Below are 56,537 nucleotides of genomic sequence, written 5' to 3' on the forward strand. Positions count from 1 at the left end.
CCCCCGAAGGGGCCTTACCGCTCGACTTGCATGTGTTAAGCACGCCGCCAGCGTTCGTCCTGAGCCAGGATCAAACTCTCCGTTGAATTCTATATGCCAACCACCCGAAGATGGATAACAGACAAACTTTGAGTGATCCTTTGATATCTCAGAAACAATCAAACTGACTTGAATCATTATTTCTCAAAGGAATCCGAACACAAACACAGACAACCCAGCACCCAAAATCCATGAAGGACCAGGGGTGGACAAGATCATCCAATGCCGTGAAACGGGTTAATGCTAAATTTCGGCATTGACTTTCGGCACGCTGTTGAGTTCTCAAGAATCGGACGCACACCGCGCTTAGATTCTTCCGAACCAAGCTCCGGGGCAACCCGCCAAACATTACTGTTTCGTCCGCGGCCGGTCAAATCGGCCTCTTTCGTCCCAGTCTCTCCGTGACTCAGCGACTGAAGACCCGCCAGGGGCGTGCTTCAGCTGCTAAGAGCTTCCGGGGAGTTCGGAGCGACCGGCCGCTTTCGCGTCCCGCACTCGCTCCAACAAGAAGAACATTACTGAGATTCACGGTGAAGATGCAAATCGGGGGTTGGACCTTGGCCGAACCCTTGCAAAGCGTCTCCGGCGGACTCAGCGCCGTCCCACTCGTCACACCAGTCACCCGCGTCTCCGCGAGCCACATCTCCATCGTGCCGTACCCGTTCAAGCCGCAGACAGCGAGTGGGTGGGAGACCGGCGTACCGGCTCCCACCCACTCGAGTACCGCGTCGTCCAGTAGACGCCTCTCGGCGAGTGGCCGCTCGTAGCGGCGAAGTGTGAGGCCCGGGGGTCTTGCACTGAACGACATCAGGTGTAACCCACTCCCCTACGCACCTATTCCCGCCCGCTCACCTCGTTCGGCGGCACTTGATCTCCTCGCCCTCCTGGACGAAGACCAGCCCACCGTCTCCGGTCAGCCGCAACTCGGTGCCCACCCAGCGCGCAGCGAACCGGCCTTCTCCCCTCGCGGTGAACCTCAGCGCCGGCTGTCCCCCGAACACCACCTCGAGCGCGCCGTCCACCACGGTCACGGTCAACGACAGACTCTCCCCCAACCGGTACTTCCCCGAGACGGCGCGGAGTACCTCATCGCCGACCTCGCTCGGCTTGCTGACCTCCAGCGGGTAGCCCCGCCATCCGTACGACGCAGCAATCCGCGCAATCGCACGATCCACCAGTTGGGTCCCGTTGTCCCCATTGGTCATGACGGCAGCGCCTTGCCCGGTGTCCCGGTACGCGACCAGGTGGCACTTGTAGCCCTTGTTCGATCCACCATGCCCGAAACGCCTCCCCCCATCGCCCAGGAACGCCCCGAGCCCGAGCGCCTCCATCGCATCCCAAGGATCGGCGATGGCCATTTGGGGCGTAAGCATCGCCCGCGCCCACTCTGGCGAGAGGAGAGCTCCTTCCCCACCCAGATAGGCGTTGCGTATGCCGTGCGCGAAAGCGACGAGATCAGCTGGCGTAGTCCACAGGCCCGCAGCCGCCAGTTCTGGGTACGAGTGCCATCGGCCGTCCACTGGGCGGCCGAACTCGTCATGTGCCGTCGCCGCACGGTCATGGAGCTCCTCGGGCAGTGGCTGCGCGTAGTCACTGCTCGACATGCCCAGTGGCTCCAACACGAGTTCGCGCAGGAGCTGGCGGAACGGCGTACCGGTGACGTCTTCGAGGAGTTGCTGGAGGACGACGGTTCCACCTCCGGAGTACCGGAACTGGGTGCCGGGCACGAGGTCCACATGCACGCCAAAGGTGTTCGCCGGGCGGACGCCATCCAGGATCTGCACTGGACTCGGCAGTTCGGCACCTCGGCGGTATCCCGGAAATCCGGGCACCGTCAGACCTGCGGCATGACTCGCCAATTGCCGCAAGGTGACGACCGGCTGCCATTCGCCGGTCGGCGGAACCTGCCAGGACGTGAGGTACCGGTTGACGTCCTCGTCGAGGTCGAGCAGACCGCGATCGACCAGTCGCAGCATCGCGAGGACGGCGACCGGCTTGCTGATCGAACACGCCTGGAACAGCGTGTCATCGGTGACGGGATCATCGCGACCGGCCTCGACGACACCGGCGCTGCCCTGGTCGACGATCTCGCCGTTGTCGATCACCGCCCAGCTGGCCCCTGGAACCTTGAACTCTTCGAGATCCTTCTCGATCTCGTCCCTCAGTACGTCCGCCAACGCCGTCGCCTCCCGAGTCAGGTTGCCTCGGAGCCTAGCCACGACCCGGCGCAGACGCCGCGGCCGCGGATGCCGGAGCACCCGCGGCTGCGGTGCGTGTCAGCGAGACGGTTGTGGTGCGTCGCAGTCGATCTTCGGGTTGGCCCCGATGTAGTTCAGCGGGCCGGCGATGATTGTGACGATGACCGTGCCCACCTTCGCGCAGCTCGCATTCGAGTTCTTGAAGTAGCTTCGCTGGCCGGCTGCGGCGAGACCGATCAACAACCACACGACCACAACGATCGCGATGACGCGAGAACCAGTCGTAGAGGCTCTACGAGTACGCATGTCCACCTCCTGGAAGATCACACCCCCGTGGATCCACCCTCTGGTGCCCCTCGGTGACACAGCGAAAACGTCAGCCGCCGCTGTCGATTCGGCGGTCGGCCGCTCGTCAGCCAAGTACACGCTCACCACGGGCGTTCCGCCGGCACAGCGGTGCTGACGGGAGCGAAGGGAAGCACCATGAGCAAGTACTTGTACCTGTACCGCGGTCCGGCCAGGCCGATGGAGGACTTCACCCCGGAGGAGGGCGAAGTGCAGATGAAGTTGTGGACCGAGTGGATGGGCAAGGCGGCCTCGGCGATCGTCGACCAGGGCAACCCGCTGGTACCGCGCGCGGCGGTCCGCGACGATGGCTCGGCCGCCGAACCGAGCGACCAGAACGGCTACACGATCGTCGAGGCCGACACCCTCGAAGCCGCCCGCTCCCTGCTCGACGGGCACCCGTTCCTGTCCGAGGGCAAGGGCCGCTTCGCGGTGGAGGTCTTCGAGATCCTGCCGATGTAGCCCGGCTCAGACCTCGGCGGAATCGAAGTACGGCTTGATCTTGGTGTTGACGTAGTTGCCGATGCTGGGGGCGGCAAGCAGTCCGGCGTACGTCGGCTGCGGCACCTCGAAGTACTGGTAGACGCTGCCGTTCGCGTACTCCAGCTCGAGCGTGCCGCTGGACACGTCATACCCCACCGACTTCACACTCGCCGAGGTCACCGCCCGTCGCCTCATCCACCTTGCCCCTTCGCCTCCGGGCAGACGACAGTACGCCGTACTTCGCGCCGATACCCGCCGCGTCAAGGCGGGCCGGGCTCGGTGGTCGCTCTGCCGACGGGCTGGGCATCCGCCGTCTGCAGCGCGGCGAGGATGCGTGACAGCTCGCTCATCGCGGCGTGCAGTTGGTCGACCATCGAGTCGTCGAGCGCCGGTGGATCAATCTGCGCCAGACCGACGCTCGCGGCGAATCTCGTCTGCACCTCTGGTGAGGCGAGGTGGAGAGACGTGTCGAGCGCCTCCTGGAGTTGAGGGCTCGGGACCATGTCGGGGCGCTTGCGCCACTTGGCCACCGTGCGTGGCGAGATGCCGAGGTGTTCGGCGAATGCCTCGCTGGTCAACCGCATCGCCGCCTGCAAGGCGCGTGCGTGCCGGCCCGTCCAATGGTCGATGACTGTCATCGGCCCGCTCCTCCCAGCTTTGCTCGATCACTCTGTGCAACCAGATTACGTCGATCGAGTGACCCTGTGGGTGCACGTTCGGTGGCCTGTGGATACAGCGCCAGTTCATGGTGGAGCGGCGGCCGCGGGCGTTGACTGTCGGCTATGGACGAGATCAGCGGCAGACCCGCGACGATGCTCCGGCCACCGCGAAGACACCTGAAAGTCGCGGCGGCGGCCGGACCACGACGCTTCCACCTCATCCGGCACGTCGACGTCTCAGGTGTGAGCGGCACCGGCATCGTCGCGGAAGGAGTCGAGTGGTCCGACGGCACCGTCACCCTGCACTGGGGTGGCCGGTATCCCACCACCACGGTGTGGCAGGACGGAATCGACGCCCTGCTGACCATCCACGGGCACAACGGCGCCACCACGATCCGATGGATGGACGACTGATGAGCTCGGTAGGGCCGGCGTCACCCCTGCACAGACGCCGGTCCTACCGACCAACCGGATCAGCCTTGGCCAGAAGGCTTATCGCCCTGGTCACCGGCCTCGTCAACCGAGTGATCGCTGTGCCCGGTCAACTCCGGTACTACGAGCGCCAGCGGGCCGTGCTCGTTGTCCCACCGGCGTTCGAGCGTCTCGATCGGGACGTCGTTGGCGGCCGCGGACAGTTGGGTGAGCGTGCCCAACAGGTCCACGCATTGGGCGACCTCGCCGGGATTGTTGGCCAGCCACCAGACGACCGCCGAGCCTGGCGTGGCCAGGACGTCATCACGAAGATAGGCGCGTTTGTCCTGCTCCAGTTGACGTTCCAGCAACACTGTCTGGCCGCGGCGCTGCAGGGCAGTGATGTTCTGAAGGTGCTTATGGTCCGCATCCGGAAGCTTGAGCCGGACATCGGTGGCCCACGTGCGGACCTGGCCCTTCTCGTCGATAGCCGGCTCGCCGAGCAGGGATGCGAGGCGGTGCTGGTTCAGCACCTCCTCGGACGGTTGCTGAGCCGCCGTCAGCGCCTTCGCCCTGCTGAGCAAGGCATCCACCGCAACGCTGCCGAGGTCCGCGTGCCGCAATCCGGTGATAACAGGAGACCACTGAACGATCGCAGAAAAACTGAAGTGATAGTCAGGCGACGCCGACGGAAGCCTGACACCGGCGACGGTCCGAGTAGGCGGCGCCGTGAAGACAGGCTCACGATCCACCGGTTTCGGGGCGGGTGGAACGGGCGCCGCCACAGGAGCCGCCTGCTCCTGCTTCCACACCACCGACAACCCCAGCAAAAAAACAACCGAAGCAACCACCCCAACCCACCCCGGCAAACCCAAAACCATCACCAGCAGGTAAGAACCACCAACCACCACAGCCCCCACCACCAACGCCCGCTGAGAAGCCGTCATCGCGGATCGCCTTGGATAGGCGGATTACCTCGCTGCAAATGCCGCAGATATCCGAGTATCGCCACGGCTGCTCGCCTCTCACCCCCGCGGTGATCACCTCACACCAAAACCACAAAGAGTCTGCCACGCATCACGCACGGTAGCGCCACGAAGCGTGTCGCCCTGCCGGGCACCGCTATCGACTGGCAACTGATCAGGTAGGCCCGGCGCTGCCTCCACAGGGGCCGGGCCTACCCAGACGTTCAACAGGTCATTCGGACGAGAATTTCTCGCGATAGTTCAGGGCACCGGCGCCAGCATGATGCCGTGCATCACCACGATGTGGTCCCCACGTCGCGGGCCGTCCACTTCTCACAGGGCGACTACGTTTCCCACTGCTCCGGCCGCACCGCCGAAACCTCTGCTCGAACACCTCCGCCCGCAGGCGATGCCACTCCGCGATCTCACTCACTGCGTGGGGGTCCAGTCGATCCAGCCGTCCGCTTGTTCCGTTCCGCTGGGGCAGTAGGCCGTGGAGGGGCCGATGTGGAGCGCATTGCCGTACCTGACCACATAGGTGTTCTTGCCGAAGTGGTAGCACCGGGTTGCTGCCCGCGCCAGGTCCTGGTTCCCGATGTAGCAGTAGATTCCGTAGGTTTCGCCGCTGGTCGAGACCGGCGAGCATTGCCGTTGCTCCGCGGCCTGCGCAGTGGCGGCCGGTCCGACGATCGCGCCGGCCAGGAGCAGGCTGCCGATAGCCGCGACGCGTCCCAATGTGCTGATTCTTCTCATCATGTGCTCCCTGTGGGTCGAGCGGTCGAACCCGCGGTGGGCTCGACCGCAACTATGTCTGTTTAGACATAGTTGCGCAAGAGACTTCGGCCCGCGGAAGATGGGTTGATGGGAGGTGGGGACCGCGCTCAGGAGCAGTGGATCAGTCCGGGCGGGGCCGACGGTGGGCCATCTGGGCAACCAGCCACTCGCACCACTCGATCCGGACCGGCAGCGACCGGCAGCCGAGGGTGAGCGTTGCGTACGCACCGAAGGCCGGGTGGTCCGGTTCTTCGGCGCCGGTACCGATGAGCGCGTCGCGCTGGGCCTGGTAGTCGGCCAGTTGGTTGCGGAGCCGGACGATCTCGCCTTGGTAGAAGGTGCTCATCCCGCCGGGATCCGCGGCCAGTTGTGCATAGGTCTTGAGAATGGTCTCGTCCCGGGGTGCGGGCGGCTCCGCGGGCTGAGTCAGCCAGGCCGACAGCGCGTCCCGGCCGGCCGGGGTGAGTCGATGCGTTTTCCGGGGCCGCGGCCCCGGACCGGGTTCCTCGTCATGATCGATCAGCCCCTGCTCGGTCAAGCGTGCCAGTGCGGGGTAGATCTGGCTCTGGGGTGCGGTCCAGTAGTAACCGACCGGCTTGCGCATCCTCTGCAGGATTTCGTAGCCGGTGAGAGGCCCCTTGTGAAGGACGCAAAGTAACGCGTAGCCCAGCGCGCCGATCTTGCTCACTCGGTTCCACCTCTTGCGCGTGGCCAGGGTCCGGACAGAGGCCACGATCCTACGCGGTCGGGTGCGGTCAGCCGGCTAGGGAGCGGAGGGCTCGGCGGCTGGGGGTTAGGAGGACTGGTTTGTAGGGGCAGCGGGCGTCGGTGAGGGTTTCGTAGGCGCTGATGGCTCGGGTGGCGGCGTCCCAGCCTTGCTCGGCGGGGCTTTTGCCCAGGCCTCGGTTGCGGATCAGGGCGCCGTAGAAGGCTGAGCAGAAGACGGTGGCTTCGTACCAGCCGATGACGGTGCTGGTGCCGATGTAGGTGATGTCGTCCTGGAGGCAGTCGCGGATGGCGCGTTGCCATTTGCCGATACCGGTTTTGCAGCCGTCGGCGATGACGACGCCGCTGGCGATGCCCCAGGAACGGTCGAGGAACCAGTCGGCCAGCGCGGTCAGTGACACCTGGGTCTGGCCGTCCGTCGAGAGGAAGGACGGCTCGTCGCTGTGGTCACCGTGTGCCATCACGTGCAGGACGCTCGACGGGGTGGTCAGCGCGGAGAAGGCCGTCTCGTGATCGCGGGTACGGACGAAGTTCACATCGATCACCGGACTGTTCCAGCCCGCGTTGATATTGCTGGTGATGCCCTGGACGAACGTCATCGAGGCGTCGAAGGAGCTGTCAAGGCCGAGGTCCACCAGCGTGATCAGTCGGTTCTTCATCGCCCACCCCTCACAGGTTTCCGGTCCCGCCGAACCCCATGATGACCCAGCCCACCGACAATCCGCTGCCCGCGTCTCGGCTCTCAGTCTCACCCGCTGATCGCGGGCCGGGAGCGGGGCCGGGAAAGGGGTTGCTGGCGGCCGGGGATACGGTGGCGAGACGATGTCGGCGGCTTGTCTGGAGGATCGATGATCAGCGTTCCAACCGTCACTCTGAGCAACGGTGCGGTTCTGCCGAGGCTCGGGCTGGGGACTTCTCCGATGAACGACGACGACGCCGAGCGCGCCGTCGTACAGGCTCTCGAGGTCGGGTACCGGCTGGTCGACACAGCGGAGAACTACCGGAACGAGGTCGGCGTCGGGCGGGCGTTGAAGGCGTCCGGGGTGGCGCGGGAGGAACTGTTCGTCACCTCCAAGTTCAACAAGAAGTGGCACAGCGTGGCGGGCGCGCGGACGGCGTTCGAGGCGAGTGCCGAGAAGCTCGGGCTCGAGTACCTCGATCTGCTGCTGATCCACTGGCCGAATCCGGATCAGGACCAGTACCTCGACGCCTGGCGCGGGCTGATCGAGCTCCGCGAGGCCAGCCTGGTACGAGCCATCGGTACGTCGAACTTCAAGCCCACCCACCTGCAGCGACTGATCGACGAGACCGGTGTCGCCCCCGAGGTGAACCAGGTCCAGCTCAGCCCGGTGTGGGCCAAGTCGGCGGAGCGCGAGTTCCACGCCGCCCACAACATCGTCACCGAGGCCTGGAGCCCGCTCGGCAAGGGCACTGACCTCCTGGAGCACCCGGCCGTCGCAGCAGCCGCCAAGGCACACGACAAGACGCCAGGCCAGGTCGTACTCCGCTGGGAGGTCCAGCAGGACGTAGTACCAATCCCCAAGTCCGCCAACCGCGAACGCCTCGAGCAGAACCTCAGCATCTTCGACTTCGAACTGACCGACGAGGAGCTGGCAGCCCTGTCCGCGCTGGACGGCACAGGCTCGACCCAAGCCGACTCAGACCGCTTCGGCCACTGAGCACGCAGCTACTGCTTGGTGGCGATGTAGTAGGCGTTGAAGGCGTCTGCGTCGACGTGGGTGACTTCTACGGAGGTGAAGCCGGCGTCGGTGAGCATCTGTTCTGCCTTTTGCCGGCCCCAAACCGTGCCGAGGCCGTCGCCGTCCAGTGAGAGGGACACCGTCATGCAGTGCATGGTGGAGATGCCGTAGAGGAACGTGGCCATCGGGTTCTCGAGGTTGTCCTCGAGGTTGCTCGACGCCTGGATGTCCACCATCAGGAAGACGCCGCCGGGTCGCAGCGAGGCGGCGATGCCGGCGAGCACCTGCGCCGGGTGAGCCTGGTCGTGGATGCTGTCGAACGCCGTGACCAGGTCGAACTGGTCCCGCTCCCCCAGGTCGCTGACATCCCGTACGGCGAACTCCGCGTTCCGCAGGCCGAGCCTGGCGGCCTCCTCGCGACCGGCGGCGATGCCCTCATCGGAGAAGTCGTAGCCGTTGCACCGGCTGAGGGGATAGGCTTGGGCGATCAGGTTGACGGCATGCCCGCTGCCGCAGCCGACGTCGGCGACCTCGATCCCGCTCTGGAGACGCTTGGGCAATCCCGGTACCAGCGGGAGGATGTTGTCAATCAGGGCAGCATCGAAGACGGCGCCGCTGTCCTCCGCCATCAGCCGGTGGAACTCGGTGTACTCCGCATAGGGAACCCCGCCGCCGTTGCGGAAGCAATCGACCACGTGAGCCTCGACTCCTGCGAGTAGGGCGATGAACTGTGTGGCTCCCGCGAGGTTGCCCGGTCCCGCCGCGCGCGTGAGCGAGGCGGCGTGCTCTGGTGGTAGCCAGTACGTGCGATCGGCGGCGTAGTACTCGACTACTCGTGCAGTGGTCATCGCGCCGAGCCACTCGCGGACGTAGCGCTCTTGGAGGTTTGCTGCGCCGGCTATCTCGTGACTGGTTGCGGGCGGCAACTGGGACAGCGTCTCGTAGAGGCCTACCTGGTGGCCGATGCTGACCAGGAGTGCAAGCGTGGCGTTGTTGAGCACTCCGCCCATCTGCTGGCCGAAGGTGTCGGCACGGGCCTGGTCGAAGGCGGGGGTGAGTGTCTCGGTCATGGTGAGCTCCTTAAGCCGGTGGCTCCCACCATCGACCGACTAGCCGACCCGGAGCATCGGTGAACTCACCTACTTCTGGTCATGCAGAACGAAGGCAGCAGCCTCAGTGCGGTTCCGGAGGCCCAACTTCGACAGGAGGCTGGCCACGTGGTGCTCCACGGTCCGGCGACTGATGTAGAGGCGCTCGGCGATCTCTGGGTTCGGCAAGCCTTCGGCCAGAAGTTGGAGGACGGCCTGCTCGCGCTTGGTCAGTACTCCGGCTCCCTTGGGGCCAACTCGTGCCGCAGCAACACCGGCTGAGCGCAACCACTTGGCGGACCTGTCTGCATCACCGGACGCACCGAGATCCTCGAACACAGCCAAGGCCAGGCGTGCCTCGGATACAGCCGGCTCGGGGTGCTCGGCAGCGAGTGCGATCGCCAGGGCCATCCGCGTACGAGCTACTTCAAGCGGCATCTCCAGCTGGCTGAACCTGGCGTGGGCCGAGGTCAGAAGGCTGGTTGCGCCAGTTGCCCGTCCTAACAGGCGTTCTGCCCGGGCCGTGATGAGGCCGCTGTCTGCGCTGTCCCCAAGCTCGGTCAGGCGTCTACCTTCGGCTACTGCTCCGTCGGCGTCTCCCACGGCCAGACACGCTTCGCCGGCGACCTCACGAAGACGAGCCTCCTCTAGGCCCGCGGAGCTGCTGAGCTGACGCTGGACGTAGGAGACGGCCGTTGAGAACTCTCCAGCGGCCAAGTAGGCGGCCGCGAGTACCGGTCTCACTACGAGGTGGTCCTCAAACCCTTCGAGCAACCGCTGCGCTTCGCCTACTCGTCCTTGAGCCAGCCGGAGATCAGCGAGATAGGCAGCCGCCTCGGCCCTTACTGCGGGCAGCGACTCCTTCGCCAGGTCCGCCGCAGCAGCCAACTCCACCTCGGCTCTCGCCCAATCACCAGTCGACACCAGTACTGCGCCGTACGACGCTCGGCAGGCCGCGTGGAGATAGGGGCAGCCGTATCGCGCGATGAAGTCGTCCAGCGAGCGGGTCCAGTGGACGACACGGCTGAAGTCGGCACCACGGACGCAGCATTGCATCAACAGGCAACTGGTGAAGACGACTGTGTCCAGGCTCGCCCCCTCGCCACCCAGCGCACCAGTCAGCGCCTCGTCGAGCAGTGCGGTACCGGCTTCGACCTGGCCGAGATCGATCAGCACTGAGCCCCGCATGCTGAGCGCGCAGAGCTCCAGGTCGTGGTCGCCGGCTACCAAGGCGATCCGGTGGGCTTCCTCGGCGGCGAGCGCAGCCTTCGCCGGGTCGTCCTCGGTATCCGCCTTGGCCAGTAGTGCCCAGGCGGTGAGCACGGGCTCGCCCAGCGGCTCCGCCAGTCGAACCGCCCGCGCGGCCCATCCCCGCGCGACCACACGGTTCCCCACGTTGGCTACGTAGAGCAGGCAGAGGCCTACGGCGACCTGGACGGCCTGGGCGGGATCCGTGCGGCTGAAGACCGCGTAGGCCCGTTCCCAACAGGAGAAGGCCTCTCGGACGTCGCCCAGCCACCAGTACGCAGTACCCAGGCCGAAGAGACTCTCGGCGGTCGCATCCCTCTCGACCAGCTCACCGAAAGCATCCCGTGCCAGCACCCACTCCCCGCCGGCCAACGCAGTCCCACCCGCCGCCAGCAGAGCACTCGCCTCCACCACGTTCCGACGGTACTCGTTGCAACGCGCAGCGGGGGCTGGCTGCTGGGTCATTCGCCTACCGACCGCTCAGTCAGTGACTCTGCCCAGTTCGGTCAGTAGCGCCGCGAGGACGGACTCCTCATGGACGGCCTTCCCTTGCAGTCGCATGGGGAGCGCGCGAGTAGAGATCCAGCAACACCGCCCGGGCCGCATCCGACAGCTGAACGCGGTCCAAGGCACCTTGATGTCCGCCGATCTCATGCAGCGCTTCAGCATGCTGCTGCTGGGCGCGATGACGCTCGGCCAGGCGAGTTTGCTTGACCGCTGCGAAATCCTCTTTCGCGCCGGACCGGCCGGCTGCCCTGCGATCGCCGGTCTTGCGCAGGGAGATAGGCACTTGCGCTACCGGCGTCTGCCACCAACTTGCCGTCGCCGGCACCGGATCGGAATCGTCGTCGGCCACGAAAGAGAGATGGCGGGAGGAATAGAGCCCGTACGCCGCCGCCCAAAGCTCGTGAGCACCACGATCGTCGCAATCGTCGAACCAGCGGGCGAGGTTCAGCAAGTCGCCGTATCGGCTCTGCTCTCGGTCGGCCCGACCGGCGAGGCGGCGGAGATTCACGAGCAGCGAGCGCATCGCGTCGGTCGCCAGGGCTCGGACGTGGTCCGCGTCCGAACCGCGGCCGGCCGATCCGACGAACCACGCGTGCAGACTGCCCCAGTCCTCGGGCTCGAGACCCATGGCCCGCCTGGCCTGCGTCCCGTCGACGCCGATCAGGCGCTGCCCCGCGTTGGCACGAGCACACAACTCGGGCACGTGGCTCTCGACCGCCTTGAGACGGTCCGCGATCTGCGGCATGTGCCGGGAGATCTCGTCGACGAAACGCTGCAGGTAGTCGAGCAACGCGCCCTTGAAGGCATGGAACTCCTCACGTCCGAGGTCGTACCGGCTCAGAACCTGGGACAGATAGGTGTAGAACTGCCGGGTCGACGCAACGAGAGTCTCGAACTGGGCGAAGAGGGTGACGATCTGCCGGGCCAGCTCGTCAGTGTCGATCTCGCTCAGGGCGACGCCGGTCAGACCGTCGAGCTTGTCGAGACCGGCCAGCACGCCACCGAGCATCTCGCTGGACACCTCGCGGGCGGCATCGGTGTGCCCGAGCAGTTCCTCAACCTGGCGATGAACGAGTTCGCCGCGTTGGGTGAGTTGGTATCGAGCGCGGTTGGAGAGGTATTCCTTGACGCTTCGTGCCTCGGTCTCGCGCGGACTGCGGGCGAGATTCCCGTGCTCGACCAGGTAGGACAGGCGCGCGTCGACCGTGTCGGGGTCCAGTTGGATGCTCTGTTCAGCCAGCCGCTCGGCGATCTCCACGGCGGATTGGTCGGAGAGGAACCCGCTGATCCCACCGGTGAACAGCCGCATGATGGCGACATAGCCGGCCGCCTCATCGTTGACGGCATACCGGAGCGCACCAAGCGTCTGCCGCTCGGCGGGACTGAGAGTCGGCTCACCAAACACGCCCCGAGCCTAGTGGCAGCCGCCGACACCTTCGTCCCCCAATGGAGTACTGATGGACAGGACGTCCTGTCCATCAGTACGTCAGAACTCGTAGGTGACGCGCTGCGGCCCCCGGGGCAGGTGGGAAGTTCCCGGGGGCCGTGGCGCTATCAACTAGGGGTTAGCTGCAGCCGGAGGTGCTGCCGCAGCCTTCGCAGACATAGCAGGAGCCGCTCGGGCGCATCTTCGTACCGCAGGTGAAGCACAAGGGTGCGTCCACCGACGTGCCGGTGATGAGCTCGAACATTTCGGCCGTAGTGCGGACCTCGGCGGAGGCCGGCTTGGCTGTTGCGGCGTCGATTGAGGCGTCGTGGAGGTCGACCTTCTCGGTGAGTGCCTCGACCTCCGCGAGCGGCTCGACGGACTTCAGGGACTCTGGCTCCGATACCTCGATCGGGGTCGGCTCGTAGGAGCCGGTGTCGAGCTGGCGGGAGCGCTCGTCGGCGGAGTAGATGCCGAGGGCGGCGCGGTCGTCGAAGGACAGGTGGTCCAGCGCCAGGCGGCGGAAGATGTAGTCCATGATCGACTGCGCCATCCGGACGTCCGGGTCGTCGGTCAGGCCGGCCGGCTCGAACTTCAGGTTGGTGAACTTCTGGACGTAGGTCTCCAGCGGCACACCGTGCTGCAGCGCAATCGAGATCGCGATCGAGAAGGCGTCCATCACGCCGGCCAGGGTCGAGCCCTGCTTGCCCATCTTGAGGAAGACCTCACCCAGACCGTCGTCGGGGTAGGAGCCGGCCGTCATGTAGCCCTCGGCGCCGCCGACGCTGAAGGACGTGGTGCGCGACGGGCGCGACTTCGGCAGACGCTTGCGCGTCGGCCGGTACTCGATGATCTTCTCGACGACCGGCTCGGCAGCGTCGGCAGCGGCGCTGGCCTTGGCGGACTTGGAGTCCGACAGCGGCTGACCGACCTTGCAGTTGTCGCGGTAGACGGCGAGCGCCTTCAGGCCGAGCTTCCAGCCCTGGAAGTAGACGTCGGCGATCTCCTCGACCGTCGCCGTCTCCGGCAGGTTGACCGTCTTCGAGATCGCGCCGGACAGGAACGGCTGGGCCGCCGCCATCATCCGGACGTGCCCCATCGGCTTGATCGCGCGCTCACCCATCGCGGTGTCGAAGATCGAGTAGTGCTCGGTCTTCAGGCCCGGTGCGTCGACGACGTGACCATTCTCCGAGATGTACTCGACGATCGCCTCGATCGTCTCCTCGGTGTAGCCGTACTGACGCAGCGCCCGCGGGACCGTCTGGTTGACGATCTGCATCGAGCCGCCGCCGACCAGCTTCTTGAACTTGACCAGCGAGAAGTCCGGCTCGATCCCGGTCGTGTCGCAGTCCATCATGAAGCCGATCGTGCCGGTCGGTGCGAGCACCGAGGCCTGCGCGTTGCGCCAGCCGTTCTTCGCGCCGGTCTTCAGCACGCCCTCCCAGGCGGCTGTGGCGTACTTGTGCACGTCCGCGTCGATCGGGTGCACGGTGCGGATCGCGTCGTTGGCCGCGGCGTGCTTGCGCATCACCCGGGTGTGCGCGTCCTTGTTGCGCTCGAAACCGTCGTACGGGCCGACGATGCCGGCCAGCTCGGCGGAGCGCTTGTACGACGTGCCCGTCATCAGCGAGGTGATAGCGCCCGCCAGTGCGCGACCACCGTCGGAGTCGTAGGCGTGCCCGGTCGCCATCAGCAGCGCGCCGAGGTTGGCGTAGCCGATGCCGAGCTGGCGGTAGGCGCGAGTGGTGTCGCCGATCGCCTCGGTCGGGAAGTCGGCGAAGCAGATCGAGATGTCCATCGCGGTGATGATCAGCTCGACGGCCTTGACGAAGCTCTCCGAGTCGAAGGTGTCGTCGTCCTTCAGGAACTTCATCAGGTTCAGCGACGCGAGGTTGCAGGACGAGTTGTCCAGGTGCATGTACTCCGAGCAGGGGTTGGACGCGGTGATCCGGCCCGTCTCGGGAGTGGTGTGCCAGTCGTTGATCGTGTCGTCGTACTGGATGCCCGGGTCGGCGCACGCCCACGCGGCGTGGCTGATCTTGTCGAACAGCTCGCGCGCGTCGACGGTCTCGATGATCGAGTTGTCGATCCGCGCCCGCAGGCCGAACTCGCCCTTCTCCTCGACCGCGCGCATGAACTCGTCGGTCACCCGGACCGAGTTGTTCGCGTTCTGGTACTGCACCGAGGTGATGTCGCGGCCGCCGAGGTCCATGTCGTAGCCGGCGTCGCGCAAGACCCGGATCTTGTCCTCCTCGCGCATCTTGGTCTCGACGAACTCCTCGATGTCGGGGTGGTCGACGTCGAGGACGACCATCTTGGCCGCGCGCCGGGTGGCGCCACCGGACTTGATCGTCCCTGCCGACGCGTCCGCGCCGCGCATGAAGCTGACCGGGCCGGAGGCGGTGCCGCCGGAGGACTGCAGCAGCTCCTTCGAGGAGCGGATCCGGGACAGGTTCAGGCCGGCGCCGGAGCCGCCCTTGAAGATCAGGCCCTCTTCCTTGTACCAGTTCAGGATCGAGTCCATCGAGTCGTCGACGGCGAGGATGAAGCAGGCCGACACCTGCTGGGGGGACGTCGTCCCGACGTTGAACCAGACCGGCGAGTTGAAGCTGAAGTACTGGTGCAGCAGCATCCAGGTGAGCTCGTGCTCGAACACCTCGGCGTCGGCAGGGGTGGCGAAGTAGTCGTGGTCCTCGCCGGCCTTGCGGTAGGTCTTGACGACCCGGTCGAGCAGCTGCTTGAGGCTCCACTCGCGGTTGTCGTGACCGACGGCGCCGCGGAAGTACTTGGTGGTGACGATCGTGGACGCGTTCACGCTCCAGTAGTCGGGGTACTCGACCCCGCGCTGCTCGAAGACGGTCTCGCCCGTCTTCCAGTTCTGCTGGACGACGTCGCGGCGCTCCCAGTTCACGCCGTCGTACGGATGAACACCCTCGGTCGTGAAGATGCGCTCGATGGTGAGTCCCGCGGGGGCGTTCTTCGCCCTGCGGAACCCGGCCGTCGACCTCTTGGTCGACCCCGAATGGCCGGTCACCGTCTCTGTCATGTTGGCTCCTCGCCTGTCAATGTCGCGGTCTGTCGGGACCGCCCCGTTGATACTGCTTCGTGCTGCCCTGTACTTCGCTGTACTGACTGCTTCTCCGTACTGACTGCTCTGTACTGCGGTGTCGCTGGTACTGCTGATTCCCCGATTTATGTCTTTACGGACGGCTCGGTGCCCTCGGGCTCCTTCTCGGCCCGGAGCAACGCGATCTCCGTCTCGAAATCGTCGGCCGACTCGAACTGCCGGTAGACGCTCGCGAAGCGCAGGTAAGCCACCTCGTCGAGCTCTCGCAGCGGCCCGAGGATGGCCAGGCCCACCTCATGGGCCGGCACCTCCGGTGAGCCACTGCCCTTCAGCGCGTCCTCGACCTGCTGACCCAGCCGGGCCAGGGCGTCCACGCCGACGGGCCGGCCCTTACAGGCCTTGCCGACTCCGTTGATCACTTTCTCCCGGCTGAACGGTTCGGTGGCGCCGGAGCGCTTCACGACCGTGAGCTGCATCTGCTCGACGGTGGTGAACCGCTTCTCGCAGACCGGGCACTGCCGCCGGCGGCGGATCGCTCCGCCGTCCTCGGCGACCCGGCTGTCGACCACCCGGGAGTCCACGTGCCGGCAGTAGGGACAGTGCATGGCGGACCACTCCTCCCGTGAGCGTTCACCCCCGCCTGGGGATGAATCTGTGGATCAGCTGGGGACAACTTGTGGATGACCTGTGAGTAACCAACCACTACCTGTGGATGACTTACAGGGGTGTAACTACTACATCTAGGGATGTTACGTCCGGCCTCCGACAGTTTGCAAGAACGCCCGGATCTCGCGCGCGTCTCCTTGTTCCAACACCCGCACGGGCCTGTGTACTCCCGCGTGGCGCCGCCATGAGACCCCTTTCGAGGAGCAAAATACGCCGCCCGGACCGGCCTCGATCCGGGCGGCGCGATGGGTGAGGATAGGGCGCATGAAACCCGTCATCCTCGACGTCGACACCGGGCTGGACGACGCCTGCGCGCTGCTCCTGGCCGCCCGGCATCCGGAGCTCGATCTGAAGGCCGTGACCTGCGTGGGCGGCAACGTCGGCCTCGACCAGGTCGTCGTCAACACGCTGACGGTGCTCGACGCCGCCGGCCGGCCCGACGTACCGGTCGGTCGCGGAGCGGCGCTCCCCCTCCTCCAGCCGGTACGGACGGCACCCCACGTCCATGGCGCCGACGGCCTCGGCGACCTCGGCTGGCCGAGATCAACCCGTACTCCGGACGCGCGGCACGCCGTCGAGCTGCTGCGTGACGTGCTGCTGGACGCCGCCCGGACCGGCGAGCTGGTGACGCTGATCCCGCTGGCACCGATGACCAACATCGCCTTGCTCCTGCGGACCTACCCAGAAGCCGCCGCCGGCCTGCGCGAGATCGTCTTCATGGGTGGTGCGGCCGGGATCGGCAACGCGACCGCCTCCGCGGAGTTCAACATCTGGACGGATCCCGAGGCCGCCGCGGTCACGCTCACCGCGGCGGGTGAGCTCAGCGTGCCGGTGACCATGTACGGGCTGGACGTCTTCTATGACGTGGTGATTCCACTGGCCGAGGCGAAGGCGCTCAGCGGGTCGCCGTCGGCGGATCTTGCCCGGCGGCTCATCGAGCGGCGCAGCGAGCTGTACAAGTCGGACGGCGCGACCATCGGCGACGGTGGCGCGGTCTGTGCCGTGATCGATCCCGACGGACTCACCACCCAGCCATTCCCCCTGCGGGTCGAGCTGGCCGGGAGCTGGTCGCGAGGACGCACGACCGTCGACACCCGGGACTGGTCGGGCGATCTGACGACCGACCCGTATGGCGGCGCGCCACCGGTAGTACAGGTTGCGACCGCTGTGGACGGGCGACGTTATGCCGACCTTTGGCTGGCGGCGGTGCGGTAGCGGCCGGATTCGATCGCCGGGTTGTTCTGACAAAGGTGGCGTGGTTGCATGGCAAGCGTTTGCCCTGTCGGTCGCACGAGGAGCCTGCCTTGTCCGCAGCAGTCGAAGGACGCCGCCGCTACGCCGTGGTCGGACTGGGGGCCCGGGCGCAGACCTTCGTGAACGCGCTGGCCGGCCCGTACGCCGATCGCGCCGAGCTGGCCGGATTCTGCGATCTGAACCAGACCCGGATGGCGGTGCACAACCGGTGGCTGGCGGAGAAATTCGGGGCCGCCGCGATTCCGCAGTACGGGGCCGGTGATTTCGGCCGGATGCTGATCGAGCAGCGCGTCGACGCCGTGGTGGTGACCTCGATGGACCGCAGCCACGACGACTACATCGTGACGGCGCTCGAGGCCGGGCTCGACGTGATCACCGAGAAGCCGATGACGACGGATCCGGTGCGCTGCCGGCGGATTCTCGCGGCGGCGGAGAAATCGACGGGATCCGTGCGGGTGGCGTTCAACTATCGGTACAACCCGGTGCACGAGAAGGTCCGCGAGGTGCTCGCGGCGGGGGCGATCGGCGAGATCGGGTCGGTGCATTTCGAGTGGCTGCTCGATGTGCGGCACGGGGCGGACTACTTCCGGCGCTGGCATCGCGACAAGGCGAATGCCGGCGGGCTGATGGTGCACAAGGCGACGCATCATTTCGACCTGGTCAACTGGTGGATCGGCGCGGAACCGGTGACGGTGTTCGCCGACGGGAAGCTGTTCTTCTACGGCGACGTGAACGGCAAGAAGCGTGGGCTCGCACGGGACTACGAGCGTGCCGACGGGGCAGCGGCGGCCGCGGACGATCCGTTCGCGATCAAGCTGGCGGCTTCAGCTCAGTTGCGTGAGCTTTATCTGGAGGCCGAGCACGAAGACGGGTACCACCGCGACCAGAACGTTTTCGCGCCGGGGATCACGATCGAGGACGACATGGCGGTACTGGTCAGGTATTCGACCGGCGCCTCGTTGAGCTATCACCTGACGGCGTATTCGCCGTGGGAGGGCTACCGGATCGCGTTCAACGGCAGCGCCGGGCGGCTGGAACTGCTCGTTCGGGAGAACACCTTCGCGACTCCGCCCGAGGATCAGCAGCATGCGACCGCGGTACAGCATGGTGATGCGAAACCGGGTGAGACCGAGGCGCTGCTGACCTTGCATCCTCTGTGGGAGCCGCCGCAGACGCTCCTCCATGGTGAACTCGGCCAGGGGCACGGCGGTGGCGACGCACGGCTACTTGAATCGCTGTTCGGCGATCCGGTCGAAGACCCACTGGGCCGCGGCGCGGACCACCGCGACGGCGCCCGGTCACTCCTCGTCGGGCTGGCCGCCAACCAATCCTTCGAGACCGGCCAGGTAGCACAGGTCTCTTCTTTACTCGACTAGGAATTCCGGGGCAGCAACCGCTGGGTCCGCACTTCGGCGATCCAGCGGCGTTCGCGCCAGCCGGGTCAGCGGATTGGGATTTGGAGGGTTTGGCCGGGGACTACGTCGGCCGAGCTTTCGAGGTTGTTGAGGTCGGCGATCTTCTCGACCACGACGGTGGGGTCTTCGGTGGGGTTGGTTTCCTGGGCGATGGACCAGAGGGACTGGCCGGCGCCTACCTGGACCTGGATGGTGTGGTCGAAGGTGGGCTGGGGGTCCAGGACGCCGGCTACTCGCAGGCCGAGGACGGCGATCGCTGCACCGAAGACCAGGACCGAGACGGTGGTCAGCAGGAGCTTGCCGCGGCGGGTCAGCTGCAGGGCGGACGGCTCGATGTCCGCGGACCAGCTGGCTCGTCTGCCCGTCGCCGGGCGGTTGGCCCGTGCTGCCTGCCGGGGGCTCGCCTCGCGGAGGAGGTCGGGGCCGGAGCAGGCACGGACCGGGAGTGGCTCGGTGGTGGTGCCGGGGATCCGGCGGCGCCTGCGGGTCTCGCCGGGTGACCGGGTCACCTCGGTCGCGGGCGTCATCACGCCTGTTGTCAGGACTCCTGACGCCAGTGCCGCTGTGCTCATCGGATCCTCCAGACCCTTGTTCAGGTACCAACTGCGGTGTCGATCTCTGTCTACCGGGCGGCTCCGACAGTTTTCACCGAAGCACCCCGCGGCGATCAACCCGAACACCTGTTCGATCGAACGCCTGTACGAATGATTAACCGACAGCCACTGTCTTCGCAACCATTTCCAACCAGGACACGCCGGAGAAATTCCCGGCCCCGGCTGCCCTATAACCTGACACACGAACAAACGTGCGAACCGACACGCCTTCGAACAGATGTTTGAAGAATCTCAGGATTCGGTCTACGGTCTTCTCAGTCGACAAAGCCTGGCCGGTGCCCGACAGCCGGCCCGACCCGAGGAGAAGCCTGACCATGGCCAGGACGCCGAGCGGTTCCAGCAAGGACGATCGCACCGCCGCGGGAGCACCCGCCAAGACCGTCTCCGAGCTGCCCGACGGTCCCGCCGACGCCACCGGTCTGACCCCGCGTCAACGCCGGGTGCTGGACGTCATCCGCGATTCCGTCGACAGCCGCGGTTACCCGCCGTCGATGCGCGAGATCGGCGAGAAGGTCGGCCTGACGAGCTCGTCGTCGGTATCGCACCAGCTGAAGGTGCTCGAGCAGAAGGGCCTGTTGCGCCGCGACCCGAACCGGCCGCGCGCGATCGAGGTCCGCTACCCGAACGAGGTCGCCGACGCGGCGCGCCGCGGTTCGGTCGGCTCGGTCCGGCAGACGTCGTACGACGAGACCGGGGCCGGCGACGCGCACCCGGCCGCGGTCTACGTACCGATGGTCGGCCAGATCGCCGCCGGTAACCCGATCCTCGCCGAGCAGGACATCGAGGAGGTCTTTCCGTTGCCCAAGGCAATGGTTGGCGAAGGCACCTTGTTCATGCTGAAGGTCAAGGGTGAGTCGATGATCGAGGCGGCCATCTGCGACGGTGACTGGGTGGTCGTGCGGCAGGAGCAGACCGCCGAGAACGGTGACATCGTCGCTGCCATGATCGACGGCGAGGCGACCGTGAAGACGTTCAAGAAGACCGCCACCGAGATCCTGCTGGTCCCGCACAACCCGGCGTTCGAGCCGATCGACGGCAAGGACGCGGTCATCCTCGGAAAGGTCGTAACAGTTCTGCGGCGTGTCTGACATCTCAGACAGCGCGCGGACTCGGGCGTGTCATGTCAGGATTGAGTTATGACGACTGTCTATGACTTCAGCGCCACCCGGATCGAAGGCAATGAACAGTCTCTTTCCGACTTCCGCGACCAGGTGCTCCTGGTGGTGAACACGGCCTCGCAGTGCAGTCAGACGCCGCAGTACACCGGACTCCAGAAGCTCTACAAGACGTACCGGAAACAAGGGTTTTCGGTGCTCGGTTTTCCCTGCGACCAGTTCGGTCACCAGGAGCCGGGCGACGAGAACGAGATCGCGAACTTCTGTTCGACGATCTATCACGTCACGTTCCCGATGTTCGCCAAGATCGACGTGAACGGTTCCAAGACGCTGCCGCTGTACAACTGGCTGAAGCGCGAGCAGGGCGGCCTGCTCGGGGGCCGGATCAAGTGGAACTTCAGCAAGTTCCTGATCGGCCGGGACGGTGGTGTGATCGCGCGCTACGCGCCGACCAACACGCCTGAGAAGCTGGCCGACAAGATCGAGGCTGCGCTCGCGGTGCCGGCGCCGAGCCGGCGCGAATCAGGCGACTGATTCACCGGCGATAGCTGGCATCGATTCCGGGGTACCGCTGGAATCGATGCCGTTCTTTTGCCTGCGACAGTGAAGCAACCCTCGTCGCAGTGCAAACCACAACTGCCCTGCCGACCCTTGGTGTGGCCAGGGAAAGTGGTGGCGCGAGCCGGGCTTACTGACCCTTTGGGCGGGCTTACGGTCACGGCCGAAATCACTCGGGTTGTCTTGTAGACGTTTCGGCCATGACCGTTATACCGTCGTGGGATCCGTCGCAGGGAGAACCGCCATGATTCCGCGCCGTCGTTCACTTCAGCGTGCCCTGATTGCCACCCTGGCCGTCCTAGCCACCTTCACCGCTCCGATCGCCGCCCATGCGGCGCCGGTAGCCGCGCCACCAGACGTCATCAAAGACCTCGGTACCCCACTCACCTCGTTGACGGTGATGGAAGGCGCCTTCGGCCACGAGCCCGACGGCCGCGATGTCGTCTACGCCGTACCAGCTGGTGAGAACGCCCAGCTCAACGTCGTCGACGTGCACAGCCGCCAGCTACTACGCACCATTCCGCTGCCCGGTGCGGCCGGCGCCTGGGCGATCACCGTCGCGACCGACGGCAGCGTGTACGTCGGTAGCTACGCCAACGCGCATCTGTACCGCTACCGCCCCGACACGGCCACGGTCGCCGACCTCGGTCAGCCGATCCCCGGTGAGGCGTCGATGTACGGCCTCACCCCTGGTCGCGACGGCGCCGTGTACGCCGGGACGTACCCGAACGCCCACGCGTTCAAGTACGACCCGACGACCAACAAGTTCACCGACTACGGCTCGCTGGACCCGGTCCAGCAGTACGTCCGGGCCGCCGTCTACGACCCTGATCACAACGCGTTGTTCGCCGGCCTGGCGACCCCCGAGGCGAAGCTGATCCGGATCGACCTGGACACCGGCGCCAAGCAGGACATCACTCCCCCGGGGCTGACGGCCAAGGATTTCCAGGACCTCGACTATGCGAACGGCCGGGTCTTCGGCAACGCCAGTCTGCGGCTGATCGTGATCGACGCGGCCACCAACAAACAGGTCACCTTCACCGACACGGCGACCGGCAATCGGGTCACCGAATATCCCATCGGCGCCCGCGGCGTCTCGAACGCAGGCCCCGGCGGCGTCTACTTCACCAGCAACCTCGCGCTCACCCGCTACGACCCGGCGACCGACACGGTCGGCACGGTCCCGTCCGGCGTCCGGATCACCCGAGGTTTGGCGATCGGCTACGGCTGGATCACCGACAACGGCCAGCCGATGCTCTACGGCCTGGGCGGCAACTACTCCGGTGGCACCTGGCGCTACAACCCGCAGACCGGCGTACTGGCGCAGTGGTCGTCGCCGTTCCAGTATGTGCCCGCTCCCTTGCAGCACGCGATCGCGGACCCGGTGACCGGCAAGATCCTGGTCAACGCCTTCCTCAACGGCTCCACCACCAGCTACGACCCGGTCACCGCCCGGGCGACGCTGACCGCCCGGCAAGGACAGGTCGAGGACTGGGCGTGGAACTCCGCCAACAAGCTGTACGTCGGCATCTACCCGTACGGCCGGCTGTCCGCCTGGGATCCGAATCAACCCGAGAGCCCGACGAACCCACGCGTGCTCTTCAGCCTCGTCGACAGCGACCTGCAGAACCGTCCGGTCTCGGTCGTGCCATCGGGCGATCGGGTCTATGTGGGCACGACGCCCGGGTACGGCGAGTACGGCGGCGCGTTCACCGTCTACACCGTCTCGACCGGCAACCTGGCGGTCCATCGCAACATCGTCGTCGACCAGACCATCGCCTCGATCCTGCCGGTCGGATCCGCCGTGTGGGCAGGCTCCAGCATCGAGGGCGGACAGGGCACCGAGCCGCGCGCGACCGAGGCACACCTGGTCAAGGTGGACCCCGCGACGGGCACGGTGAGCACGGACGTCGTACCGGTCCCGGGCGCAACCACCATCGGCGAGCTGAGCCTCGGCCCCGACGGCAACGTGTGGGGACTGGCCGACGGTACGGTCTTCGTCGCCAACCCGACCACCGGTGAGGTCATCAAGAGGATCCACGTCTTCACCGCGGAGACCGCTTCCACCGAAGGTGCCCTGTCGTGGCGCGATGGCTACCTGTACGCCGTCGTGGGCGGCCGCCTGTTCGTGGTCGACAGCCTGTCGGGCACCCCGACTGTCCTGCGCAGCCGCGGTATGTACCGGTTGACTCTGGCCCCGACGGGCATCTACTACATGCTGCTCCGGCCGGACGGCAACACGAACCCGACCAACCTCGCTTCCTACACGCCGCCGGTCGATCCCTGTCCGCACTCGGATCTTCGGGCGACCGTCTGGACCGGCAACATCAACAGCAACGTGGCGAACCGCAACCTGCGCTACGGCTGCACGCTCATCGACGATCTGCCGGACGCGGAGGCCACTTGGCCAAGCCACAAGGCGTATGTCACAGCAGTCGGTTCCAAGTCCGCCGAGCTCGTCCAGGCCGGATCAATCACCTACGCCGAGGGCTACGCCGTCCTCGAAGCCGCCCAACGCTCGACCGTGGGGCGTTAGCGAATTACTGACGAGGGGTCGATATCGAGACGGAGGCCTCGCCAGACGGGGTGGCGTAGGCGTCCGTCGCCGGCCCAGCCCGAGTAGGTGACCTCGGCGACCAGGAGCGGGTCGAGCCAGTGCGCGGCCCGCCGGTCGCCGGCCGGGATGGTGGAGGTGTCGAAAGGCGGCGTGTCGAGCTCGAGGGCGGCGAGCTCGGCGCCCAGTACTTCGAGCATCGCGAAGTCGAGGCCGGAACCGACCTTGCCGATCAGCACCAGCTCGCCACCGGGTGAGTCGTAGGCGCCGCAGTACAGGGAGCCGATCTTGCCCTCGCGGTTGCCTTCACCGGGGTGCCAGCCGCAGAGGATCACGTCGTGGGTGATCACGGGTTTGACCTTGACCCAGTCCGAGCTGCGTTTGCCCGGCAGGTACCGGGATTTGCGCCGTTTGGCGACGACGCCTTCCAGCCCTTGCGTGACCGACAGGTCCAGCGCCTCGCCGGCATCGGCGTATGCCGGGGGCACCTCCCAGAACGGGTCGCCGAGCTCGAGCGAGTCGAGCAGCGCGCGGCGTTCGTCGTAGCTTGCCTCTAGCAATGATTGTCCGGCGAACCGGAGGACGTCGAAGACCCGGACGGAGACGGGCACCTGGTTGATCAACTGGGCCAGGTGGCGTGGATCGCGAACGTGCATCCGCCGTTGCAGCAACCCGAACGACGGCGCCCCCGACTCGTCGAGCGTGACGATCTCGCCATCCAGTACTGCGGGCAGCTCCAACCCCGGCGCGTGCGCGAGCCCGAGAAGCTCGGGATAGCCGCCGGACACGTCGCGGCTGTTGCGCGACCACAACCTGCAGCCACTCTCGTCGACCTCGGCGATCACCCGGATGCCGTCCCACTTCATCTCGTACGACCAGCCCGCCCCGGACGGCATCGTGCCGAGCGCCGCCATCATCGGCAGCACTGGTGGCACTGTCCCGGGCATGAGAAATCAGTCCTGGAGTCTCTTCAGGGCGCCGAGCACCTTCTCACGATCGGCCGTCGGCCACATCGGGGGCAAGGAGGCGCGCAGGTAGCCGCCGTACCGAGCGGTGACGATGCGGGGGTCGAGGATCGCGACCACACCCCGATCGGAGGTGCGGCGGATCAGCCGGCCGGTCCCCTGGGCGAGTAGCAGAGCGGCGTGCGTCGCGGCGACTGCCATGAACCCGTTGCCACCCGCTTCGTCGACGGCTCGCTGGCGCGCGGCCATCAACGGCTCGTCGGGGCGCGGGAACGGGACCCGGTCGATGATCACCAGGGTGCAGGTCGATCCCGGGACGTCGATCCCCTGCCACAACGACAGCGTGCCGAACAGCGAGGTCTCCGGATCGTCGACGAACTCGCGCGACAACTCCCCCAGCTGCGCGTCGCCCTGGCAGAGCACCTTGAGATCCGTCGCCTCGCGGACGGCGGCCGTCGCCGCCTCGGCCGCGCGCCGGGACGAGAACAACCCGAGCGTCCGGCCACCCGCGGCGGTGATCAGGTCGATGATCTCCTCGAACTGCTTCTTGCCCAGCCCGTCGCGATGCGGCGGCGGCAGGTGTTTGGCGACGTACAGGATGCCTTGTTTCTCGTACTCGAAAGGTGAGCCGACGTCGAGACCTCGCCAAGGCAGTGGCCCGGTTTCGGAGTCGGTGTCCGTCGAAGCCGAAGGCATCTCGTCGGTGTCGAGCAGCTTGTCGGATGGGCGCAGGCCGACCTGCCGGGCGATCGCGTCGAAGTCGCCGCCGAGGGTGAGCGTGGCCGACGTCAGCACGACGGTGCGGTCCTTCAGCACCAGCTCGCGCAGCAGCCCGGCCACGGTCAGCGGCGCGATCCGCAACTCGCGGCCGAACCGCTCCCGGTCGACCAGCCAGACGACGTCCAGCTCGTGCAACGCGGCGACCCGCTCGGCGACGTCGAAGATCTCCTTGATCGCGCCCTTGGACTGCCGTTTCGCGCCGTCGGGGTCGTCGTCCTTGTCGTCGGACTTCTTGTTCAGATCCGAGTAGACGCCGCGGGCCGCGTCGCGAACCAGCGCCGCCGCCTCCAGTACTACCCCGTTGGCCGCCTCGATCCGGCCCTCGCGGGTCTCGTCGAGCGCCGCCCGGAGCGCATCGGAGGCGTCGACCAGGTCGTCGGCCTTGTCGTCGTCGATGAACCGGCGGGCGCGCTTGGCGGCTCGCTCGACCATCTGCGGTGACAGCTCGTCGCCGGCCGCGCCGGTGACCCGGGCGGGCAGCTCGTGCGCCTCGTCCACGATCACCACATCGTGCTCGGGCAGTACGGTGCGGTTCTCGAAGGCGTCGATCGAGAGCAGCGCGTGGTTGGTGATGACGATATCGGCCTTGCGCGCCTGCTCCTTGGCCTTCTCGGCGAAACACTCCTCGCCGTACGGGCACTTCTGGGCGCCGAGGCACTCGCGGGCGGCGATCGCGACCTGCTGCCAGGCCTGGTACTGGTGCGACGGCGCGTGGTCGCGGTCGCCGGCCTCGCCGTCGAGCAACTGCTTCTCGGCCCAGTCGCGCAGCTCGAGCACCTGCTGGCCGACCGGCCCGGCCGGCGGCATGTCGATCAGCATGCCGTCGTCGTCGGGCGCGCCTTCGCGGATGCGGTGCAGGCAGGCGTAGTTGTTGCGGCCTTTCTGGATCGCGTACGACGGGCGGCGCGGGAGCAGCTTCTCGGTGGCATCCAGCAGCGCCGGGACGTCCCGGTCGACCAGCTGCGACTGGAGGGTCAGCGTCGCCGTCGACACCACCACCCGGCGGTTCTCCACCGCATGGATCAGGGCCGGCACGAGATACCCGAGTGACTTACCGGTTCCCGTCCCTGCCTGCACCAGGAGATGGGACCCGTCGTGCATGGATCCGTTCACCGCTTCGGCCATCTCGACCTGGCCCGGGCGCGTCTGCCCGCCGATCGCGGCGACCGCAGCCTCCAAGAGTTCCCGCACTTCTACACCCACCGCATCACCCTAGCCGCAGCCCCGGACATTCTCCGAAGCGCGACCAGGGTGCCTGTGGACAACTGTCAGACGACGGCGCCGCGGTCCGGTTCGGCGTCGCGGTCGCGCTGCTTGACCTTGGGCCGGGGCGGCGGTGCCGGGTAGCGCTTCTCCAGCTCGACCAGCAGCGGCGCCGCGGTGAGGTTGGAGGAGTAGGTGCCGACCAGGATGCCGAGCAGCAGCGCGAGGGCGAAGTCGCCGAGCGACTCACCGCCGAGGAAGAGCAGCGCGGTGAGGATGAACAGCGTGCTGATTCCCGTGTTGATGGTTCGCGGCAGCACGTTGATGATCGCGGTGTCGATCACCGGCCCGAGGTTGTCGGTCGCGCGGGCGTTGCGGGTCTCCCGGATCCGGTCGAAGACCACGACCGAGTCGTTGACCGTGTAGCCGATGATGGTCAGCATCGCGGCCAGGAAGATGCCGTCGATCGGTTTGCCCGTCCAGGCGAAGACCCCGACGACGACCGCGACGTTCTGCAGCAGTGCCAGTACCGCGCCGGCTCCGAAGGTCCAGCGGAAGCGGACGGCCAGGTACGCCAGCTGGGCCAGCAGGGCGACGCCGAGCGCGATCAGTGCCTTGTCGCGCAGTTCGCTGCCGAGCGACGGGCCGATGCTCTCGTTGCGGATCAGTTCGGTGCCGCCGCCGATCCGGGAGATCGACGCGCGGATCTTCTCGGTCTCGTCGTCGCTGATGGTGCCGGTCCGGACGGTGATGTCGTCGGCGCCGGAGGACTGGACGATGGCGTTCGGGTAGCCCGCCTCGGCGACCGCGGCGCGGGCCTGGTCCGGGGTGATCTGCTGGGCCGTGCTCACCTCGAGCAGCCGGCCACCGGTGAACTCGATCCCGAGGTTCAGGCCGCGGATGCCGATCCCGGCCACGCTGACGACGATCGCGACGGCGGTGATGACCAGCCAGCGCCGGCTGTGCTTCATCAGCGCCGGCTTCTTCTCCTCCAGCCAGGTGCGCACCCGGCCGTGCCCGGCGATACCGCTGATCCCGGGCCGGTTCAGGACGAACTTGCGGGAGACGACGAACTCGGCCAGCGCCCGGGTGATGACGAGTGCGGACAGCATCGAGGCGACCACACCGATGCTCAGCGTGACGCCGAAGCCGCGGACCGGCCCGGCGGCGAGGAAGAACAGCAGCCCGGCGGCGAGCAGCGTAGTGACGTTGGAGTCGGCGATCGCGGACAGCGCGTTCTGGAAGCCGCTGCGCAGAGATCTCCTCAAACCATCGGTCCGGCCGCCGATGTAGTCCTCCCGTGCTCGCTCGAAGACGAGCACGTTGGCGTCGACGGCCATCCCGATCGCGAGCACGAAGCCCGCCAGGCCGGGCAAGGTCAGGGTCGCGCCCATCAGCGTCAGGGTGGCGTACGACAGTCCGGCGTACGCGATCAGGCCGAAGACGGCCATCAGGCCGACCAGCCGGTACACGATGGTGATGAACAGTGCGGTCAGCGCGACGCCGATCAGGCCGGCCAGCGCGCTCGCCTGGATCGCGTCCTTGCCGAGCGACGGGCCGACGACGCGCTGGTCGATCACGCTGACCGGGACCGGCAGCGAGCCGCCCTCGATCAGCGCGGCCAGGTCCTTGGCGTCTTCTTCGGTGAAGCTTCCGGTGATGGTGCTCGTACCACCGCCGATGCCCACGTTGCAGAGCTGAGCGCCGCCGTTGGGATCGACCTGCGGCGCGCTGATCACCTCGTTGTCGAGCACGATCGCGACCTGGCGCTTCGGGGTGTTGACCGGCTCGCAGGCGGCCTTGCCGGTGATGTTCGCCCAGATCTTGCCGCCGTCGTCCTTGAACTTCATCTGGACGAACCAGCCCTGGGCCAGCTGCTGCGGATCGATCAACCCGTCCGCGCCGCTGATCTTCTCGCCGGTCATCGCGGGCTTGGCCAGTTGCAGGAAGCCGGGGCCGTTGTCGTTGGGCAGGTACAGCTCGCCGGCGGCGGGCTTGGCCGGCTTGGCCTCGACGATGGCGAGCACCTCGTGGAAGGTCAGCTGGGCGGTCTTGCCGATCACCTTCGCCGCCTCGCGCGGGTCCTGCACGCCCGGCAGTTCGACGATGATTCGCTTCTCGCCCTGCCGGGTCACGGTCGGCTCGCTGACACCGAGCGCGTCGATCCGGCGGCGCAGGACCTCCAGCGACTTGTCGGTGGTCTCCTTGGTCGCCTTGACCGTCGGCGAGTCGCTCGCCTCCAGCACGATCTGGGTGCCACCGCGCAGATCGAGGCCCAGTTCGGGCTTGGCGGTCAGCACGACGTACGTAGACGCCGCGAACACGAGGAACGCGAACAACGCGCGGACCAGGGACGACCGGTTCACCAAAAGCCTCCGAAGAGTGGGCACTCACCGTGTGAGTGTCGTGACACAGAGCAATCCACTGGGTGTGGAACGCACAGTGTACGAACGGACGCAAGCCTCTGATAGTCCCCAGCCAGGCGCGACCGGGTCGCGGGAGAAGTGTCAGCGACCGGGGTGGTGGGGTGGGAAGAGTGTCAACACAGTGCCATGGCATCAGTGCGCTGCCGAATTGATTGACGCGTCAGGTGAGTAAGCCCTACCTTCACTCCCACTCACTCTGTAGTCGATCGTGGACCGAGTGTGATCACCCCTCCGCCCCGGTGGGTGATGAGTTCCTGAGGAGGAACCCGTGCGTCGAAGCATCCGCCTGACCCTGGCCGCCGCCATCGTGCCAGCGATCGCCTTGACTACCGCTCTGAGCACCGCCAACGCCGCTCCCGCTCCGGATCCCAGTGGCCGGATCATCCTGATCCAGGCCGCGTCCGCCGACCCCGGCGTGACCGCGGTGAAGGACACCTACATCGTCCAGCTGAAGGAAGGCAGCCAGCTCGGCAAGCTGAAGTCGTCACTCGGGGTCACCCCGCAGCGTCAGTTCAGCACCGCGGTCAACGGCTTCAGCGCGAAGCTCACCGCCGCCCAGCTCGCCGCCCTGCAGAAGAGCCCCGACGTCGTCGCCATCTCGCAGGACGTCTCCTACAAGGCGATCGACACGACCCAGACCAACCCGCCGTCGTGGGGTATCGACCGGATCGACCAGCGCAACCTGCCGCTGTCGAACTCGTTCACCTACACCCGTACCGGCAGTGGCGTGAACGCGTACATCATCGACTCCGGCATCGACGCGAGCCACCCGAACTTCGGCGGCCGCGCCACCTTCGACTACAACTCGGTCGACACCAACAACACCGACTGCCTCGGCCACGGCACGCACGTCGCCGGCACCATCGGCTCCACCTCGTACGGCGTCGCCAAGGCGGTCCGGCTGCACGGCGTGAAGTGGCTCAACTGCTCCGGCAGCGGGACCGCCTCCGGCGCGATCGCCGCGGTCGACTGGGTCACCGCCCACGCCGTGAAGCCGGCCGTCGCCAACACCTCGTGGAACTTCCCGGCCAACACGACGCTGGAGACCTCGCTGCGCAACATGATCCGCTCCGGGGTGTTCCTGGCCACCTCGGCCGGCAACACCGGTGCCAACTCCTGCAACCTGCTGCCGCGCAAGATCGAGACCGCACTGGTCACCGCGGCATCCACCAACACGGACGCGCGGGCGTCGTACTCCAGCACCGGTGCGTGCGTGGACGTCTACGCGCCGGGCTCGGCCATCATCTCCACGCTGCCCGGTAACACCACCGGCTCCTACAACGGCACCTCAATGGCCACGCCGCACGTCGCCGGCGTCGCCGCGCTGTACCTGCAGACCAGCCCGTCGGCCACACCGGCCACGGTCAAGACCTACATCGAGACCAACGCGACCCCGAACGTGGTCAGCGGTGGCACCACCGGCGGCACCGTGAACCGCCTGCTGTTCAGCAACGGCCTCTAGTCCACGCCTCTAGTCCACGCTGAGTACGCCGTACCGGTTCCGCCCCAATCGGTACGGCGTACGTGGGCTACTGCTCGCTCTGGTCGATCCCGTTTTCAATCGCGTAGCGGACCAGCTCTGCGCGGTTGTGGAGCTGCAGCTTCCGCAAGGTGTTCTGTACGTGGTTCTCGACGGTCCGGTGCGACAGCACCAGCCTCGTGGCGATCTGCCGGGCAGTTAGGCCTCGCGCCACCAGCCGTAGCACCTCCGTTTCGCGCTCTGTCAGCTGTGGCACCTCTGGCCCGGCTCCGAGTCGCCTGTACTCCCCCAGCAGCAAGCCTGCGAGCCCAGCGCTGAAGACCGCGTCGCCCTCGGCAGTACGCCGTACTGCGTCGTCGAACTCGTCCAGCGACGCCGACTTGACCAAGTACCCCGAGGCGCCGTTCTTCACAGCAGCCAGTACATCCGCCTGCTCCGCGCTGGCCGACAGCACCAGCACCCGCGTGTCCGGGAGCGCTGCAGTGATCTCCCGGGTGGCATCCACGCCGGAGCCGTCGCCGAGCTGCAGGTCCATCACCACGACCTCCGGCCGGGTCGCCAGCGCGATCCTGACCGCACTGGCGACGTCCGACGCGGTCGCGCAGACGTCGTATCCGCGGCTGCCCAGATCCCGCGCGACGCCTTCACGCCACATCGGGTGGTCGTCGACGATCATCACCCGTGTCATGCCGTGCTCACCTTCATCTCCCACTCGGTGCCTTCGCCCGGAGCGGTCCGGACCGTGACGCTGCCGCCCAGATCGGTGATCCGGCCGCGGATCGACTGGCTGACGCCGAGGTGCCCGTCGGACCGGTCCGCCTCGAGCCGGTCCACCGTCGTCCCGGCTCCATCGTCGCGGATCGACAACAACACGTCGGCACCGAGGTCCTCGACCACCACCCACGCCTGCGCGTCGGGCCCGGCATGCTTGCTCACGTTGCTGAGCGCTTCCTTGACCACGGCCACCAGCTCGGTCGCCTTCGCGGTCGGCAGCAGCACCTGTCCGGCCGGCACCACGACGTCGATCCGCGGCGTTGCCAATGGCAACAACAACATGCACAGATCGATCCGGCCACGGTCGCCGGTGACGGCCCGGCTCGACATCAAGGTGCGCAGGGCGACCTCTTGTTCGGCGGCCATCGAGGCCAGCTCAACCGCCTCGCCACCGATCGCGTTGCCGCGTCGCTGCACCTGGGCCAGCACCTGGAGCACCCCGTCGTGGATCGACCGGTTGAGCCGGAGCCGCTCGGCGGTGGCGCTCTCCGCGGCGATCGCGTCGCGCAGCCGGCTGGTGGCCCGGCGCATCGTACTGGCGGCGTACCCGACGACCAGACCGGCGACCAGCAGCAGCTGGACGTTGCTGAGGATCCTGGCCGCGTTGTCGACTCCCCGCAGCGACAGCAACGCCAGGCTGATCGTCGCGGCGCCGAGCAGACCGCCGTCGCGGCCGCGCGAGATCGCCAGCGCGAGCACCGGTCCGGCCGCCCAGACCGAGGTGAGGACCGACGCTCCAGCGCGAATGTCCAGCAGCGGCTGGGCCAGCAGAGTGAGGTACATGCAACCGACGGTGACGATCAGATCGGCAAAGGACAGTCGCGTATTGCGACGGCCCCAATGCCGGCTGTAACCAATTGACGCGACAATGGTCCATAAACCCATCACGGCCAGCTGAATCACCGCACCGGCCGGCCGGTGAATACCGTCCCAACGACTCCAGACGCCGAAACAGGCGAATCCCCAGGTGATCACCCGGAAGACCACCAGGGCACGCCACAGCGGCAGCATCAGGTCGACGACGTCGCCTCGCGACCGGCCGGCGTCGGGGCGCAGGCCACCAAGCGAAACATCCATAGAGGACAGTGTGCCAATCCCGGCGGTCGCGACGCTGCGTTGACCTACTCCAGTCGACTGAGTGGTCTTACTCAATGCGTACGTGCATGATTCCCCGTGGTTACGTGGAAATTTCACCGGAACCACTTCAGGATCGCTGATTTTACCCGTACTGTCGCGCAGAAGTACCACGCTCGGGGGAGCCATGACCACGTTGCGTCACCATGCGCGACGTGATTTTTCAGTACAGGGAGGGAATCGTGCGCAAAGTATCTGCCGGGCTGTTCAGCCTGGCTCTGGCGACGACGTTCGGCTTGAGCTTGGCCTCAGCCAGCAACGCCGCCCAGCCGCAGGTCGAGGCCGCACCGGCCGTGAGTGAGCCCACTCAGACCTCGGACGAGCTGCCCAGCCCGCTGGAGGACAAGCGCCGGGAGCTGCGTCAGGAAGCGCTGACCAAGGTCCTGAACGGATCGGCCAAGGCCGAGAAGCGCGGCGCCAGCACCGTTGTGAAGCTGGGCACCAAGACCGCCGGCGCGAAGGGCAGCCTGAAGGCCGGCAAGGCCACCGCCTCCAAGGCGAAGGTCGACCAGTACGTCGAGCTGAGCCGCGAGAAGACCGACAAGATCTTCGTCGTCCTCGCCGAGTTCGGCAACGAACGGCACCCCAACTACCCAGACCGGGACACGAACGTCGCGATCCCTGGTCCGGCGACCTTCGAGGGCCCGCTGCACAACGCGATCCCCGCGCCCGACCGGTCGGTGGACAACTCCACCGTCTGGCAGGCCAACTATGACCAGACGCACTTCCAGCAGATGTACTTCGGCAGCGGCAACTCCGTGAAGAAGTACTACGAGAAGCAGTCGTCCGGCCGGTACAGCGTCGACGGCGAGGTCACCAACTGGGTCAAGGTCAAGTACAACGAAGCCCGCTACGGCCGCTCGAACAACGCGACCGGCTGCACCGGCAACGTCTGTAACAACACCTGGGCGCTCGTCGCGGACGCGGTGAACCAGTGGGTCGCCGACCAGAAGGCGGCCGGTCGCACCACGGCCCAGATCAAGGCCGACCTGGCGACGTTCGACCAGTGGGACCGTTACGACTACGACGGTGACGGCAACTTCAACGAGCCCGACGGCTACATCGACCACTTCCAGATCGTCCACTCCGGTGGCGACCAGGCCGATGGTGACCCCCAGCAGGGTGAAGACGCGATCTGGTCGCACCGCTGGTACGTCGGTGTCGCGGGTGGCCCGGCCACCAACCCGGCCGGCGGCGCGCAGATCGGTGACACCGGCCTGTGGGTCGGCGACTACACGATCCAGCCCGAGAACGGCGGCATCAGCGTCTTCGCGCACGAGTTCGGCCACGACCTCGGTCTGCCGGACCACTACGACACCTCGGGTCCCGCCATCGAGAACGGCGTGAACTGGTGGACGATCATGGCGCAGAGCCGGGTCAGCAAGCCCGGTGACGGCGGTATCGGCGAGCAGGCTGCCGACTTCGGCGCGTGGGACAAGCTGCAGCTCGGTTGGCTGGACTACGAGATCGTCGCTGCCGGTCAAGAGCGGAAGCTCGAGCTCGGTCCGCACGAGTACAACTCGGACAACCCGCAGGCCGTCGTGGTCACCCTGCCGAAGAAGCTGGTGACCTCACCGCTGCAGCCGCCGGCTGTCGGCGCGAAGAGCTGGTGGAGCGGCAGGGGTGACAACTTCAATCGGACGATGAGCCGCCAGGTCGTGGTCCCGGCCGGTACCACGTCCCTCACCTTCCAGGCGAACTATGACACCGAGGTCGATTACGACTACGCCTATGTCGAGGTGAACGACGGCACCGGCTACAAGGCGATTCCCGGCAACATCACCGACCCGGCCACGGGCAACGGCATCAACGGCGCCAGCAACGGCTGGAAGCCGGCCACGTTCGACCTGTCGGCCTACGCCGGCAAGACGATCGGCCTGCAGTTCCGCTACGCCACCGACACGAACACCGGCGGATTCGGTATCCACCTGGACGACATCAAGGTGACCAACGGCGCCACCACGGTGCTGGCCTCGGGTGCGGAGGCAACTCCGGAGGGCTGGACGCTGAACGGCTTCAGCTCGGTCGGGTCGACGCTGACCACGGCGTACGACAACTACTACATCGCCTCGCACATCAACTACACCTCCTACGACGCCAACCTGAAGACCGGGCCGTACAACTTCGGCTGGGCCAGCACGCTGGCGGACAAGGTGGAGCACTTCCCGCTCCAGGACGGTCTGCTGATCTGGTACTGGGACACCTCGCAGTCGGACAACAACACCAACCAGCACCCCGGTGAGGGCCTCGTCCTGCCGATCGACTCGCACCCGACCCCGATCAACCGTCTCGACGGTGGCATCTGGCGTCCGCGGGTCAGCGGCTACGACGCACCCTTCGGGCTGGAGAAGGCCGACTCGTTCACTCTGCACCTGAACGGCCAGGCCAGCTACATCCGCGGTCAGAACGCCCAGCCGCTGTTCAACGACGGCTTGTCCTACTGGTCCGCGGCGCAGCCGCAGAACAGCGTCAAGGTGCCGAACAACGGCGTCAACATCCGGGTGACGTCGCGCGACAACACCTCGATCAAGATCAGGATCTCCCCGCGCAGCTGATCACTGCACGACACAAGCCAGCGGCCCCCGGGAAGTTTCCCGGGGGCCGCTGGTCCGTCTAGCGAGTACTACGGAGCGCCGTACACGCCAGGCAGTGAGCGTCAGGCAGTTACCGCGTACTGCGCGAGGTCGCCGGCCAGGTCGGCGTGCACCCTGGCAGTCATCCTCGTGCCGTCGCCGGTGTGCTCCAGCTGGTCCACCGCGCCCTCGGAGTGGATCCGGGAGACCAGGTCGCCACGGTCGTAGGGCAGCAGCAGCTCGACTGCCACGTCCGGGCTCGGCAGGGCCGCCTCGACCAGGGCGCGCAGTTTGTCGATGCCGTCACCGGTGTGGGCGGACACGACGATCGCGCCCGTCTCCCGGTGCAGGATCGGCGCGAGCGCCATCGGGTCGGCCACGTCGCCCTTGTTGATCACGATGATCTCCTGGACGTTCGCGGCACCGATCTCGCTGAGCACCTCGCGGACCGCGTTGATCTGGGCGATCGGGTCCGGGTGCGAGCCGTCCACCACGTGCAGCAGCAGGTCCGCGTCCGCGACCTCCTCCAGCGTCGAGCGGAACGCCTCGACGATGTCGTGCGGCAGGTGCCGGACGAATCCGACGGTGTCGGTGAACGTGTAGACCCGTCCATCCGCCGTTGTCGTACGCCGGGTGGTCGGGTCCAGCGTCGCGAACAGCGCGTTCTCGACCAGTACGCCGGCGTTCGTCATGCTGTTCAGCAGCGAGGACTTGCCCGCGTTCGTGTAGCCCGCGATCGCGACCGACGGGATCGCGTGCCGGCGACGCTCCTGGCGCATCGTCGCGCGGGTGCCCTTCAGGTCCTTCAGCTCGCGGCGCAGCTTGGCGATCTTGGTGTTGATCCGGCGCCGGTCGGTCTCGATCTTGGTTTCACCAGGACCACGACCACCGATACCGCCACCGGCCGCGCCCACCCGGCCACCGGCCTGGCGGGACAGGTTTCCACCCCAGCCACGCAGCCGCTGCTTCATGTACTGCAGCTGGGCCAGCTCGACCTGGGCCTTGCCTTCCTTGCTCTTCGCGTGCTGGGCGAAGATGTCGAGGATCAGCGCGGTCCGGTCGACCACCTTGACCTTCAGCTTGTCTTCCAGGTTGCGCAGCTGGGCGGGCGCGAGCTCGCCGTCCGCGATCACCGTGTCGGCGCCGAGGGCGGCGACCAGGTTGCGCAGGTCGGCCACCTTGCCGCTACCGATATAGGTAGCAGCATCGGGCTTCTTGCGCCGCTGGATCACGCCGTCGAGCACCTCCGAACCCGCGGTCTCGGCGAGCAGTTTCAGCTCGGCGAGCGAGTTCTCGGCGTCCTCGGCGCTGCCGTCGGTCCACACGCCGACCAGCAGCACGCGCTCCAGCAGGAGCTTGCGGTACTCGACCTCGCTGATGTCCGTCAGCTCGGTCGACATCCCCACCACGCGCCGCAGCGCCTGGCGTTCCTCGAGCTCTAGGCCTTCGGTGTTCTCCTCAGCGGAGTAGTCGCGGCCGTAACCCGATGACTCCGGATCCGACGACGAGTCTGTCTCCTCGTCGTCGAGCACGTCGTCCTGGAGCAGGTCGAGGTCGGCGTCGGTGGTCTCGTCGTATGCGTTCGAATGGGTCGTCATATACCTTCCATCGTGGCACGGCGCACCCAGACAGGCGAGCCGATTTCACTTCCAACGATCCAGCGGCTCGCTGAATTCCCGTTCAGGCGGGCAGCCAGGCCCGATCGAACTCGCCGCGGGCGTGGATCACGGCCGGCCCGGTGAGCTCCAGATGGTTGTCTTCACGCCAGTTCACGGTGACAGCACCACCCGGTACTTCGACGCGGTACGAGACCGGCGTGCTCTGGCGGGCGGCCCGGGCGGCTGCCACGGCCACCGCGCAGGTGCCCGTGCCGCAGGACCGGGTCTCCCCCGCGCCCCGCTCGTGCACCCGCATCGCCACCTCGTTCGGCCCTTTGCGGACCACGAACTCGATGTTCACGCCGTGCGGGTACGCCTCGGCCGGCGACCAGCCGGGCTGATCGCACAGGTTGCCCGGCTCGTCGAGCGAGTCGACGAACGCCACCGCGTGCGGGTTGCCCATGTCAACGTGCAGCGCGGGCCACTGATGCCCGTTCGCCTCCACAACGATGCCGGCCGGCCCAGGGAGGGTTGGTTCGCCCATGTCGGCGGTGATCGTGCCGTCGTCGTTCAGGACGACCTCTTTCACACCCGCCCGGGTCCCCACCCGGACCGGCTTGTCGCCGACCAGGCCGGCCTCAGCCAGGTACCGGACGAAAACCCGGACCCCGTTGCCACACATCTCGGCGATCGACCCGTCGGCGTTGCGATAGTCCATGAACCAGTCGCCACCGTCCTCGACGTACGACTGCTTCGAGCCTTCGATCACCCGCAGCACCCCGTCGGCCCCGAGCCCGGCATGCCGGTCGCACAGGAAGCGGACGACGGCTGCATCGAGCTCGCCGTGCACGCTCCCGTCGGGGTCGGGCAGCAGCACGAAGTCGTTCTCCGTACCGTGCCCCTTCAGCCAGGGGAAGGTGCTCATGGGGAAATCGTACGGGCGGCACGGGTTGGTCGTACCGTTTGGGGCATGGGTGAGCAGGTGGTCGCGTACTTCTGGGAGCGGGAAGACGCGGATGCGGTGGCGGGGCGGATCGATGCCGTTGTCCGGCGGGATCGGTTTCAGGGGGAAGACGACGACGAGGACCATCCGTGGATGGTCCTCGTGCCGGCTGATGCCGATCTGGCAGTGGTGGAGCCGCTGGTCACGCAGTACGACGGGTGGCTCGATGCCGGTGCTGCCGCAGCACCACCGGTCGAGCCTCCGCCGCTACCGACTGCTCCTAAGAGGTTGAAGAAGGGTTAGTTCGGCCAGAGCTGGTTGACCGTGCCTGCCGCACCGCCACCGCGGCGCTTCGGCTCGGCGGCAGCGAGATAGCCGCCACCCGGCAGTACTTCGAGAGCGGCGACCGCTCCGATCTCGGCAGCTGAGGTGAGCGCGTCACCGGCCGGGACCAGCGTGTGGCCGTAGGGCTTGAGAGCGGTGCCGTAGGCGTCGATGAACGGCGGCTCGGCGGTGACGGTCACTGTGTTCCGCTGGGACGCACGCGGCGCGGCGATCGCGTCGGGCAGCGTCATCCCCCGGTCCAGCCGGTTGGTCAGCGTCTGCAGCACGGTCGTGATGATCGTCGAACCACCCGGCGACCCGAGCGCGAGGAACGGCTTGCCGTTCTTCAGCACGATCGTCGGCGCCATCGAGGATCGCGGCCGCTTGTTCGGCTGGATCCGGTTCGGGTCGGCCGCGTCGTAGACGGCGGAGAAGTCGGTCAGCTCGTTGTTGAGCAGGAAGCCGCGACCGGGCACGAGGATGCCGCTGCCGCCGGTCTGCTCGATCGTCAGCGTGTACGAGACGACGTTGCCCCACTTGTCCGCCGCGACCAGGTGCGTGGTCGACAGGCCTTCGGTGTCGGGCTTGTCCTCGGTCGCAATACCGGCCGGGCAACCGGAGTACGAGCCGTCCGGTGAACCGGGCGGCAGCGGCTTGACCGACGCCTTCGCCGGATCGATCTGGCAGGACCGCTCGGCGCCGAAGCCCTTGGACAGCAGCTCCTTCTGCGGTACGTCGACGAACGCCGGGTCGCCGACGTACTTGCCGCGATCGGCGAATGCGAGCGCCGTCGACTCGAGGTAGGAGTGCAACGCCTGCGGGGTCGACTGCTTCGACAACTTGAGCGGCGCGAGGATGTTGAGCGCCTCGCCGACCGTCGTACCGCCGGAGGAGGACGGCGCCATGCTGTAGACGTCCAGCCCGTCGTAGCTGACCTTCGTCGGCTCCTGCCGGATCACCTTGTACTTCGCCAGGTCGGCCGTGGTGAGGTGACCAGGCATCACCGGCAACGTCGTGCCCGGAGTCTTGGGCGGCGTCTGCACAGCCGTCTGGATCTCCTGGGCCAGCGGCCCGGTGTAGAAGGCGGACGACCCCTTCTTACCGAACAGCTCATAGGTCTTGGCGAGGTCCTTGTTCTTGAACACGGAACCGACCACCGGAGCATCCCCATTGGGGAGGTACAGCTGTGCCGTCGGCGCGATCGCCGAGAAGCGCGCCTTGTTGTCGAGCGTCTGGTTGCGGAAGGTCTGGTCGACCACGAACCCGTGATCGGCCAGATCCGCGGCCGGCTTCAGCGCCTTGCCGAGCGGCAGCGTGCCCCACGACTGCAGAGCCGAGTCCCAGGTCGCGAGCGTGCCGGGGATGCCGACCGATACGCCCGACGTCACCAGGTCGGGGAAGAACGTGTAGGGCTTGCCCGTGGCCGGGTTGATGAACGCGTCGGCGGGCATCGTCGCGGGCGCGGTCTCCCGGCCGTCGATCGTGTAGACCTTGCGGTTCTTCGCGCTGTAGTAGACGAAGTAGCCGCCACCACCGACGCCGGCGGAGTACGGCTCGGTCACGCCGAGCGCGGCCGCGGTCGCGACGGCCGCATCGACGGCGTTGCCGCCACGACGCAGTACGGAGACACCGATGTTGGTCGCGTCGGCGTCCACGGAGGCGACGGCGCCGCCGAAGCCGATCGCCGTGGCGTACTTCTTGGGCGACTGGGCGCTGTGGTCGTCGGTCTGGGCAGCGGCCGTACGGGTGGAGGTGGGGCCGGTCTGGGCGGCGGCTGCACCGCTCGCAGTCAGGCCGCCCAGGACGAGGGCACCCGCTGTCAGGGTGGCGGCCAGGCGTTTCGGGGTCACGGGTCCTCCGCGGAATCGGCGTACAGGGACAGGGCCCTGCCTACCGTCTCAGCGGCGAGTTCGCCAGTCGTGGCGCGTCCGTCTTGTCAGTTGACCGTGCAGGCTGTGTCAGTTGACGGTGCAAGAGGCCATGAAGCGGCGGAGTAGGTCGTCGTTCCAGTCCTTGTTGCCGGCCGGCAGCTGGACCAGCAGCCAGCGCTCGCCGAGCAGCAGCTGACCGGTCTCGCGACCGTCCGAGCTACCGAGGTGGAAGACCTTGCCGGCCGACTCGGTCACCCGGGTGCCGTCGAGAGTGCGGGCCTGGGCGACCGCCTCGACCTCCAGCCCGTCGTTCGGGCCGAGGGTGGCAGTTCGCATGGTCGGTGGGGCCAGCAGGACGTGATCGATGCCGACCGGCTGCCTCGGCGCCCAGCCCTCCGGGGCCAACGTGCAGCTGATGTTGCTCCACGCCTGGGTGTTCGCGATCAGTGAGACGGCGGCCGGGGCTCCGAAGATCGACATCGTGCTGTCGGCGTCCGCCGGGTTCGGACTCTGGCTGGGGGTTGCGGCGTCGGGCCCGATTCCGGCCGCCGAGGCGGCTTCGTCGGAACCACCGGCGACCTCCGCCTGGCCGGAGCCCCACCACTTCACCTGGTGGCCGATGGCAAGTACGGCCGTCGACACAGCGGCGATGCACAGCACCCCGGTCACCCGGCGGCGCGCCCTGATCCGGCGCAGCGCACGGCGGCCACGCGCCACATCCGCGTCCACATCCGCCGCGGGGATGCCGTCGACCGCACGGTCGGCGAACTCCACCAGCAGCTTCTTCACGTCGTCCACTTGTCGGTACTCCCCGTCGTGGGATCCGTGGCCGGATCGTCGGCCATCAGGTCCTTCAGTCGTTTCAAAGCTTTCGCGGTCTGGCTCTTCACGGTGCCCTCGGTGCACTCCAGGATCCGGGCGCAGCTGGCCACGTCGAGATCCTCGAAGTACCTCAGCACCAGGACGGCACGTTGCCGCGGCGCGAGCTCCAGCAGCGCCTTGCGGACCGCCAGTGTGTCCACCGGATCGGTCTGCTCGGACAGCCTCGGCTCGAACGTCTCGGCGGTCACCACCTCGGGGTGGCGGCCGGCCCGGCGGCGTTCGTCCAGGAAGGCGTTGACCAGGATGCGGTGCGCATACGGTCCGGCGCCTTCGTGCCGGATCCGGTGCCAGTGCACGTACACCCGCGTACAGGCGGTCTGGACCAGATCCTCGGCGGTGTAGACATCCCCCGCGGTGAGCAACATCGCCGTTCTCATCAGTCTGCTGCGGTCCGCGACGACGTACTCGCGGAACTCGGCCTCACGGTCACCCCCTCGCATCGACTGCCCCTACGGCATGTCTGATCACTACGTGCAGTAGCGAGCAGTTGCCCGGTGCGGCGAGGTGCCGTGCCGGGTGACGCGCAGCAAGCACGTAGTGATCAGACATGCCGTGCGCCTTCTTCCACCCCAACTACGCCAGCGGGCGCCGGATGGTTGCCTCGTACTACGTGTAGAGCCTGTTCTACAAGGTCGGGTGCATCCCAAGGCAGCCAGGTGATCCGGGGGTCCCGGCGGAACCAGCCGTCCTGCCGCCGCGCGAACCTGCGGGTCGTCTGCGCGGTCCGCTCGCGCGCCTCCGCCTCGGACAGCTCACCCTTCAGCATCGCGATCACCTGCGAGTAGCCGAGCGCGCGATTCGCGGTGACGCCGTCGAGCAAGCCCTTGTCCAGCAGGTCTTTCACCTCGTCCACGAAACCGTTCTCGAACATCCGGTCCACCCGGCGGCCGATCCGCTCGTCGAGCACCGGCCGCGGTACGTCGAGGCCGAGCTGGACGGCACCCGGGTAGATGTAGGTGTGCTCCGGCAGTGTGGCGCCGTACGGGCCGCCGGTGATCTCGATGACCTCGAGCGCCCGTACGATCCGGCGGCCGTTGCTCGGCAGGATCTTGAGGGCGGAGGCAGGGTCGATCGTGGCCAGCTTGGCGTGCAGAGCACCGGAGCCGTGATCCTCGAGCTCCGCCTCCAGGCGACCCCGCACCTCGGGGTCGGTGCCCGGAAACTCGAAGTCGTCGAGGATCGCGCGGACGTACATCCCCGATCCCCCGGCCAGTACCGGGACCAGCTGCCGGCTCAGGCAGTCGTCGATCGCCGACCGGGCCAACCGCTGGAAGTCGGCCACCGTCGCGGTCTGGGTCACGTCGAGGATGTCGAGCAGGTGATGCCGTACGCCGAGACGCTCGGCGGGCGTGATCTTCGCCGTACCGACGTCCATCCCGCGGTAGACCTGCATGGCGTCGGCGTTCACCACCTCGCCCGGCAACTCCTTGCACAGGGCAACCGACAGGTCGGACTTACCGGCAGCCGTGGGACCCACGACGGCGACGACGAGTGACTCGACCATCTTCGTAGTGTGACAGTGTCACCGACCGGCCCGGGCGACCGGCGTGAACTCTGGGACAAAGAACCGACAGCAGGGTTGTGATGACCCCCTCGGTTCGATAGGAACGATGCAAGCAGTTACGGTCCGGACCGCATCAGCGATTCGGGGGGCCGAAACACCATCGCAGCACCTGACTCGGGAGGAACATTCGTGACGAATCCGTTCGAAGAACAAGCCGATGCAGCCAAGGAGTCCTTTGACGAGGGCACCGAGGCGGTCGAGGAGCTCACCACCAGCGGCGGCGACGTCGAACTGAAGGGCAAAGGCGGCTCGCAGGACAGCGGCGGTGACGTCGAGTTCAGTGGCGGCGACGTCGAGTTCGGAGACGACGGCGACGGCGACGAGGGCACCGATTCCGGTGGCGACGTCGAGAGCGAGCCGGGCGGCCTCGCCTGACCCACCTCCCACACCTGGGGCCCTGTTGGTGGGAAGATCACCGCTAGCTATCTGTAAGTAGTTCACTACGCTAGGAATGGGAGCCCCACGAGATGGGCATCTTCGACAAGTTCAAGGGCAAGACCGAGGACCTCAAAGAGAAGGCCGGCGACCTGGTCGACCAGCATGGCGACAAGGTCGGCGAGGGTCTCGACAAGGCCGGCGACTTCGTTGACGACAAGACCGGTGGCAAGTACGGCGACAAGATCGACCAGGGTGTCGACGTCGCCAAGGACCGTCTCGACGGTCTGGACGGCCAGGACGACGACATCGCGAACAAGCCTGCCTGAGCTTTCACCTCCGAGGGCCGCAAGGGGACACCCCTTGCGGTCCTCGGTCGTTTCCAGTCCCTAGGGTTGGGCGATATGGAACGGTTTCAGGTGATTCCGGCGGCTTATGTGGCGTTGCGGCGTGGCGACCAGGTGCTGATGTTGCTGCGGGCCAACACCGGCTACATGGACGGCTTCTGGGCATTGCCGGCCGGGCACGTCGAGCACGGTGAGTCTGTACTGGCGGCGGCGATCCGGGAGGTTCGCGAGGAGGTCGGGGTGGAGATCGACCCGGCCGACCTGGTCGCGCTGACCGCGATGCACCGGACCGGTGGCAACGGGCTGGCGATCGACGAGCGGGTCGACTTCTTCTTCACCACCACGCGCTGGACCGGCGAACCACGGCTGATGGAGCCCGGCAAAGCGGCCGGCCTGGACTGGTTCTCGCTGGACGAGTTGCCGGATCCCGTCGTACCGCATGAGGCGCGGGTGCTCGCCGGGCTGAATGGCGACCGGCTGCCGGCCGTGATCGCGCAGGGTTTCGCGTAATTCGTCTTGCGTTCACATGGTTAGGACAAACTCGTTCTAGAGTGCCAGCGATGCGCCGGGGCGTGAGGCACCGGCTCCTAGGCCGGAGGCACCGATGGACGAGCAGGCTGCGGAACTTACAGCTGGCGGAACGAGCAGGCGGCGGATTCTCCAGGCAGGAGCGGCGAGTGCAGGCGCGGTTGTCGTCGGAGGCGCAGTGACCGGCACCCAGGCAGCTTCGGCCGCTGGGGTCCAGGCTTCGTCGAGCCGTCCCGATCCCGAGGACCCGCGCTTCACGCTGGCCGTCGTACCGGACACGCAGTACATGTTCGACCTCGACCGGGGCGACCCCGCGCCGCTGACCGCGACCTTCGAGTACCTGATCGATCAGCGCGGCGTGGACAACATCGTCTTCACCGCGCACCTGGGCGACGTGACCGAGAACGCGCAGGCTTCGGAGTTCGCGCAGGCCGATCCGGTCTTCGCCGTCATGGACCGGGCCCGGATGCCGTACAGCGTGCTCGCCGGTAACCACGACATCGACGGCAGCAAGGACGACCAGCGCGGCGATTCGCCGTACCTGCGGGTGTTCGGGCCGCAGCGGTTCAAGCGGATGAGCACCTACGGCGGGTCGACGCCGGACGGCTACAACTCGTACCACGTGTTCCGCGCGGGCGGCCGGCAATGGTTGCTGCTGGCAATGGACTGGCGGCCGTCCGACCAGGGCTTCGCGTGGGCGCGCAAGGTGATCGCGGAGCACCCGGCGCTGCCGGTGATCCTGACCACGCACGAGATCGTGTACGCCGACGACGGCCAGGGGATCGCGTACTTCTCCGACCAGGGCAACCGCGTCTGGGAACAGCTCGTCGACGGCAACGACCAGATCTTCCTGACGCTGAACGGCCATTACTGGCCGCCCGGCCGGACGGTTCGCCGCAACGCCGCCGGGCACGACGTGCACCTTCACATCACCAACTACCAGGACCGGTACTACGGCGGTGGCGCGATGATCCGCCTCTACCACTTCGACCTGGTCCGCAACACGATCGACGTCGAGACGATCAACCCGTGGATCCTGGCGCAGAAGCCGTCGCGGCGTTCACAGCTGGCCGAGGGCGAGGTCGAGCTGACCAGCGACGTCAACCGCTTCAGCCTGCCTGTCGACTTCGCTGAGCGGTTCGCCGGGTTCGCCCCAGAGCCGGTACGGCCCGCGCGGCCGGCGTCGTCGCAGGTGATCCCGGGGACCATGGCGTACTGGCGGCTGGACGGGCCGGTCGGTTCGCGGGTCGTGGACCACTCGGGTCGTGGCAACGACCTGACGCCGGTGCTGTTGGCGGGGAGCCCGGCGGACAGCCTGAAGGCGTCTGCCGAGTTCCACCCGGACCAGCCCGGGCATGCGAGCTGGGTGTTCGGTGGCGGCAAGAACCCGGGACGTGGCGGCTACCTGCGTACTGCCGACAACGCGCCGTTGAACCGGCTGACCTTCCAGGGCGGCTACACCATCGAGGCATTCGTGAAGCTCGCCGACGACGGTGCTGACCATTCGTGGGAGGGGCTGCTCAGTCGGCTCGGTACAGGAGCCGACGCGGGCAAGACGGGCAGCGACACGTCCGAGCCGGTCGTCAACCTGGCGTTCTCCGGTGGGCGGCAGTTGCAGTGGGCCGTGTACCCGCTCGACAAGACCGACACCTTCACCAACTGGGGCCACGAGGAGCTCGCCGGCCGCTGGTTCCACCTCGCGGTGGTCAACGACGGACGGCACACCACTCTCTACATCGACTCCTCGGAGCTCCTCCGCAACCCGAGCACCCGCTCGAACGGCCTCGCCACCGCGGGAAAGCCGTGGCTGCTGGGCGCGAACCACTACGCCAACAACATCGAACAGTCCTTCGCAGGCCACATCGGCGAACTCCGCATCGTCGACCGAGCGCTGTCGCTGAAGGAGTTCCTGAACGCCTGATCCCCCCACGCACCTCCTCCGTCGCCGCTCTGTCGTCCGCTGCCCCGAGCCTTCGGCTGGCCACTCTGTGCATCACCTGAGCAATATCCCTCGGCCCAGACGCTCACACGGTGCACAAAGTCGACGCCAAGGGGCGGGGTGCCGCCGCCATACAGGTTGCGGCGCCAAGGGCTCGCCGCTCCTGTGCCGCGCGGGGGCGCAAGGGCAGGCAGCGCGGTGGCGGGTGGCGCGCCGACGGACGAGGTGCGTGGGGAGTTGGTCAGCCGACCTGGCAGCCGCCAGTAGCCGGCTCGAGGGGGGCCGGCTTGCCGATGATGGGCATGCCGAGCATTACGCCCGGAGTACCGGTGGAGGGCGGGGCGTCTTGGGCTCGTTCCCAGGCGTCGCCGGCGCGGGTGCGGCGTACTGATCCGAAGACGTCGGCGACCAGGTGGTGGGGTGCGGCGTAGGTGATCTCGACCGTTGCCATGTCACCCGGACGCGGCTTCTCGACGCCGTCGGGCAGCGTGAAGTGGACCAGGCGGTTGTCGCGGGCGCGACCGGAGAGCCGGTGGGTCGCGGCGTCCTTGCGTCCCTCGCCCTCGGCGATCAGCACCTCGACCGAGCGGCCGACGACCTTCTTGTTCTCATCCCAGGCCATCTGGTCCTGCAGCTCGACCAACCGGATGTACCGCTCCTGGACGACCGAACGCGGCACCTGGTCCGCCATCGACTCGGCCGGTGTGCCGGGCCGCTTCGAGTACTGGAAGGTGAAGGCGCCGGCGAAGCGGGCCTCGCGGACGACGTCGAGCGTGCCCTGGAAGTCCTCCTCGGTCTCACCGGGGAAGCCGACGATGATGTCGGTCGTGATCGCGGCGTCAGGCATCGCGGCGCGCACGTCTTCGATAATGCGAAGGTAGCGGTCCCGCCGGTACGACCGGCGCATCGTCTTGAGGATCTGGTCCGATCCCGACTGCAGCGGCATATGCAGCGACGGCATCACGTTCGGCGTCTCGGCCATCGCCTCGATCACGTCCGCGGTGAAGTCGCGCGGGTGCGGCGAGGTGAACCGGACCCGTTCCAGCCCCTCGATGGAGCCGCAGGCCCGCAAAAGCTTCGAGAACGCGTACCGGTCGCCGAACTCGACGCCGTAAGAGTTCACGTTCTGCCCCAGCAGCGTCACCTCGAGCACGCCCTCGGCGACCAGCGCCTCGACCTCGGCGAGCACGTCACCGGGGCGGCGGTCCTTCTCGCGGCCGCGCAGCGCCGGGACGATGCAGAACGTGCAGGTGTTGTTGCAGCCGACGCTGACCGACACCCAGGCGGAGTACGGCGACTCGCGCCGGGTCGGCAGCGTGGACGGGAAGACGTCGAGCGACTCGAGGATCTCGACCTGCGACTCCTCGGCGATCCGGGCCCGCTCCAGCAGCACCGGCAGCGCGCCGATGTTGTGGGTACCGAAGACGACGTCCACCCAGGGCGCCTTCTTGGTGATGGTGGCCCGGTCCTTCTGCGCCAGGCAGCCACCGACGGCGATCTGCATGCCGGGGTTCTTGGCCTTCGCGGGAGCCAGCATGCCGAGGTTGCCGTACAGCTTGTTGTCGGCGTTCTCGCGGACCGCGCAGGTGTTGAAGACGACCACGTCGGCGAGGTCACCCTCGGGCGCGCGGACATAACCGGCAGTCTCCAGCAGGCCCCGCAGGCGCTCGGAGTCGTGGACGTTCATCTGACACCCGTGGGTGCGGACCTCGTATGTACGCATAACAGCCACCAAGAGTACGTCAGCTCCGCCGCTGCCTTGGTAGACCTATCCCTACCTTCAACAGGGCGCCTGCAACCCCTGTGCCGGAGGCCGCCCGCAAGAACACTGGAACCCATGAACAGTTCCCGTCGTCAGTTCCTCGCCCGTACCGCCGCCGGCGCCACCGTGGTCGCTGGTGGCACGTTCACGGCCAACCATGCGGTCGCCCTCAGCTGGCCGGCTGTCACCGCCCGGACGACCCGGATCACCGCGCTGACCGATGTCACCGTCATCGACCCCGCGACCGGGCGGCGCGACCGGCACCAGACCGTCCTGATCAGCGACGACCGGATCACCGCCGTCGGCCGCCACCTGCCGGTCCCGCACGGCGCCACCGAGCTCAAGCTCAGCGGCAAGTTCGTCATCCCCGGCCTGGCCGACATGCATGTCCACTCCCTCGGCGACGAGCACGTCTCGCCGCCGCTCTACCTGGCCAACGGGCTGACCACGGTCCGTGAGATGGCTGCACCCGACCCGGTCGTCTACGACTGGCGCGACCGGATCGACGCCGGCACGCTGCTCGGCCCCCGGATGGTCGTCGCCAGCCAGATCATCGACGGCGATCCGACCTTGTGGGACCCGAACCTGCTCCACGTGCTCGTCGTCCACGACGAGGCCGGCGCGCGGGCCGCAGTACGGCAGGTGAAGAAGGAGGGGGCCGATTTCGTCAAGGTGTACTCGCGACTGAGCCCGACGGCGTACCGGGCGATCCTGGACGAGGCGCGGCGGCAGGGGCTGACCGTGCACGGCCACGGGCCGGACCAGGTACCGGTCAAGCAGGTCAGCAACGCCGGGCAGCGCAGCATCGAGCACATCCACGCACTCGGGCTGTCGGTGTCGAGCCGCGAGGCCGAGGTACGCCGGCTGCAGCGGGCGATCGCCATCAAGACCGGCGACTACAACGGCTGGTTCCGGCAGATGCACCCGATCGAGTGGATCGCGGCGAACAGCTTCAGCCAGGCCCGCGCGGCCGATGTCTTCGGCACGCTGCGACGCAACCGGACCCGGGTCACCCCGACGCTGACCATGCACAGGGTGCTGGACATGCCCGACTTCACCGGGCCGAACCCGGCGACGCAGAAGTACCTCAGTGAGGACTCGGTCGGCACCTACGACTACGTGATCGAGAACCTCTACAAGGCCAACCGGAACGCCGAGGAGATCTCGCACCAGCGGCAACTGTGGGAGTACCGGCAGCGCTTCGTCCGCGAGCTCTTCGCGCACGGCGTCCCCGTCATGGCCGGCACGGACACCGGTACGCCGTACATGGTGCCCGGCTTCGCCCTGCACGACGAGCTCGAGCTGCTGGTCGGAGCCGGCGCCACGACCCAGCAGGCCCTGTACGCCGCGACGGTCGAGCCGGCCAAGTTCCTCGGGATGACCGCGAACCTCGGCTCGGTGGCTCCGCGCAAGATCGCCGACCTCGTAGTACTGGACGCCGACCCGCTGCAGGACATCCGGAACACCCGGCGGATCCACACCGTGATCACCCGCGGACGGGTCATCTCCCCCGCCGCGCGGGCGCGGATGCTCGCCGACGTGGCGGCAGCCGTCAAGGCTCCTGCGCAAACGACGTCGCTGGCTGCGGGTGGCTGTTGCGGAACGGGCCGTCCCGGACACTAACGTTCACACCCGAGCTGGCTGTGACGAATTCATCACAGCCAGCTCTCACTTATTGCAGATCGTTACCACCGTGGAACCGGGGAGCCGTGCAGTCACCCTCTGCCTCCGCTAGGTTCTCGCCATGAGCGATTCCTCCGCCGTCGACACCGTGACGACCACAGGTCTTGTCGCCCTGAGAGACGTGAACAAGCATTTCGGCGACCTGCACGTGCTGAAGGACATCAACCTGTCCATCAAGCGCGGCGAGGTCGTCGTCGTGATCGGCCCGTCCGGATCCGGCAAATCGACGCTGTGCCGGGCGATCAACCGACTCGAGCCGATCGACTCGGGCACCATCGAGCTGGACGGCCAGCCGCTGCCCAGCGAGGGCAAGGCGCTGGCCAAGCTCCGCGCCGACGTCGGCATGGTGTTCCAGTCGTTCAACCTGTTCGCGCACAAGACGATCCTGCAGAACGTCACCCTCGGCCCGACCAAGGTCCGTGGCATCGGCAAGGCCGAGGCGGAGAAGACCGCCCGGGCCCTGCTCGAGCGGGTCGGCGTGGCCGCCCAGGCCGACAAGTTCCCGGCCCAGCTGTCCGGTGGCCAGCAGCAGCGCGTCGCGATCGCCCGCGCGCTGGCGATGGACCCGAAGGTGATGCTCTTCGACGAGCCGACCTCGGCGCTCGACCCGGAGATGATCAACGAGGTGCTCGACGTGATGGTCGGGCTGACCAAGCAGAGCATGACGATGGTGGTCGTCACCCACGAGATGGGTTTCGCCCGGAAGGCGGCCAACCGGGTCGTCTTCATGGCCGACGGCCAGATCGTCGAAGAGGCCGAGCCGGAGAAGTTCTTCACCGACCCGCAGACCAAGCGGGCGCAGGACTTCCTCTCGAAGATCCTCACTCACTGACCGCCCTGGCCGTCCCCTGAAAATCCTGAGCAGTAGCAATTATCTGGAGGAAACAAACATGCGACAGCGGATCATCGCTGCCCTCGGTATCACGGTCCTGGCCGCGACCGGACTGACCGCCTGTGGCGACGACTCGGACGCCGGCGGATCGGGCAGCACTGGCGACAAGATCACCATCGGCATCAAGTTCGACCAGCCCGGCCTCGGCCTGAAGGAAGGCTCGAACTACACCGGTCTCGACGTCGACGTGGCGAAGTACGTCGCCAAGGAGCTGGGCTTCGCCGACGACAAGGTCGAGTTCAAGGAGTCCCCGTCGGCGCAGCGCGAGAGCCTGCTGGCCAACGGTCAGGTCAAGATGATCTTCGCGACCTACTCGATCACGGACACCCGCAAGGAGAAGGTCTCCTTCGCCGGCCCGTACCTGGTCGCCGGTCAGGACCTGCTGGTGAAGGCGGACAACACCGACATCACCGGTCCGGAGACGATGAACGGCAAGAAGGTCTGCTCGGTGACGGGTTCGACCTCGGCGCAGAAGATCAAGGACACCTACGCCAAGACCGTCCAGCTGCAGAAGTACGACACCTACTCCAAGTGTGTCGAGGCACTGGCTGGCGGCTCGATCGACGCCGTCACCACCGACAACACCATCCTGGCCGGATTCGCCGCACAGGCAGCGAACCAGGGCAAGTTCAAGGTGGTCGGCAAGACCTTCTCCACCGAGCGCTACGGCGTCGGCCTCAAGAAGGGCGACACGGAGACCTGTACCAAGGTCAACGACGCGCTCAAGAAGATGGTCGACTCCGGTGAGTGGCAGAAGGCCTTCGACAAGAACCTCGGCACGGCCGGCCTGAAGCTCGACCCGGCGACCAACCCGCCGAAGAGCTTCGACGCCTGCGCCTGACCTCGAACCATCGTGGGGAGGGACCGTTCGCGGTTCCTCCCCACGCTTGGGTCTCCACCTAGTTCCCCAGCGGGAGAAGCATGGACCTGATCTCCGAATTGTTCTCCGAATACCCGATCTTCGGAGCCTTCAAGACGACCATCGAGCTGACCTTGCTGTCGGCGGTGTTCGCACTGCTGATCGGTACCGCCGTCGCGGTGATGCGGGTCTCGCCGATCCGGGTGCTGCAGCTGATCGGCTCCGGCTACGTCAACATCGTCCGGAACACTCCGCTGACCCTGGTGATCGTGTTCTGCAACCTCGGCCTGCTGGTGCAGCTGGGCGTCTCGCTGGTCGACCCGAACTCACCGACGTCGATCGACGACAACAACTTCCGGCTGGCCGTGCTCGGCCTGTCGGTCTACCACGCCTCGTTCGTGGCCGAAGCGATCCGCAGCGGCGTGAACACCGTTCCGATGGGCCAGGCCGAGGCCGCCCGGGCGATCGGGCTGCCGTTCCTCAAGACGCTGCGGTACGTCGTCTTGCCGCAGGCCTTCCGGGGCGCCATCGCACCGCTGGGCAACGTGCTGATCGCCCTCACCAAGAACTCGACCGTCGCCTCGGTGATCGGCGTGGCCGACTCGTCCGGGACGATGAAGGAAATGATGGAGAACCGGCCTGACGTGCTGTTCGTGGTGTTCGGCATCTTCGCCGTCGGCTTCGTCATCCTGACCCTGCCGGTCGGCGTGCTGTTCACCTCGATGTCCAAGCGCCTGGCGGTGAAGCGATGAGTTCGGTCCTGTTCGACACCCCCGGCCCGAAGGCCAAGCGGCTGTACGCCGTCATCGGCGCGGCCAGCATCGTGGCCCTGCTGCTGGTGCTGTGGTTCGTGCTCACGAAGCTCGACGCCAAGGGTCAGCTGACCGCGGCGAAGTGGAAGCCGTTCCTGACCGGCGAGATCTGGACCGAGTACCTGATCCCGGGGCTGATCGGCACGCTGACCGCCGCGGCGATCTCGGTCGCCTTCGCGCTCATCCTCGGCGTCCTGCTCGGTATCGGCCGGCTGTCGGCGGCGAGGTGGATCCGCTGGCCGTCCGGAGTGATCGTCGAGTTCTTCCGGTCCGTACCGGTGCTGCTGATGATGCTGTTCACCTACGCGCTCTACGGGCACTACAACCTGTTCCCGTCCGACCGGTTGCCGCTGGCGGCGGTCGTCACCGGTCTGACGCTGTACAACGGGTCGGTAGTCGCCGAGCTGGTCCGCTCCGGCGTGTACTCGCTGCCGAAGGGCCAGAACGAGGCCGCACTGGCCGTCGGCCTGACCACCGGCAAGACGATGCGGCTCGTACTGTTGCCCCAGGCGATCACGGCGATGCTGCCGGCCATCGTCGGGCAGCTGGTGGTGATCCTGAAGGACACCGCGCTGGGCTACATCATCACCTACGAGGAGTTGCTCCGGAAGGCGGAGCAGATCGGCAACTACAAGTCGAACCTGCTGCCGGCGCTGATCTTCGTCGGCGCGCTGTTCGTCATCATCAACTACTTCGTCAGCCTGATCGCGAACCAGGTCGAGCGCCGCACCCGGCGCCGCGGCCGGTCCGCCGGCGGCCCGATCGCCCCGGACCAGATCGACCAGGCCGCCGTCGCGGTCGCCGCAGCCAACGCGGACCGCGCGGGAAGCGCCGGCGTCTGATCCGAACCAGATAATTGTCACAGGCACCCATACGTCAGGCATGGGTGCCTGTTTCATTTTCGTCCCATCCGCCGTGACAAATTGCCACCACCGTCATCGACACATGCGCCTGTCGCCCCGCGCCAACAGAGCAGAGCGGACCGCCGCGCATACCAAACCCTCGCATACCGCCCCGACGCACCGCGGTAAGCGATTGCCTGCCGACTTGGGCATGCACGGAAACCCGATGCCCCAGCAACCACCCCACCCCGGCCAACGCACCCCGCCCGTCCGTCCTGACCACCCAGCACCCCGCACAGCCCCGATTGACCCGGCGACCCCGATCGGCCCGGCCACTAGTGTCCTGCGTCTGAAATTCGCTGCACAAGTGGCTCTTCGGACCCGTCCGTGGGGGTGTTTGGTGGGGTGGGTGTGGCGCTCGTCGTTCCCGTCCAGGTGGGGCGAGATCTCTTGCAGGGAAGGCGTTTGGTGGAAACTAACTTGCACCTGGAAGTTAGTTTCCCCGTAGATCGACCCGGCCACCCGACGACTGCGGCTGTAGTACCAGGCCTAGAACCATGGAGACTTATCCAGCGAATTTCAGACGCAGGACACTAGCAGTTAACGGCTATCTGGAAACAAACTTCCAGCTGGAGCCAGGGCTGCCACAAGCTAGCTATCCCAGCACGTTGCGGACGGCGTCGAGAGCCGCCTGGTCGTCGACGCCGAGTTGGCGGGTGTGGTGGAGGTAGTTGGTCGCGAGGTCGTCCAGCCGTTGCCGGCGGTCGTTCTTGGCCAGTCGGGGTGGGTTGTCGGCAACCCTGGTGCCGCCGCCGCGCCGCGAGGTCAGCAGGCCCTCGGCTTCGAGCTCCCGGTACGTACGGGCGACCGTACCGACGGCGAGGCCGAGGTCGCGGGCCAGCTGGCGCAGTGGCGGGAGGCGGTCGCCGGGGGCGAGTACGCCGGAGTGGATCAGGTCGGTGAACTGCTTGCGGAGCTGCTCGTACGGCGGTGTCGGGTCCGACGTCGAAACGACCAGCGTGGTCGGCACGCTCACGCGGGGATCCTGTTCCTCCGCTGCTGGCCACTGGGCAGCAGGATTGCGCTGACGCTGTAGCCGAGCAGGATGAACGACCCACCGGCTACGAGTAGGAGCGACCAGCCGATCAGCTCCAACCAGTCCGGAGCACAAGGCATCGGGACCAGGGCTGCGGCTGCCACCGAGGACGCTCCGATCAACGGAACGGTGATCAGGACGCCGCACGCTCCCGTGATGGTGGTCGCAGTGAGCCGGCGGGCGTGGTCGTCGCGGATGAGCTCTCCCGACCCGTCGGTGGGCCGCGGCCGGCCGACTACGCGCCACAACCCGACGGCGGCCAAGAGCAGACCTGCCAGCACCGCCGCGCCCAGTGGGACGGTGTAGAAGGATCCGGGCCAGGGGGTCTTGGAGTTACTGAACTCGCCACACTGGCGCACCAGAGCTCTTCCGGCGCGTCCCATGTCGTCGGCCGATGCTATGGAGGTCGTCCAGACCAGCAGCACCAGCTCGACGACTGCTGCGGCAGCAACAGCCGCGGTCGGCTTGGGTGGCAGGTAGTTCCCCACCGAACGGATCTCCACCGCTGCCCGGCGCACCGGCCCGGCGGGACGAGGAGTTCGCAGCTCACCGAGTACGACGCCGAGCACGAGTCCCAGGCTGAAGACGGGCGCCGCCAGCAACAAGCCGCGGCCCAGTCCCATCGACAGGGAGACCACCACAGCGGCGACCGCGCCGACCAGTACACCGCCCCAACGCCAGCGGGCCGCGGTACGGGCGCCGGCAGCCGGTACCACTTCCTCGCCCTCCGTCGTCGCCTTCAACGGAACGAGCATCACCGTGCCGACGAGAACCAGAACCAGCAGTACGACAAGAACCTGCTCCGACATCCGCTCCCCCTTGTATCAACCACCTGATACAAGGAGCCTGACAACAAAACCCACTTGTGTCAACCAGTTGATACAAGATCCTGGCAAGACGGGCACTCAGCCGCGACACGTGCGGGTTCGGGCCCGAGGGCGCCGACCTGGTGCGCCTGCTCACGGAGCGGGTGAGCGCGTGGCAGGAGCACTCGGCGGGCGGGGTCGAGGTGACGATCGAGGCGCGGCCGCGCTCTTCGGCGCCGCTTCCCGGAGAAGACGCTGCCCTGCTGGTCGTCGACAAGGTCGACCATGTATTCGTTGTGACTGCGGCCCTGGCCGCGACGTCCGTCGAGGTGTAGCGCGGCGCGGAAGACACAACTGGAGAAGACCCTGACAACTGCGCCCTGGGTGTCCGTCTGCGGTGACCAGGGTGAGGTTTGAGACTCCGCGTTCGGCGTGCAGCTTGCCTGCTCGATCGGTCAGGCTGGGATCGAGACGACGTGCCCGTCCGCTCCGACCATCTCTGCCAGGAGGGCACCGGTGTATCCGGTGCCCGTACCGATCTCCATCACCCGCATCCCAGGCCCGACTGCTGCGCTACCCAGGTCTCTCTCGATTGCGGCCTGAGCGGTGGGGTGCTTGAGCGAGGAACAGCCGCTGAACCAGCTGGTTCAGCGGCTGTTCTGTGTCTTGGCGTTACGCAGACTTGAAGGTCGGCGGAAGCCAGGGGTGCTCTAGTACCGCCTGCCAGGCTAGGTGCCACGGGAACAGGTGGACGTACTTCCCACCTGTTCCCGGATCGTGCTGCTTGTAGACCTCATCGCCCACCAGGACGGTGACGCCCCACTCTGCGAGGCTGGTCATTGCGGCCTGTACGGCGGGAAAGCCGATCTGTGCCCAGTTCGAGAACGGCATGGCGACTACAGGTTGCCTCTTGCCCACCGCCTCCACGAGGAATCCCAATGGCAACGTGTCTGAGATTCCGGCCGCCCACTTGGCCAGACTGTTGCACGTGATCGGAGCGACGATCAGCGCGTCCGCCGGCGGCAGGATGTCAGGGGCATCGGGGTCCTTGTAGGAGCTTCGAACCACGTGGCCTGTTTTCGCGGCGAGCGCGTCGCAATTGATGAACCGTCGGCCGTCGGGCGATGCGATGACACAGACTTCCCACCCATCGGACTGGGCCAGATCGACCAACCTACCGATGTCTCGGGCTGCCGGCGATCCTGTCACCAGGGCATAGAGGACCGGCTGGCGGGTTGCGGTCATGATCTCCGTACCTCTCCCCTCAGATGCGAACGCCGATCCAGGCGGCGAACCTCGCAAGTGAGGCGGTCGTTCGCTTATCACTGACGGCGAGCGACTGTACGGTCTCATGGACCTGGGGGTGATAGCGGGTCACTTGGGGTGCGATACGCCTAGCGGCTTCGAGAGAACTCAGCGTCTTCTTGCGGTCGCCATGAAGCAACCAGCCACGGGACAGGTCGATCCAGTAGTGCCCCGCCCGACTGGGGGCCGTGCCCTCAGGTAGCCGAAGCTTCGATGCTCGGCTGACTGCGGTGGTTCCATCAGCTAGCTCGACCGGAACCGCGACACGATGGATGTCGACATTCGCAAGGCTGAACTTCGTCCCATAGAAGTTCGCCTCCTCCTGCCCCGGTACCGCCAGGCGCTGGCCTCCACTAGGTAGCCATCTGCGAGGGCCCGGTCGGTCATCCGTGCTGCCAGGATTGCCGCGCGGAGGTGTAACGCACCACGAACGGCGGCAGCGGCCCGCCCATCCGTTGACTGGTCGACGACTTCGTGGGCACGGTCGAGAGTACGCAGCCCTGCCCGGTAGGAGCCGTCGAACAGGAGGATCAGGGCATGGTTCCACTCGGCCGTCGCGGCTCGAAGCGGGTCTCTCCCTCCAGCGGCCAGCTTCCGCGCCCGCTCGTCGGCTAGGTGCGCAAGGTCCAGATGCCCGAGACGGTAGAGCCCGATCACCGCGAACGAGTAAGCAGAGGCAAGAAGCTCGGCGGCTACCCCCTGCTGCTGGGTCGGAAGGTCGTTGTGAGCCCTGTGAAGGTGTCTGACCAGATCCGGTAGCGCCCGCGCCACCTCGGCGTGCTTGCCCCGGCGATCCCACTCTTTGAGCTGACTGATCTCAACACGCAACTGACGGAGATCCCGAGTCGGGACGTCAAGGTCGGGGTCTTCTCCCTCCACCAGCGCTCTCCGAATCGCAGGCACGGCGGCCTGCTCCGATTCCGGGCTTGCATTCCATGCGCCGTACGGCTGCTCGGTGATGT

At 67.0% G+C, this 56,537-nt stretch carries 53 protein-coding genes and 1 rRNA gene (1 of these 54 running past the window's edge); 22 read left to right on the forward strand and 32 right to left on the reverse strand.

The features are described from left to right. Positions 1-86: ribosomal RNA gene (locus tag G3I17_RS25995) — 16S ribosomal RNA — on the reverse strand; the annotation flags it as partial. Positions 87-596: 510 nt separating this feature from the next. Here G3I17_RS25995 and G3I17_RS26000 point away from each other — a divergent pair. Beyond that, positions 597-806 carry a hypothetical protein gene (locus tag G3I17_RS26000; RefSeq protein ID WP_164600225.1) on the forward strand — a complete coding sequence of 70 codons (210 nt, stop codon included), beginning with the start codon at positions 597-599 and terminating at the stop codon, positions 804-806. 81 nt (positions 807-887) lie between these two features. Here G3I17_RS26000 and G3I17_RS26005 read toward each other — a convergent pair whose 3' ends face one another. Continuing rightward, on the reverse strand, positions 888-2,258 hold the full coding sequence (locus G3I17_RS26005; protein WP_203590766.1) for a serine hydrolase domain-containing protein: 1,371 nt from the start codon (positions 2,256-2,258) through the stop codon (positions 888-890). Positions 2,259-2,315: 57 nt separating this feature from the next. Then, entirely contained in the window at positions 2,316-2,543 is a 228-nt protein-coding gene (locus tag G3I17_RS26010; protein ID WP_164600226.1) for a hypothetical protein, read from the reverse strand. Positions 2,544-2,720: 177 nt separating this feature from the next. Between G3I17_RS26010 and G3I17_RS26015 the strand changes: the two genes are divergently transcribed. After that, positions 2,721-3,044, forward strand: a complete 324-nt coding sequence (locus G3I17_RS26015; RefSeq protein ID WP_164600227.1) for a hypothetical protein — start codon at positions 2,721-2,723, stop codon at positions 3,042-3,044. A gap of 6 nt (positions 3,045-3,050) precedes the next feature. On the opposite strand, the gene G3I17_RS26020 is transcribed toward G3I17_RS26015, so the two are convergent. Beyond that, positions 3,051-3,260 (reverse strand): KTSC domain-containing protein, encoded by a 210-nt coding sequence (locus G3I17_RS26020; protein ID WP_203590767.1) that lies wholly within the window; start codon positions 3,258-3,260, stop codon positions 3,051-3,053. Positions 3,261-3,325: 65 nt separating this feature from the next. Then, positions 3,326-3,703: a helix-turn-helix domain-containing protein gene (locus G3I17_RS26025; protein ID WP_164600228.1), complete on the reverse strand. Its 378-nt coding sequence runs from the start codon at positions 3,701-3,703 to the stop codon at positions 3,326-3,328. Between the two features lie 144 nt (positions 3,704-3,847). Here G3I17_RS26025 and G3I17_RS26030 point away from each other — a divergent pair, with 144 nt between their 5' ends. After that, entirely contained in the window at positions 3,848-4,138 is a 291-nt protein-coding gene (locus G3I17_RS26030) for a hypothetical protein (RefSeq protein ID WP_239062926.1), read from the forward strand. A gap of 59 nt (positions 4,139-4,197) precedes the next feature. Here the strand turns inward: G3I17_RS26030 and G3I17_RS26035 are convergent, their stop codons facing one another. From G3I17_RS26035 to G3I17_RS26050, 4 genes are all read right to left on the reverse strand, one after another. Beyond that, a complete protein-coding gene (locus G3I17_RS26035; protein WP_203590768.1) occupies positions 4,198-5,046 on the reverse strand; it encodes a hypothetical protein in 849 nt (282 codons plus the stop codon). A 483-nt stretch (positions 5,047-5,529) separates the two neighbouring features. Further along, positions 5,530-5,853, reverse strand: a complete 324-nt coding sequence (locus G3I17_RS26040; protein ID WP_164600230.1) for a hypothetical protein — start codon at positions 5,851-5,853, stop codon at positions 5,530-5,532. A 142-nt stretch (positions 5,854-5,995) separates the two neighbouring features. Continuing rightward, positions 5,996-6,562 (reverse strand): PadR family transcriptional regulator, encoded by a 567-nt coding sequence (locus G3I17_RS26045; protein ID WP_164600231.1) that lies wholly within the window; start codon positions 6,560-6,562, stop codon positions 5,996-5,998. Between the two features lie 67 nt (positions 6,563-6,629). Continuing rightward, entirely contained in the window at positions 6,630-7,259 is a 630-nt protein-coding gene (locus tag G3I17_RS26050; RefSeq protein ID WP_164600232.1) for a hypothetical protein, read from the reverse strand. Positions 7,260-7,448: 189 nt separating this feature from the next. Between G3I17_RS26050 and G3I17_RS26055 the strand changes: the two genes are divergently transcribed. Next, complete coding sequence (locus tag G3I17_RS26055) at positions 7,449-8,279, forward strand: aldo/keto reductase (protein ID WP_164600233.1); 831 nt, start codon at positions 7,449-7,451, stop codon at positions 8,277-8,279. Positions 8,280-8,287: 8 nt separating this feature from the next. On the opposite strand, the gene G3I17_RS26060 is transcribed toward G3I17_RS26055, so the two are convergent. The 5 genes from G3I17_RS26060 to nrdR all read right to left on the reverse strand — a co-directional run bounded on the left by G3I17_RS26060 (position 8,288) and on the right by nrdR (position 16,241). Next, positions 8,288-9,370, reverse strand: coding sequence for a class I SAM-dependent methyltransferase (locus tag G3I17_RS26060; RefSeq protein WP_164600234.1), 1,083 nt, complete (start codon positions 9,368-9,370; stop codon positions 8,288-8,290). A gap of 69 nt (positions 9,371-9,439) precedes the next feature. After that, entirely contained in the window at positions 9,440-11,050 is a 1,611-nt protein-coding gene (locus G3I17_RS42235; protein ID WP_164600235.1) for a helix-turn-helix transcriptional regulator, read from the reverse strand. Positions 11,051-11,168: 118 nt separating this feature from the next. Next, positions 11,169-12,548, reverse strand: a complete 1,380-nt coding sequence (locus G3I17_RS26070) for a TIGR02677 family protein (protein ID WP_164600236.1) — start codon at positions 12,546-12,548, stop codon at positions 11,169-11,171. 160 nt (positions 12,549-12,708) lie between these two features. Further along, positions 12,709-15,615 (reverse strand): vitamin B12-dependent ribonucleotide reductase, encoded by a 2,907-nt coding sequence (locus G3I17_RS26075; RefSeq protein ID WP_164600237.1) that lies wholly within the window; start codon positions 15,613-15,615, stop codon positions 12,709-12,711. A gap of 146 nt (positions 15,616-15,761) precedes the next feature. Then, positions 15,762-16,241 (reverse strand): transcriptional regulator NrdR, encoded by a 480-nt coding sequence (nrdR, locus tag G3I17_RS26080; protein ID WP_164600238.1) that lies wholly within the window; start codon positions 16,239-16,241, stop codon positions 15,762-15,764. A gap of 325 nt (positions 16,242-16,566) precedes the next feature. Here nrdR and G3I17_RS26085 point away from each other — a divergent pair, with 325 nt between their 5' ends. Both G3I17_RS26085 and G3I17_RS26090 read left to right on the forward strand, forming a co-directional pair. Further along, a complete protein-coding gene (locus G3I17_RS26085; protein ID WP_164600239.1) occupies positions 16,567-17,517 on the forward strand; it encodes a nucleoside hydrolase in 951 nt (316 codons plus the stop codon). An 89-nt stretch (positions 17,518-17,606) separates the two neighbouring features. Next, positions 17,607-18,932, forward strand: a complete 1,326-nt coding sequence (locus tag G3I17_RS26090; protein ID WP_164600240.1) for a Gfo/Idh/MocA family oxidoreductase — start codon at positions 17,607-17,609, stop codon at positions 18,930-18,932. A 65-nt stretch (positions 18,933-18,997) separates the two neighbouring features. Here G3I17_RS26090 and G3I17_RS26095 read toward each other — a convergent pair whose 3' ends face one another. Next, positions 18,998-19,543 (reverse strand): LysM peptidoglycan-binding domain-containing protein, encoded by a 546-nt coding sequence (locus G3I17_RS26095; RefSeq protein ID WP_203590769.1) that lies wholly within the window; start codon positions 19,541-19,543, stop codon positions 18,998-19,000. A 356-nt stretch (positions 19,544-19,899) separates the two neighbouring features. On the opposite strand from G3I17_RS26095, the gene lexA reads away from it, so the two are divergent. The 3 genes from lexA (at position 19,900) to G3I17_RS26110 (ending at position 23,794) form a co-directional block, all read left to right on the forward strand. Then, on the forward strand, positions 19,900-20,673 hold the full coding sequence (gene lexA, locus G3I17_RS26100; RefSeq protein ID WP_164600241.1) for a transcriptional repressor LexA: 774 nt from the start codon (positions 19,900-19,902) through the stop codon (positions 20,671-20,673). 48 nt (positions 20,674-20,721) lie between these two features. Next, on the forward strand, positions 20,722-21,234 hold the full coding sequence (locus tag G3I17_RS26105) for a glutathione peroxidase (RefSeq protein WP_164600242.1): 513 nt from the start codon (positions 20,722-20,724) through the stop codon (positions 21,232-21,234). A 268-nt stretch (positions 21,235-21,502) separates the two neighbouring features. Next, the gene (locus G3I17_RS26110) at positions 21,503-23,794 is read left to right on the forward strand and encodes a hypothetical protein (RefSeq protein ID WP_164600243.1); all 2,292 of its coding nucleotides are present in this window, start codon (positions 21,503-21,505) and stop codon (positions 23,792-23,794) included. Here G3I17_RS26110 and ligD read toward each other — a convergent pair. From ligD to secD, 3 genes are all read right to left on the reverse strand, one after another. Continuing rightward, a complete protein-coding gene (gene ligD / locus G3I17_RS26115) occupies positions 23,791-24,759 on the reverse strand; it encodes a non-homologous end-joining DNA ligase (RefSeq protein ID WP_164600244.1) in 969 nt (322 codons plus the stop codon). The genes G3I17_RS26110 and ligD overlap by 4 nt on opposite strands. Before the next feature lie 6 nt (positions 24,760-24,765). After that, positions 24,766-26,760, reverse strand: a complete 1,995-nt coding sequence (locus G3I17_RS26120; RefSeq protein ID WP_343238417.1) for an ATP-dependent DNA helicase — start codon at positions 26,758-26,760, stop codon at positions 24,766-24,768. 65 nt (positions 26,761-26,825) lie between these two features. Next, positions 26,826-29,126 carry a protein translocase subunit SecD gene (secD, locus tag G3I17_RS26125; protein ID WP_164600245.1) on the reverse strand — a complete coding sequence of 767 codons (2,301 nt, stop codon included), beginning with the start codon at positions 29,124-29,126 and terminating at the stop codon, positions 26,826-26,828. A 328-nt stretch (positions 29,127-29,454) separates the two neighbouring features. On the opposite strand from secD, the gene G3I17_RS26130 reads away from it, so the two are divergent. After that, positions 29,455-30,648 (forward strand): S8 family peptidase, encoded by a 1,194-nt coding sequence (locus tag G3I17_RS26130; protein WP_164600246.1) that lies wholly within the window; start codon positions 29,455-29,457, stop codon positions 30,646-30,648. Between the two features lie 67 nt (positions 30,649-30,715). Here the strand turns inward: G3I17_RS26130 and G3I17_RS26135 are convergent, their stop codons facing one another. Together G3I17_RS26135 and G3I17_RS26140 are read right to left on the reverse strand one after the other, a co-directional pair. Beyond that, on the reverse strand, positions 30,716-31,354 hold the full coding sequence (locus tag G3I17_RS26135; RefSeq protein ID WP_164600247.1) for a response regulator transcription factor: 639 nt from the start codon (positions 31,352-31,354) through the stop codon (positions 30,716-30,718). Continuing rightward, positions 31,351-32,517: a DUF5931 domain-containing protein gene (locus G3I17_RS26140; RefSeq protein ID WP_164600248.1), complete on the reverse strand. Its 1,167-nt coding sequence runs from the start codon at positions 32,515-32,517 to the stop codon at positions 31,351-31,353. The genes G3I17_RS26135 and G3I17_RS26140 overlap by 4 nt, the downstream gene beginning before the upstream one ends. A gap of 239 nt (positions 32,518-32,756) precedes the next feature. Between G3I17_RS26140 and G3I17_RS26145 the strand changes: the two genes are divergently transcribed. Then, the gene (locus G3I17_RS26145; protein ID WP_164600249.1) at positions 32,757-35,129 is read left to right on the forward strand and encodes an immune inhibitor A domain-containing protein; all 2,373 of its coding nucleotides are present in this window, start codon (positions 32,757-32,759) and stop codon (positions 35,127-35,129) included. A gap of 101 nt (positions 35,130-35,230) precedes the next feature. On the opposite strand, the gene hflX is transcribed toward G3I17_RS26145, so the two are convergent. Together hflX and dapF are read right to left on the reverse strand one after the other, a co-directional pair. Beyond that, on the reverse strand, positions 35,231-36,745 hold the full coding sequence (hflX, locus tag G3I17_RS26150; RefSeq protein WP_164600250.1) for a GTPase HflX: 1,515 nt from the start codon (positions 36,743-36,745) through the stop codon (positions 35,231-35,233). 82 nt (positions 36,746-36,827) lie between these two features. After that, positions 36,828-37,670: a diaminopimelate epimerase gene (gene dapF / locus G3I17_RS26155; protein ID WP_164600251.1), complete on the reverse strand. Its 843-nt coding sequence runs from the start codon at positions 37,668-37,670 to the stop codon at positions 36,828-36,830. Positions 37,671-37,715: 45 nt separating this feature from the next. Between dapF and G3I17_RS26160 the strand changes: the two genes are divergently transcribed. Then, complete coding sequence (locus G3I17_RS26160; protein ID WP_164600252.1) at positions 37,716-37,991, forward strand: hypothetical protein; 276 nt, start codon at positions 37,716-37,718, stop codon at positions 37,989-37,991. Here the strand turns inward: G3I17_RS26160 and ggt are convergent. The 4 genes from ggt to miaA all read right to left on the reverse strand — a co-directional run bounded on the left by ggt (position 37,988) and on the right by miaA (position 42,269). After that, entirely contained in the window at positions 37,988-39,862 is a 1,875-nt protein-coding gene (gene ggt / locus G3I17_RS26165; RefSeq protein WP_164600253.1) for a gamma-glutamyltransferase, read from the reverse strand. The two genes, G3I17_RS26160 and ggt, sit on opposite strands and share 4 nt — an antisense overlap. A gap of 108 nt (positions 39,863-39,970) precedes the next feature. Next, complete coding sequence (locus G3I17_RS26170) at positions 39,971-40,681, reverse strand: hypothetical protein (protein ID WP_164600254.1); 711 nt, start codon at positions 40,679-40,681, stop codon at positions 39,971-39,973. After that, a complete protein-coding gene (locus tag G3I17_RS26175) occupies positions 40,669-41,205 on the reverse strand; it encodes a SigE family RNA polymerase sigma factor (protein ID WP_164600255.1) in 537 nt (178 codons plus the stop codon). The genes G3I17_RS26170 and G3I17_RS26175 overlap by 13 nt, the downstream gene beginning before the upstream one ends. 101 nt (positions 41,206-41,306) lie before the next feature. Continuing rightward, positions 41,307-42,269 (reverse strand): tRNA (adenosine(37)-N6)-dimethylallyltransferase MiaA, encoded by a 963-nt coding sequence (gene miaA, locus G3I17_RS26180; protein ID WP_164600256.1) that lies wholly within the window; start codon positions 42,267-42,269, stop codon positions 41,307-41,309. Positions 42,270-42,458: 189 nt separating this feature from the next. Here miaA and G3I17_RS26185 point away from each other — a divergent pair, with 189 nt between their 5' ends. The 4 genes from G3I17_RS26185 to G3I17_RS26200 all read left to right on the forward strand — a co-directional run bounded on the left by G3I17_RS26185 (position 42,459) and on the right by G3I17_RS26200 (position 45,500). Next, entirely contained in the window at positions 42,459-42,704 is a 246-nt protein-coding gene (locus G3I17_RS26185; protein WP_164600257.1) for a hypothetical protein, read from the forward strand. A gap of 92 nt (positions 42,705-42,796) precedes the next feature. Further along, on the forward strand, positions 42,797-43,033 hold the full coding sequence (locus G3I17_RS26190) for an antitoxin (RefSeq protein ID WP_164600258.1): 237 nt from the start codon (positions 42,797-42,799) through the stop codon (positions 43,031-43,033). A gap of 75 nt (positions 43,034-43,108) precedes the next feature. Continuing rightward, entirely contained in the window at positions 43,109-43,561 is a 453-nt protein-coding gene (locus tag G3I17_RS26195; RefSeq protein ID WP_164600259.1) for an NUDIX domain-containing protein, read from the forward strand. Positions 43,562-43,757: 196 nt separating this feature from the next. Beyond that, positions 43,758-45,500, forward strand: a complete 1,743-nt coding sequence (locus tag G3I17_RS26200) for a LamG-like jellyroll fold domain-containing protein (protein ID WP_343238418.1) — start codon at positions 43,758-43,760, stop codon at positions 45,498-45,500. A gap of 259 nt (positions 45,501-45,759) precedes the next feature. Here the strand turns inward: G3I17_RS26200 and miaB are convergent, their stop codons facing one another. After that, positions 45,760-47,241: a tRNA (N6-isopentenyl adenosine(37)-C2)-methylthiotransferase MiaB gene (miaB, locus tag G3I17_RS26205; protein ID WP_164600261.1), complete on the reverse strand. Its 1,482-nt coding sequence runs from the start codon at positions 47,239-47,241 to the stop codon at positions 45,760-45,762. Positions 47,242-47,355: 114 nt separating this feature from the next. On the opposite strand from miaB, the gene G3I17_RS26210 reads away from it, so the two are divergent. The 5 genes from G3I17_RS26210 to G3I17_RS26230 all read left to right on the forward strand — a co-directional run bounded on the left by G3I17_RS26210 (position 47,356) and on the right by G3I17_RS26230 (position 52,368). Then, positions 47,356-48,903, forward strand: a complete 1,548-nt coding sequence (locus G3I17_RS26210) for an amidohydrolase family protein (RefSeq protein ID WP_164600262.1) — start codon at positions 47,356-47,358, stop codon at positions 48,901-48,903. Positions 48,904-49,024: 121 nt separating this feature from the next. Next, positions 49,025-49,795, forward strand: coding sequence for an amino acid ABC transporter ATP-binding protein (locus G3I17_RS26215; RefSeq protein WP_164600263.1), 771 nt, complete (start codon positions 49,025-49,027; stop codon positions 49,793-49,795). A 58-nt stretch (positions 49,796-49,853) separates the two neighbouring features. Further along, positions 49,854-50,696 (forward strand): glutamate ABC transporter substrate-binding protein, encoded by an 843-nt coding sequence (locus tag G3I17_RS26220; protein ID WP_164600264.1) that lies wholly within the window; start codon positions 49,854-49,856, stop codon positions 50,694-50,696. Positions 50,697-50,776: 80 nt separating this feature from the next. After that, positions 50,777-51,466 (forward strand): amino acid ABC transporter permease, encoded by a 690-nt coding sequence (locus G3I17_RS26225; RefSeq protein WP_164600265.1) that lies wholly within the window; start codon positions 50,777-50,779, stop codon positions 51,464-51,466. Further along, complete coding sequence (locus tag G3I17_RS26230; RefSeq protein ID WP_164600266.1) at positions 51,463-52,368, forward strand: amino acid ABC transporter permease; 906 nt, start codon at positions 51,463-51,465, stop codon at positions 52,366-52,368. Before G3I17_RS26225 ends, G3I17_RS26230 begins: the two co-directional genes overlap by 4 nt. Before the next feature lie 655 nt (positions 52,369-53,023). Here the strand turns inward: G3I17_RS26230 and G3I17_RS26235 are convergent. Together G3I17_RS26235 and G3I17_RS26240 are read right to left on the reverse strand one after the other, a co-directional pair. Next, positions 53,024-53,404, reverse strand: coding sequence for a GntR family transcriptional regulator (locus G3I17_RS26235; RefSeq protein WP_164600267.1), 381 nt, complete (start codon positions 53,402-53,404; stop codon positions 53,024-53,026). After that, positions 53,401-54,273, reverse strand: a complete 873-nt coding sequence (locus G3I17_RS26240; protein ID WP_164600268.1) for a hypothetical protein — start codon at positions 54,271-54,273, stop codon at positions 53,401-53,403. The genes G3I17_RS26235 and G3I17_RS26240 overlap by 4 nt, the downstream gene beginning before the upstream one ends. Positions 54,274-54,413: 140 nt before the next feature. On the opposite strand from G3I17_RS26240, the gene G3I17_RS26245 reads away from it, so the two are divergent. Further along, positions 54,414-54,605: a hypothetical protein gene (locus G3I17_RS26245; RefSeq protein ID WP_164600269.1), complete on the forward strand. Its 192-nt coding sequence runs from the start codon at positions 54,414-54,416 to the stop codon at positions 54,603-54,605. A 120-nt stretch (positions 54,606-54,725) separates the two neighbouring features. On the opposite strand, the gene G3I17_RS26250 is transcribed toward G3I17_RS26245, so the two are convergent. The 3 genes from G3I17_RS26250 to G3I17_RS26260 form a co-directional block, all read right to left on the reverse strand. Further along, a complete protein-coding gene (locus tag G3I17_RS26250) occupies positions 54,726-54,815 on the reverse strand; it encodes a hypothetical protein (protein ID WP_164600270.1) in 90 nt (29 codons plus the stop codon). A 127-nt stretch (positions 54,816-54,942) separates the two neighbouring features. Continuing rightward, positions 54,943-55,515, reverse strand: a complete 573-nt coding sequence (locus tag G3I17_RS26255) for a flavoprotein (RefSeq protein WP_164600271.1) — start codon at positions 55,513-55,515, stop codon at positions 54,943-54,945. Between the two features lie 303 nt (positions 55,516-55,818). Next, positions 55,819-56,537, reverse strand: partial view of a helix-turn-helix transcriptional regulator gene (locus G3I17_RS26260; protein ID WP_164600272.1) — the 3' portion only. It continues 214 nt past the right edge of the window; the window shows 719 of its 933 coding nt (coding positions 215-933); its start codon lies beyond the right edge, outside the window; its stop codon occupies positions 55,819-55,821.

Origin of the sequence: Streptomyces sp. SID13031, from assembly GCF_010548305.1 — a bacterium.
In the GTDB taxonomy this organism is placed as follows: Bacteria; Actinomycetota; Actinomycetes; order Propionibacteriales; family Kribbellaceae; genus Kribbella.

Excerpts from the sequence above, each read along its gene's own strand:
- G3I17_RS26215 (WP_164600263.1), top strand. The coding sequence starts at position 49,025 with ATGAGCGATTCCTCCGCCGTCGACACCGTGACGACCACAGGTCTTGTC.
- lexA (WP_164600241.1), top strand. The coding sequence starts at position 19,900 with ATGGCCAGGACGCCGAGCGGTTCCAGCAAGGACGATCGCACCGCCGCG.
- G3I17_RS26020 (WP_203590767.1), bottom strand. The coding sequence starts at position 3,260 with ATGAGGCGACGGGCGGTGACCTCGGCGAGTGTGAAGTCGGTGGGGTAT.
- G3I17_RS26050 (WP_164600232.1), bottom strand. The coding sequence starts at position 7,259 with ATGAAGAACCGACTGATCACGCTGGTGGACCTCGGCCTTGACAGCTCC.
- G3I17_RS26160 (WP_164600252.1), top strand. The coding sequence starts at position 37,716 with ATGGGTGAGCAGGTGGTCGCGTACTTCTGGGAGCGGGAAGACGCGGAT.
- G3I17_RS26255 (WP_164600271.1), bottom strand. The coding sequence starts at position 55,515 with ATGACCGCAACCCGCCAGCCGGTCCTCTATGCCCTGGTGACAGGATCG.
- G3I17_RS26075 (WP_164600237.1), bottom strand. The coding sequence starts at position 15,615 with ATGACAGAGACGGTGACCGGCCATTCGGGGTCGACCAAGAGGTCGACG.
- G3I17_RS26105 (WP_164600242.1), top strand. The coding sequence starts at position 20,722 with ATGACGACTGTCTATGACTTCAGCGCCACCCGGATCGAAGGCAATGAA.
- G3I17_RS26240 (WP_164600268.1), bottom strand. The coding sequence starts at position 54,273 with ATGTCGGAGCAGGTTCTTGTCGTACTGCTGGTTCTGGTTCTCGTCGGC.
- G3I17_RS26220 (WP_164600264.1), top strand. The coding sequence starts at position 49,854 with ATGCGACAGCGGATCATCGCTGCCCTCGGTATCACGGTCCTGGCCGCG.
- G3I17_RS26060 (WP_164600234.1), bottom strand. The coding sequence starts at position 9,370 with ATGACCGAGACACTCACCCCCGCCTTCGACCAGGCCCGTGCCGACACC.
- G3I17_RS26195 (WP_164600259.1), top strand. The coding sequence starts at position 43,109 with ATGGAACGGTTTCAGGTGATTCCGGCGGCTTATGTGGCGTTGCGGCGT.
- G3I17_RS26055 (WP_164600233.1), top strand. The coding sequence starts at position 7,449 with ATGATCAGCGTTCCAACCGTCACTCTGAGCAACGGTGCGGTTCTGCCG.
- G3I17_RS26230 (WP_164600266.1), top strand. The coding sequence starts at position 51,463 with ATGAGTTCGGTCCTGTTCGACACCCCCGGCCCGAAGGCCAAGCGGCTG.
- hflX (WP_164600250.1), bottom strand. The coding sequence starts at position 36,745 with ATGACGACCCATTCGAACGCATACGACGAGACCACCGACGCCGACCTC.
- G3I17_RS26095 (WP_203590769.1), bottom strand. The coding sequence starts at position 19,543 with ATGAGCACAGCGGCACTGGCGTCAGGAGTCCTGACAACAGGCGTGATG.
- G3I17_RS26190 (WP_164600258.1), top strand. The coding sequence starts at position 42,797 with ATGGGCATCTTCGACAAGTTCAAGGGCAAGACCGAGGACCTCAAAGAG.
- miaB (WP_164600261.1), bottom strand. The coding sequence starts at position 47,241 with ATGCGTACATACGAGGTCCGCACCCACGGGTGTCAGATGAACGTCCAC.
- G3I17_RS26040 (WP_164600230.1), bottom strand. The coding sequence starts at position 5,853 with ATGAGAAGAATCAGCACATTGGGACGCGTCGCGGCTATCGGCAGCCTG.
- G3I17_RS26225 (WP_164600265.1), top strand. The coding sequence starts at position 50,777 with ATGGACCTGATCTCCGAATTGTTCTCCGAATACCCGATCTTCGGAGCC.
- dapF (WP_164600251.1), bottom strand. The coding sequence starts at position 37,670 with ATGAGCACCTTCCCCTGGCTGAAGGGGCACGGTACGGAGAACGACTTC.
- G3I17_RS26030 (WP_239062926.1), top strand. The coding sequence starts at position 3,848 with ATGGACGAGATCAGCGGCAGACCCGCGACGATGCTCCGGCCACCGCGA.
- G3I17_RS26250 (WP_164600270.1), bottom strand. The coding sequence starts at position 54,815 with ATGGAGATCGGTACGGGCACCGGATACACCGGTGCCCTCCTGGCAGAG.
- G3I17_RS26110 (WP_164600243.1), top strand. The coding sequence starts at position 21,503 with ATGATTCCGCGCCGTCGTTCACTTCAGCGTGCCCTGATTGCCACCCTG.
- G3I17_RS26025 (WP_164600228.1), bottom strand. The coding sequence starts at position 3,703 with ATGACAGTCATCGACCATTGGACGGGCCGGCACGCACGCGCCTTGCAG.
- G3I17_RS26085 (WP_164600239.1), top strand. The coding sequence starts at position 16,567 with ATGAAACCCGTCATCCTCGACGTCGACACCGGGCTGGACGACGCCTGC.
- G3I17_RS26015 (WP_164600227.1), top strand. The coding sequence starts at position 2,721 with ATGAGCAAGTACTTGTACCTGTACCGCGGTCCGGCCAGGCCGATGGAG.
- G3I17_RS26210 (WP_164600262.1), top strand. The coding sequence starts at position 47,356 with ATGAACAGTTCCCGTCGTCAGTTCCTCGCCCGTACCGCCGCCGGCGCC.
- miaA (WP_164600256.1), bottom strand. The coding sequence starts at position 42,269 with ATGGTCGAGTCACTCGTCGTCGCCGTCGTGGGTCCCACGGCTGCCGGT.
- G3I17_RS26175 (WP_164600255.1), bottom strand. The coding sequence starts at position 41,205 with ATGCGAGGGGGTGACCGTGAGGCCGAGTTCCGCGAGTACGTCGTCGCG.
- G3I17_RS26135 (WP_164600247.1), bottom strand. The coding sequence starts at position 31,354 with ATGACACGGGTGATGATCGTCGACGACCACCCGATGTGGCGTGAAGGC.
- nrdR (WP_164600238.1), bottom strand. The coding sequence starts at position 16,241 with ATGCACTGTCCCTACTGCCGGCACGTGGACTCCCGGGTGGTCGACAGC.
- ligD (WP_164600244.1), bottom strand. The coding sequence starts at position 24,759 with ATGCCCGGGACAGTGCCACCAGTGCTGCCGATGATGGCGGCGCTCGGC.
- G3I17_RS26010 (WP_164600226.1), bottom strand. The coding sequence starts at position 2,543 with ATGCGTACTCGTAGAGCCTCTACGACTGGTTCTCGCGTCATCGCGATC.
- G3I17_RS26140 (WP_164600248.1), bottom strand. The coding sequence starts at position 32,517 with ATGGATGTTTCGCTTGGTGGCCTGCGCCCCGACGCCGGCCGGTCGCGA.